Origin of the sequence: Pseudomonas sp. LFM046, assembly GCF_000949385.2 — a bacterium.
In the GTDB taxonomy this organism is placed as follows: domain Bacteria; phylum Pseudomonadota; class Gammaproteobacteria; order Pseudomonadales; family Pseudomonadaceae; genus Metapseudomonas.
Map to the genome: position 1 here is coordinate 4518334 of NZ_JYKO02000001.1, position 54312 is coordinate 4572645.

Sequence of the window (54312 nt, forward strand, 5' to 3'; positions counted from 1 at the left end):
ATCGACCACTTCAAGCAGTTCAACGACCAGTTCGGCCACCCACTGGGCGATCGTGTACTCCAGCACGTAGGCCAATTGCTGCGTGAGCTGCTGCCCCCTCGCGCCATGGCGGGCCGCTACGGCGGTGAGGAGTTCTGCGTCCTGCTGCGCGATTGCCGGGATCTCGAGTCAGCTCGCACCTTCGCCGAACAACTGCGCGGCAAGATGCAGGCACTGCGGGTCAAGGTCCGTCGGACGGACCAGATCCTGGACACCATCACCGCAAGCTTTGGCCTGGCCCTGGCCGAACCCAGCGATACCCTCGAAAGCCTCATCACCCGTGCCGACGACGCCCTCTACCAGGCGAAGCGGAACGGCCGCAATCAGGTGCACCCTCCGGCCCCTGAACCTGCGCTAACCGCTTGATTTGAGTAGCCCTGCCCTTTCCTGTTAAATACAGCGCGTGCCGCATGCCGATCCTGGGTCATGCCGCATAGGCCGGCGCCCGCGCCATTTTCATCCCGCGCGGTCCGGCTCTTCCGTCAGAGATTCCGTGTCCAAGGTGAATCCATTGAATATGCTGAAAACCGTCCATCTGTTGACGGGCGCTGCCGCTTTGCTGCTGTCGTTCATCCCGAGTCTGCGTGCTGATGCCCTGCCCTACCTGCAACAACCCGATGCTCTGTACCTGGCCTTCTGCGGCCTGCTCAACCTGCTGATGGCGCCGGTGGTTCCGACCTGGGCGAAAGGCCTGCGCAACCAACTGCAGAACCTGGTCTCCGCCCTGCTGGTGCTGGCGGTGATCCTGCAGACCCTGTTCCTTCTCGCGCCTCTGCCGACCGTCGGCGAGCAGCCGGCCATTCTGGTCAGCATCCTGCCCCTGATCCTGGCCGTGGCAGTTCACCTGGCCATCAATCTGCGCAAGGTCACCCAGACCGCCCCCCTGCCCCAGGATCTGTCCAATCGCGAGACCGGCACCGTGAAGTGGTTCAACACGTCCAAAGGTTTCGGCTTCATTTCCCGCGACTCCGGGGATGACATCTTCGTGCACTTTCGCGCCATTCGCGGCGAAGGCCACCGCGTGCTGATCGAGGGCCAGCGCGTGGAGTTCTCGGTAATCCAGCGGGACAAGGGCCTGCAGGCGGAAGACGTGATCGCCGCCCTACCCAGCCGACGCTGAGCCAGAATCGAGTAGGAGGTGGGGTCGCCCCCACCGTCCTCTCACACCACCGTACGTACGGTTCCGTATACGGCGGTTCAGGTCATACGGCTAAGCCGAGTCATCGTATCCAGTATCGACACCAGTCCAAGCGCGTCCCAGCACTTCTTCGGCAGCGCCTGCCGCAGGTGCAGGGCACCGGCGTTCCACCAGGGGCCGCGCCCGTTGGTGGCCGACTTCCAGGCCCGCTCCTCCGGTAAACCCAGGCGCATCAGCATGCGTGCCCGGGTAACCGGTCGCTTCCAGTGCCGCCACAGCACATTGCGCAGCAACCGCCGCACCCAGCCATCCAGCGCTTCCACGGGCCNTAGCACGCTGGCAAGCGCACAGATCTCCCAGGGTAATTCGCGCGACCTTCCGGCTTATGCCTGGCGGATTTACGTCGTAGCGTGCCGTGCAAGTACCGGGCTTTGACGATTTGGGCCGCCTCACCCCGCTACGCCGCCTCCATCCGCTTCCTGTTCGTCAGGCCAGCCATTTGCTTCCGGCTTCCTTCAGATTCGCAGTCACCCGCGACACCCTTGCCTTCCGCTAGCACTTCCCCTTGCCGGGCGTGCAGAGGACTTCCACCTCCAAGTCGTCCAGTTCACCACCACAGTGAACCGAACAGCGCCAGTCACGGCGCTACGCGCCATGCCTGGCGCACCCATGAAAAAAGCCCGCCAATTGGCGGGCTTTTTCTTTGGGGAATCAGTAATGAGGCGGCGGCGCCTCATCTTCGCCAGGGCCGAACTGGCTGAGCAGTTCTTCCTGCCGCTTGGCCAATGCCGCCAACTGCAACTGGAGACGGTCCACCGTCCGCTGCTGCTCCACCAGCACGTCATTGAGGGTCTGGATGGTGTCATCCTGGAAGGCCAGACGGCTTTCCAGGTCAGCGATGCGCATTTCCAGGCTCATGACTCAGCCCTCCAGGAAGCGGAAATCATCGGCCAGCACCAGGCGAAGTTTGGCGCGAATGGCAGCCACCTCCTCCGCAGAATAAGCCACGGCCGGATGGCGTCCCCAGACCGGTGCAGGCCAGGCCACGTCGCCACGGCGGCGAACGATCACGTGCATATGCAACTGACTGACCATATTGCCCAAGGTCGCGACATTCATCTTGTCGGCGCCAAAGGTGTCCTTGAGCGTTTCCGCCAGGAAAGTGGTTTCCTGCCAGAGTTGCCGCTGCTCGTCGTCGCCAAGCTGGAACAGCTCGCTGACCTCCTCGCGGCGCGGCACCAGGATGAACCAGGGGTACTGGGCATCGTTCATCAGCAGCAGCCGACACAGGGGGAAATCACCGATAGGCAGGGTGTCCTGCTGAAGTCTTGGGTCCAGGGCGAACATACTGGCCTCTCCTGTTCGACGGTTTGGGATTCTGAGCTTAACACCCCAGCCGGCGGCTGAAGTCAGGGCGCGCAGCATAGCCAAGCCTCGGGCCGAGCGAAACAAGATTGCCCTGGCTACCTATATAGAAGAGGAGCTGGCAGAAGGAGCGTTACCGCACGCATCAGGATCGCGCATCGTTAACATATTGTTACCGACCACCACATCTGGACGAACGTGACGCGGGGCCAGGCGCACCGCACGCCTTCCGGAGAATGACTGTCAAGAGCCACCTGGCGTGCAACGTGCCTCATTTCAGGGCACCCCATTCCCTTTCCAGCCACACCAGCATCAGGAGTTAGACACACTGGAACGACCGCGCCACCTGACCCGTGAAGAAATTCACACAAGCCGGCGCGGTTTGTGCACGCTTTTTGCCTGAAAGGTGCCAGGTCACAGGCGGACCAGGGGACAACTGCAAGGAAAGCCCCACCCGCAAAGTGCCTCAGATACATAGGGGTCGAAGGGATGCAAGGCAAAACCTATAGATATGCGACACAGTTCTTCTCGATTCGCGACAGCACTGTGAAGAAATCGTAAGGACCCGGATTCAACTATCGCCATTATTGTCGCCGTGCTATAAGTTAGCGCCGACACAAAAAGAAAGAACCGCCTTCAATCAATTAAAGAAAGCGGCGAAAATCTTCAAAACCAAAGGAGCAATCACAATGCAAGTGATGAAGTGGAGCGCACTGGCTCTGGCCGTGACCGCCGGTACCATGCAATTGGCTTTTGCCAGCGCCCAGGAAGAGTCCAAGGGCTTCGTAGAAGACAGCAACCTGACCCTGCTGAACAAGAACTACTTCTTCTGGCGCGACTTCCGCAACAATCCGAGCACCAGCCAGAACTACCGTAAAGAATGGGCCCATGGCATCAGCGCCATGTACGAGTCCGGCTATACCCAAGGCACCGTTGGCTTCGGCGTTGACGCCCACGCCATGCTGGGCCTGAAGCTGGACAGCGGCAACGGCACCAATGGTACCGGCCTGCTGCCGACTGGCTCCGACGGTCGCTCCCAGGACGAGTACTCCTATGTTGGCGGCGCTGTTAAAGCGCAGTTCTCCAACACCCAGCTGAAGTACGGCAACCTCTTCCCGACCGCTCCGGTATTCGCCACCGGTACCGCTCGCCTGTTCCCGGGTTCCGCTGAAGGCTTCCAGCTGCTGAGCAGCGAGATCGAAGGCCTGAACGTCGACGCCGGCCACTTCACCTCCATCCGTGACGGTAGCGCCTCCACCAACCGCCACGGCGAAATCACCACCACCTACACCGGCATCGCCAGCAACAGCGCCGACTATGTAGGCGGTTCCTACGCCTTCACCGACAACGTCAGCGCCAGCCTGTACGGTGCCGAGCTGGAAGACATCTGGCGCCAGTACTACGGCAACCTGAACTGGAACATTCCGCTCAGCGACAAGCAGGCCCTGAACTTCGACGCCAACATCTATCACACCAGCGATCAGGGCGACGCCAAAGCCGGCGAGCTCGATTCCAACGCCTGGTCGCTGGCTGCTGCCTACACCCTCGGCGCCCACAAGTTCACCCTGGCCTACCAGAAGATCAACGGTGACGAGCCCTTCGACTACATCTCGATGGACGGCCAGAACTCCGGCGACTCCATCTTCCTGGCCAACTCCGTCCAGTACTCCGACTTCAACGGTCCGAACGAGAAGTCCATCCAGGCTCGCTACGACCTGAACATGGCTGAGTATGGCATCCCCGGCCTGAGCTTCATGGCTCGCTACATCACCGGTGACGACGTTGACGGCACCAAGGCCGACCCGAACGGTGCCTTCGCTGGCCAGATCGGCGACGACGGCAAGGAATGGGAACGCGACATCGAAGCCAAGTACGTTGTTCAGGAAGGCCCGGCCAAAGACCTGTCCATCCGCATTCGTCACGCCAGCTGGCGTGCCAACAGCGACATGGCCTTCTTCGGCTCCGCTGGCGGCACTGCCAACGACGAAGTTCGCGTAATCACCGAGTACCCGCTGGATATCCTGTAATATCCCCTGCGTATACGTACGTGATAAAAGAAACCCGGCCTAGGCCGGGTTTCTTTTTGGGAAGAACTTGACTCCAGAGTCGATCAAATTTCTATCAAACAACTGTTCAAACTTTAACCAATTAACGGCAGAGCGTAAGTGCCAGTCACATGGGCGACGAGATCATCTTCGCTGCCATCGGAAAAGAGTGAAACTTCACATACCGCTTGACGCCGACCAAGTTTGAGTATCCGCGCTTCGGCGAATAGATCCACCGGTCTTGGCCGGGACAGGAAATTGATGTTCAAGTTGGACGTCACTGCCATCTCAACCTTGCCCAACTTCCCCAGTACCACGGCATACATCGCCGCATCAGCCAGCGCCATGATGGTCGGACCGGACAAGGTGCCGCCCGGACGCACCAGTTTGGGCTGGAAGGGCACCCGCGCCAGCGCGCCCTTGTCATCCAGCTGCTCGATCCGCAGGTCGATGTCGTCCGCCATGGGAACGCCATCCCGAATCAGTGCCTCTACCTGTACTGCCGTGAGCCCCACCACGTCGCCCTCCTCCGTCTTCCGGACCGCAATCCTGTACGCAACTTGATCAGGGCCGTACAATGCCGAGCCATTCAAACCCATCGCAACCGACATAACGGCCAAACATGCGTACCAGTCAGTACCTGCTGTCTACCCTCAAGGAAACCCCCGCCGATGCCGTGGTGATCAGCCACCAGCTGCTGCTGCGCGCCGGCATGATCCGCAAGCTCGCCTCCGGTCTTTATACCTGGCTGCCAATGGGCCTGCGGGTGCTGCGCAAGGTCGAGACGGTGGTCCGCGAAGAGATGAACGCCGCCGGTGCCCTGGAAGTGCTGATGCCCGCAATACAGCCTGCAGAGCTGTGGCAGGAGTCTGGCCGCTGGGAGCAATACGGCCCCGAGCTGCTGCGCCTGCACGACCGCCATGAACGCGAATTCTGCGTCGGCCCGACCCACGAAGAAGTCATCACTGACATGGCGCGCAATGAGCTGAACAGCTACAAGCAGCTGCCGATCAACTTCTACCAGATCCAGACCAAGTTCCGTGATGAAATCCGTCCGCGCTTCGGCCTGATGCGCGGCCGCGAGTTCGTGATGAAGGACGCCTACTCCTTCCACATGAACCAGGAATCGCTGCAGGAAACCTACGACCGCATGCACCAGGCCTACTGCAACGTGTTCAGTCGCCTGGGTCTGGATTTCCGCCCCGTGCTGGCCGACACCGGCTCCATCGGCGGTACCGGCTCCCACGAGTTCCACGTACTGGCCGAGTCCGGTGAAGACGACATCGCCTTCAGCGACAGCTCCGACTACGCCGCCAACGTCGAGAAGGCCGAAGCCCTGCCCCGCGAGACCGCGCGTCCCGCCCCGAGCCAGGAACTGAAGCTGGTCGACACCCCGAACACCAAGACCATCGCCGATCTGGTGGAGAACTTCAGCCTGCCGATCGAGAAAACCATCAAGACCCTTGTGGTCCATGGCGCCGAAGAAGGCACCCTGATCGCGCTGATCGTCCGCGGCGACCACGAACTGAACGAAATCAAGGCTGCCAACCTGCCCCAGGTCGCCAGCCCGCTGGTATTCGCCAGCGAAGCCGAACTGCGCCAGGCCATCGGTGCCGGCGCTGGCTCCCTCGGCCCGCGGAATCTGCCGCTGCCCTGTGTGGTGGACCGCTCCGTGGCCCTGATGAGCGACTTCGCCATCGGCGCCAACATCGACGACAAGCACTATTTCGGCGTCAACTGGGAGCGCGACCTGCCGCTGCCGGACGTCGCTGACCTGCGCAACGTAGTGGCAGGCGACCCGAGCCCGGACGGCAAGGGCACCCTGGTCATCAAGCGAGGCATCGAAGTCGGCCACATCTTCCAGCTGGGCACCAAGTACAGCGAGGCGATGAAGCTGAACGTCCTCGGCGAGAGTGGCAAGCCGGTAACCCTCATCATGGGCTGCTATGGCATCGGCGTATCCCGTGTGGTGGCCGCCGCCATCGAACAGAACTACGACGAGCGCGGCATTCTCTGGCCGCAGGCGCTGGCCCCCTTCCAGGTGGCCCTGGTTCCGCTCAAGTACGAAACGCCTGCCGTCAAGGAAGCCACCGACAAGCTCTACGCCGAGCTGCGCGCAGCCGGCGTCGATGTACTGCTGGACGACCGCGACAAGAAGACCAGCCCCGGCGTCAAATTCGCCGACATGGAGCTGATCGGCATTCCGCACCGGATCGTGGTAAGCGAACGTGGCCTGGCCGAAGGCAACCTGGAATACAAGAGCCGCCGTGAATCCGACAGCCAGATCGTACCGGCTGCCGACGTGCTCTCCTTCATCACCGCCCGCGTGAATCGCTGATCGAGAAAATGTCCAAGCGTAGTTCCTATCCCCTCGTGGGTGCCGCCCTGTGCGGCACCCTCTTCGTCAGCGGCTGTGCCAACCACCTGCCGCAGCGCAGCGAACACGAGGAACGTGTCGAGCGCAAACTGCTCAACCACAGCCTGCAGATCGAAGTTGGCGATCCACAGGTGCTGGAACTTCCGCAACGACGCATCCGCATCAACGAGCAGAAGACCTTCGAAGTCACTGAGTTCGAGGTCAGCCGCCATTACGATCGCTACACCCCCTACCAGCCCTGGCGGGAGCTGTATGAAGTCCCCCTGGGCGCGGTGGCGGTGGTCGCTGGCGTCGGCGCCAACGTGCTCAACGTGCTACTGCTCGGCAGCCTGCCGGACACGGCCACCAAGGACTGGATCAGCTACGGCTTCGCCGGCCTCAACCCGGCCATGAACGTGGAATCCAACGGCCGCTCCGAGCAGAACCTCGCTGCCATCGACGAGAAGCAGCTGGATAAGCGCATGGAGTATTCCAGCCTGCCCTGGGCGGAGCGTCCGGTGCAGGTCAAGGCTGGAACCCAGACCCACGAACTGGTCACCGACCGCCACGGCATCCTGCGCCTGAATCTGCTGGACGGGCCTTTTGCCGAGCAAGACGTCAGCCATATCGGCAAACTCCAGCTGAGCGTCGAAGATCCCCAGGACAACGCGCGGGCCGATGCCACGCTCGGCATCAGCCACGCCCTTCGCGGCAAACTGGTGGAAGCCCATGGACTGATCTTCGAGGACCTTGAAGACGACGAGGTGCCGCAGTGGGTCCATCGGGTCAAGCGCCTGTCGGAACTGGGCCTGGAAGAAGAAGCCAGCGAACTGGAGCAGAGCCTGATCGAGCTGACCCGCAACGATCCGGAACTTCAGGAAGAGTTTCTCCACTCCCTGATGAAGGATGCTGGGCGCCTGGCGGCGGACCCCGGTGATTCGGACTGAGCCAGCCAGGGAGCGGGCCCGACTCGCTCCCTTCCACCGGCTCAGCGCCGCACGATAAAACCGGTAATACCCTGCAAAGGCTGCTCTTGAAGCACCACTTCGGTCACCTGCGCATCCGGCGGTCCCTGTTCCAGCCAGGCCGCCAACGCCCGTACCGCCTCCTCCTCGCCTTCCATCAGCACTTCGACCCGGCCATCCGCCAGGTTGCGAACCCAGCCGTCCAGTTCCAGGTGGTCGGCCTGCTCCTGAGTGGATTGACGGTAGTAGACCCCCTGTACCTTGCCGTTCACAAAGCCATGCAGACAAATTCGCGCCATCGCCCTAGCTCCCCTTGCGCAGTTGTTCAAGGCGCGCGGTCAGGCCCGCGGCATTCTGCTCACCCAGCAAGCGCTCTCGCATTTTGCCCTGGGCATCGATGATGTAGGTGACCGGAAGCGCTTCGCTGCGAGGAAGGTCATAGCGCTTGGAGGGGTCCTCGGCCAGCACGGTGAACTGGATGCCCATCTTCTTCGCGGCCGCGCCAAGCTCCTCGCCCTGCAGCCCGTCGAAGTTGACGCCCAGCACTTTCACACCCTTGTCCTTCTGTTGCTCCGCAAATGCGTTGAGCTCGGGGATTTCCGTACGGCATGGCGCACACCATTCGGCCCAGTAATTGATCACCAGCCACTGGCCTTCGAGGCGCTCAACCGCTACCTTCTGTCCATTCTGGTCGACGCCTACGTCGTCCGAGCAACTGGCCAGGAACAAACCGGCCCCCATCAGTGCGAACACCCCTATTACAGCCTGGAGTCGCAATCCCATGCATTCGGTCCTCGTGTACGCGGGGTTGATATGACACTGGATGCCCTGCGCCTGGAGGTACCGGACATCCTGGAAGCGAACAGCACTCCATTGGCAAGCGTGCCCACGCTCCTCGCGGAGGCCCGCCGACTCCCTCAGGATAGTGCCGTACAGCAGGTTCTGGAGCTTTTGTTCAAGCTCAACCGTAGCGCGCTGACCTTACTCGAAAGGCAACGCGTGCTGCAAAGCTTCAGCGAGGAGTTCCGCCACTACGCCAGGGCCTGGCAGGACCGAGCCACACCACCAGCGCTCTTCATCACGCTTTGCAATGAACTGGCCAGCGGGTTCAAGCGCCTGCTGCTGCAGATCCTTCAAGGCCACCAGCCCTCGCGCCCGCACATGGCCTGGTGCCTCTACATGGCCCAGCACTTCCTCGCCCAGACGCAGCTACGCCACTACCAGGGCTATCAGGAACCCAACCCACGACTCTGGCGTGACAGCCACCTGTTGTACTGGATCGGTGAACACCAGAACTGCCTGGACGAACCGGTGGCCGCAGCCTTCCACCCGACCCCGGCCAACACCCTGCGCGGGCTCTACCAGCAGATGCTGCTCCTGGCCCTGAGCAACCCATTTCACCTCAGCGAGGGCGAATGCACGCTGCTGTTCGGTGCGCTCGCCCCGATCGCCGGCCTGGCTCGATTGATACCGTGGGACGAGGACGACGAAAACGGCAGCCCGACCGTCGATCTCACCGAGTCCCAGCCCTGTCTGCCGCAGGACCAGCGTCCCGACGGCGCCGATGCCTACTTGCGTCGGTTGGAACTGGGTGCCCTGCTGATCGCCCTGCACGATCCCGCGCCTCTGCGCAGTGAAAGCGAACGGGCGCTGCTGGAGCGGGTCCGACCGCATTGGCTGGGACGCCAGCAACGCCGCCACCCACGCACCGAGCAATCGGGCAACTGCGAGTTGGTGGTGGGGCTGCCCGCCATCCATGCCGACCTGCTTGCGCAGCATCCAGGTCGCAGCGAAGCGCAGTTCCTGGACGCCAGCCCCGGGGGTACCCGCCTGTTGTGCCAAGGCGATCTGGGCAACCAGCTGCCAGTGGGGCAACTGGTGCTGGTGCAGACCCAGAGCAGCCCGGTACTTGCCCTGGTGCGCTGGCGCTACCAGAACACCGAAGGCCTGCATCTCGGCCTGCGTTATCTCAAGGGCCTGCCGCGCCCCGTCTGGCTGCGCCGCACCCCCAGCGCCCAGACCCACCCCGGTGTACTGCAAAGCACACCAGACCCCGGCAACGGCTGGCATCACGGCCTCTGGCTGCCCTGCAAGCAATTCGTCGAAGGGGAAAACCTCTGGCTGCAATTGGCCAGCGTGCACAACCAGGCCATCGTGCCACTGCCTGAAGCCAACCTCTGCACCTCCCTGGTGGCTCGCTACCCCCTGCAGCTCGCCTGAGTGATCAAACTGCGAGGCCGGTCACGTCGCCCTGTGGTGAAGGCGCACAGTTCGGAGGGGAATGGCTGCTTATAATCCTGGGACATCGGTACGAACGTACCCTCCCAGCCTGGACGCCCCATGCAGCAGCAAGACAACCTGATCGGCCCGGTCCCCGCCCGCGTCGTCGAAGTTGCCCGCTCCACCCTCACGCCCTTCGAGGGCCGGGTGGCGGATTTCAATGTGGCGAGCTGGCTGCATTTGCCGGGTATGGCGGATCTGCCGGTGTCCCTGCTGGTGAACTACATGGATGGAGAGCAGCGCCGCGAGGTAACCGTCGACCACGGTCGGCTCAATTCCAAGGGCAAGATCCTGCTGGCTGGCGTTGCCCGCCTCCCGTTCAAGCACAAGATCGTGCAGATGCAGGTGCACCTGCGCTGCGCCGTGCCGGTCCAGGGACTGGTGGTGGAAGAGCTCTTCGTACAGGCGGTGGAACTGGCGGCGCCCGCCCAACGCCAGGCGCGCGCCTGACGCCTCTCAGCCGGGCAACGCCCGGCTGGCCTCCATCGCCGGCAGCTCGACGCCGTCGTCTTTTTCCTGCACGGTCGCTGGAGCCAGGGATTCCGGCCAGTGACGGAAATTCAGCCCGGTCACCCGGTTCAATCCTTCCAGCGCCCGTTGCGGTACGCGTTCGTGCAGGTGGATCAGTTTGTCTTGCGCGGTTCCCATCGCCTTCATCCCCTGGCCATCAGAATGATGGCCTCTTCCCTGTAGTGCCATAAACATGCCAACCCCACGGGCCCGACACTTCACCACCCCAGATCGGCTCCAGCCTCTCCGCCCCCTCATCGACTGACAAATTTCGTCAGTCGTTTCCCGGCTTGAGCCATTGAGCCAGGCTGCCGCCGAACAACGCCTGCTGCTCCTCCTGAAGGAGTTCCAGGGCCTTGCGCAGCGGCGGATACCAATCCTCGTCCAGATGCTCCGGCAACTGGCTCAGTCTCGGCAACGGCCAGGGCATGTGAACCAGCAGTTGGTAAAGACTGTAGCCGCTGAGGTCGCGGCAGAGCACCCAGGACCCGCCAGCGGCCCGGCAGACCAGATGCTGGCCCTCCAGCAACTCCAGCAGCTCTAGCCATTCGTCTTCCGGCAGGTGCCAGCCGGCACGCTGAACATCCAGATGACGCACCGGCATGCCGCGCATCTGGCGATCGTGGAACACCCTCAGGATGCCCATCATCACCAGCAGTCGCGGTAGCGCCCGGCGACGCCAGTGCCAGGGCGTGGACAGGTTGCACACCAGCTCGGCGCCTAACAGCACGATCACCCAGGAAAGATAGATCCACAGCAGGAACAGCGGCACTGTTGCGAAAGCACCGTAGATCAGTTGATACCCCGGAAAGAAACTGACGTAGAGGCCGAACAGCGCTTTTGCCGCCTCGAACAGCAGCGCAGCGAAGGTGCCACCCGCCAGGGCGTGGCGCACCGGCACCCGGGCATTGGGCACCGCGGCGTAGATCAGCGTGAACGCGGCAATGCTCGACAACAGCGGCATGAACCCCAGGAGGGTCTGGGCACCGATCAAGGCATCCGGACCGGAGATCAGGGAAAGCGAGGTGATGTAGGTACTGACTGCAAATCCCGCCCCCAGCAGCAACGGGCCGAGACTGAGCATGGCCCAGTAGAGCAGAAAGCTGTAGACGCCGCGTCGAGGCTGGCGTACCCGCCATATGGTGTTGAAGGCCTTCTCGATGGTCACCAGCATCATGAACGCGGTCACCACCAGCAGCCCGACGCCCACCCAGGTCAGGTGCCGGGCCTGCACGGTGAAAGCACGCAGGTACTCCTGCAGGGCCTCCCCGGTGGAGGGCACGAAATTGTGGAAGATGAAGCTCTGGATCTGCTCGCCGGTGCCCTGGAAGGCGGGAATGGCCGACAGCATGGTGAAGGTCACCGTCATCATCGGCACAACCGCGAACAGGCTGGTGTAGGTCAACGCCGCAGCGCTGTTGGTGCCACGATCGGCGATGAACCTCTGCAGCAGGAAGCGCCAGAATTCGACGGTGTCGGTGAGGCGTTGGCGCATTCCTTCTCCTTGATTCGGTTCTGCCCGGCCTGGGCCACAGACCGCAAGCGCGGTCCACGGTTCAGGACTGCCTCACGACGCGGTTAGAATAGCCGCCTCGACCAAGCCCATGCGACCCCCGACATGACCGAACTGACCCTCTACCACAACCCGCGTTGCTCCAAATCCCGCGGTGCCCTGGAACTGCTCGAAGCCCGTGGCCTGGCCCCCACCATCGTGCGCTACCTGGAAACGCCGCCCAGCGCCGCCGAGCTGCGCGACCTGCTGGTCAAGCTGGGCATTTCCGCCCGCCAGCTGCTGCGCACCGGCGAGGACGAGTACAAGGCACTGAACCTGGACGACGCCAGCCTCTCCGAAGAGCAGCTGATCGCCGCCATGGTGGCCCATCCGAAGCTGATCGAACGGCCCATCCTGATCGCTGGCAACAAGGCCGTGGTTGGCCGTCCGCCGGAGAAGGTGCTGGAGATCCTTCCTTGAGCACGCCCTACATCCTGATCCTCTACTACAGCCGCCACGGCTCCACTGCGGAGATGGCCCGGCAGATCGCCCGTGGTGTCGAACTGGCCGGCCTGGAAGCGCGCCTGCGCACCGTGCCGGCAGTGTCTACCGAATGTGAAGCGGTGGCCCCGGACATTCCCGCTGACGGCCCCCTCTACGCCACCCTGGATGACCTGCGCCACTGCGCCGGCCTGATCCTCGGCAGCCCTACCCGCTTCGGCAATATGGCCGCCCCTCTCAAGTACTTCCTCGACGGCACCAGCAGCCTCTGGCTGACCGGTGAACTGGTGGGCAAGCCGGCGGCCGTGTTCACCTCCACCGCCAGCCTGCACGGCGGCCAGGAAACCACCCAGATTTCCATGCTGCTGCCCCTGCTGCACCACGGCATGCTGATCACCGGCCTGCCCTACAGCGAACCGGCGCTGCTGGAAACCCGTGGCGGCGGCACGCCCTACGGCGCCAGCCACCATGCCGGGGCGGACGGCAAACGCCCGCTGGACGAACACGAGACCACCCTCTGCCGCGCCCTCGGCCAGCGCGTGGCGCAGATCGCCCAACGCCTGGAGACTCCGCGTGGCTAGAAAACCCAAGCAACTTCCTGAACTGGCCTGGCTGGCCCCGCGCATGAACGCCAGCCGCGTGGTCAGCCTGGCGAGTTTCCTCGCCCTGGCCCTGCTCCTGACGATGAGCACCCTGTTCCTCGCCGACCTGCACGGCGCGCGGACCTGGGTGGTCCTGACGATCCAGCTGGTGCCCCTGGCCCTGCTCACCCCCGGCATGATCCTCGGTAACGCCCGCGCCCACGCCTGGACCTGCTTCGTGGTGAACCTCTACTTCATCCAGGGCGTCCTCGCCGCCATCGACCCGGCCCGCGCACTGGTGGGCTGGCTGGAGGCCGGGCTCAGCTTGCTGCTGTTCTGCGCGGCGCTGCTCTACACGCGCTGGCGCTTCCAGTACAACCGCAAGCTCGCCGGGGAGTGATGCTCCGTCGAAAATGAAAAAGCCCGGATTGATCCGGGCTTTTTTGTAGGGGGTGGCGTTCGTGCTACCAGCCGAAGATTTCCTTGAGGAACGGAATCGTCAGCTTGCGCTGGGCCTGGAGCGAAGCCTGGTCGAGGATGTCCAGCAGGTCGAACAGCAGGTTCATGCTGCGCGGGCCACGGGTCAGGATGAAACGTCCGACTTCATCGGTCAGGTGCAAGCCTCGGCGCGAGGCGCGCAATTGCAGGGCGCGGAGCTTGTCCTCGTCGGACAGCGCATGGAGCTGGAACACCAGCGCCAGGGTCAGGCGCGACTTGAGGTCCGGCAGCTTCACGCCCAGCTCGCGAGGCGACTTGCTGGCCGACAACAGCAGCTTGCGGCCGGCATCCCGCAGGCGATTGAACAGGTGGAACAGCCCTTCTTCCCACTCCGGGCGCCCGGCCAGGGCATGCAGGTCGTCCAGGCAGACCAGCTCGCACTGCTCCAGATTGTCGAAGACTTCCGGGCCGTAGTGCACAAGTTCGTCCATGGGCAGGTAGATGGCCTGCTCGTCGCGCTGTTCGAAGCGCAGGCAAGCGGCCTGAAGCAGGTGGCTGCGTCCTGCACCCTCGCCGCCCCAGAGATAGATCAGGCTCTCGGTCCAGCCGGCATCGGGCTCGCACAAGCGCTCGACATAGCCGAGGGCCGCGGCATTGGCGCCGGGATAGAAGTTGGCGAAGGTGGCGTCGTCACGCAAACGCACACTCAGGGGAAGCTGGATCGGTGTCATGCCGTACTGGGAGGGTCGTCGGGACCGCTACTCGACTGTCCGTAAAGGTCGGAAAGTTTATAGAAATCATGCGCATGGCGCAGCAAAACCATGATAATCGCCGCCACAGGCAGGGCCAGGAGCACGCCAGTGAAGCCAAATAGCTGGCCGCCGGCGAGTATCGCAAAGATCACCGCCACTGGGTGCAGGCCAATACGATCGCCCACCAGCAGCGGCGTCAGCAGCATACCTTCGAGCAATTGCCCCACGGTGAAGACGGCGACTACGCCGATAAGCGGATAGAGCTCAAAGCCACCGAACTGGAAGAGCGTGGCGATCAGCGCGGCGCCGAAACCGACCACGAAGCCCATGTAGGGCACGATACTGGCCAGGCCCGCCAGCAGGCCTATCAGAAGCCCCAGGTCCAGGCCGACCAGCATCAGGCCGACGGCGTAGATCAGGCCCAACGCCAGCATCACCAGCAACTGGCCGCGCAGGAAAGCACCCAGCACTTCATGGCATTCAGCCACCAGTCCGACGATGTACGACTCGCGGCTGCGCGGCAGCAGGCCACGGAGCTTGCTCACCATCAGGTCCCAGTCCCGCAGCAGGTAGAAACCCACCACCGGAATCAGCAGGAGGTTGCCCAACCAAGCCACCAGCGCCAGGCCAGACGCGGTGACGCTGGCCAGCAGGGTGCTGGCGATGTCGGTGGTCTGGCCGAGGTTGCCACCCAGCACCGCCTTGAGCCTGTCGAAGCGCCAGAAATCCTGGGGCAGTCCCAGCCTGACCTGAACCCAGGGCTGCGCGCTGTGCTGCAACCAGTCGAGCATCTGCGGCGCCACTTCGTAGAGCCGCAGCAGCTGGCGACCGAGCATCGGCAGCAGCACCAGCAGCAGAGCGAGGAGGATCACGCCGAACAGGCCGAACACCAGCACCACGCCCCAGGTGCGTGACAAACCCAGGCGTTCCAGCCGATCTACCAGCGGATCGCCCAGATAGGCCATCAGCATGCCCACCAGGAACGGCGATAACACGGGGTGCAAGTGATAAACCAGCCACCCCACGAACAGGAACCCACCCAGCCACAGCCAGCGACGCGAATCGGTCATTTCAAGCCCTCATCCTTGCATAGCGAAATTTCCGACCCCAGTCCCAGACGTAATGGGCTCCGCTGCAGAGCGTCACCAGCACCACCAGCCAGATCAGTGGGCCGCGTACCGGGGCCAGCACCGGCGCCAGGCTCAGTTCCACCAGCAGGCTCAGTACCAGGATCATCTGCAGCAATGTGCTCAGTTTACCCAGCCGGCTCGGTGCGAACTCGGCCGGCCCAACCAGCGCGCGGAACAGCCCGGCGCCCGCGAGGATCGCCAGGTCCCGCAGGAAAACCACCAGGGTCAGCCACACAGGCAGAACCTGGGTGACGGTCAGGCAGATGAAGCTGGTCACCAGCAGCAGCTTGTCGGCAAGGGGGTCGAAAAGCGAGCCAAAGCGACTGGTCCAGCCGAAACGCCGGGCGAGAAAGCCGTCCAGGGCATCGGAACAGCCCGCCACGGCGAACAACACCAGGGCCTGGGCATGTCGATCGGACAGCAGCAACCCGGCAATGGGTAGAACCAGTGCCAGGCGCAGCAGAGTCAGCAGATTGGGCAACTGGTGCATGGCGTCCCCGTCACGGGTAGGCCAGCAGTGTACGCCCGCTACCAGTGGAAACGCAGCACGTTGTTGCGTGGCACGACCTGGGGCGCCGGTTGCGCCTGCGGAGTGCCGCTCGGGGCGGGGGCAACAGGTTCGGCCGGGGCTTCCGGCGGGGACTCCTGCAGCCCGGCAAGGGCCAGTTGGGCGCGCAATTGCTCCGGATTGGCGTTGACCTGGAACTCCAGGCGGTCGCCTTCCACCTTCAGCAGGCGTGCGTCGAAAGGTTCCAGCAGGCGCGACAGCTCGGCGTAGCGGGCGAGATCGGCGCCCTGAACTTCCAGCTCCAGATTCTGGCCGGCGCCCGGCGCCACCACAAAGCGCGGCGCGAGGCGCTGGCTCACTGCGGACAGCACGGAGTCAGCCAGTGCGGTGCTGTCGGCGGCTTCGGCGGTGCCCTGCTCGCGGCTATCGCCCAGCCACAAGCGCCACTGGGCCTGCCACTTGCCATCGACCTGGTTGGCATCCACCGCCAGCAGGGCATCGGCGCCGTAGCGCTCGGAAGCCTGGGTCAGCGCGCCGGGTTGAGCGGACGTGAGTTGCTCGGGGGTCGCCAGCAGCTGCTCATTGAGGTCCGCCAGGGGCAGGCGCAGCGGCAAACCACGGTTCTGGGCCGCCTGGCGCAGGGGTTCAGCGGACTCCTGGCCGTCGCCCACCAGGCTGTTGCTGTCCCCAGAGCGGTTCAGCCACCAGGCGAGGATCACCGGGCGATTGGCGCTCCACAGCGGGATGCCGGCCTGGCGCAGGGTGCGCTCGGTGGTCACCGGATCGAAATCCACCACCAGCACCTGCCCTTCGTAGCCGTATTGGCTGATGAGTTGCTGCGGGTCCTTGCGCACTGCCTCCAAGGCCGGGCTCTGGGCTGCCTTGGGGTCACCGGACAGGCGCTGTACCAGGGTGTCCAGGGCGCGCACCAGGGCCTGGCTACGCTCCTCCGGCTGCTGCGAAGTGACAGGTTCACGAACCTGGTAGAGGTCACTGACGGAATCAGCGTGGGCCGGCAGACCGAGCAACGACAGGCAAAGCAGGAGAGCGGAAGCGATCAGGCGCATGGCGGAGTCTCTGTGGACAAACAGGTGCAGCATAGGCGGCAATCGAAGGGCTATACCTTAAACAGCCGTCTGGTCCGGAGCAACGCACGCGTTTTTGCGCGTCTTTTCGCCGGGCACCGACCGTTGCCGATGGCCGCTACCCGGCAAGCCTGATAAAATCGCGCGCCTTCGCAAACCGGCAGCCAGACTTGCCGGTCGACCCACGATTTTCCCCCTATAGGCCTGGATTTATGAGCAAGCAACCCTCCCTGAGCTACAAGGACGCCGGTGTAGACATCGACGCTGGTGAAGCCCTGGTCGAACGCATCAAAGGCGTGGCCAAGCGCACCGCGCGCCCGGAAGTGATGGGCGGCCTGGGTGGCTTCGGCGCCCTTTGCGAAATCCCGGCCGGTTACAAGCAGCCGGTCCTGGTTTCCGGCACCGACGGTGTCGGCACCAAGCTGCGCCTGGCGCTGAACCTGAACAAGCACGACAGCATCGGCCAGGACCTGGTCGCCATGTGCGTGAACGACCTGGTGGTCTGCGGCGCCGAGCCGCTGTTCTTTCTCGACTACTACGCCACCGGCAAGCTCAACGTTGACGTAGCCGCCACCGTAGTCACCGGCATCGGCGCCGGTTGCGAACTGGCCGGCTGCTCCCTGGTGGGCGGCGAAACCGCCGAAATGCCCGGCATGTACGAAGGCGAGGACTACGACCTGGCCGGCTTCTGCGTCGGCGTGGTGGAGAAGGCCGAGATCATCGATGGTTCCAAGGTCCGCACCGGCGACACCCTGATCGCCCTGCCCTCCTCCGGCCCGCACTCCAACGGCTACTCGCTGATCCGCAAGATCATCGAAGTCAGCGGCGCCGACATCGAGCAGGTCCAGCTGGACGGCAAGCCCCTGGCCGACCTGCTGATGGCCCCGACCCGTATCTACGTCAAGCCGCTGCTGAAGCTGATCAAGGAAACCGGCGCGGTGAAGGCCATGGCCCACATCACCGGCGGCGGCCTGATCGAGAACATCCCGCGCGTACTGCCGGAAGGCGCCCAGGCCGTGCTGGACGTGGCCAGCTGGAGCCGCCCGGCGGTCTTCGACTGGCTGCAGGAAAAAGGCAACGTCGACGAAGTGGAAATGCACCGCGTGCTGAACTGCGGCGTGGGCATGGTCATCTGCGTTGCACCGGAGCAGGTTGAAGCCGCGCTGAAGGTCCTGCGCGAAGCCGGCGAACAGCCCTGGGTCATCGGTGAGATCGCCGCGGCCGCCGAAGGCGCCCAGCGTGTCGTGCTGAACAACCTGAAAAGCCACTGATGGCCGCACGCTGTGATGTGGTGGTGCTGATCTCCGGCTCCGGCAGCAACCTGCAGGCGCTGATCGACAGCACCACCGCGGCCGACCATCATCCGGCCCGCATCCGCGCGGTGATCTCCAACCGCGCCGATGCCTTCGGCCTGGAACGGGCGCAGAAGGCCGGCATCGATACCCGCGTGCTGGACCACAAGGCCTATGCCGACCGGGAAGCCTTCGATGCCGCGCTGATCGAAACCATCGACGCCTTCTCCCCGCAGTTGGTCGTACTTGCCGGGTTCATGCGCATCCTGACCCCCGGCTTCGTGCGCCACTATCAGGGGCGCCTGCTGAACATTCATCCCTCGCTGTTGCCGAAGTACAAGGGTCTGCATACTCACCAGCGCGCGCTGGAAGCCGGCGATACCGAACATGGCTGCAGCGTGCACTTCGTCACCGAGGAACTCGATGGCGGCCCTCTGGTAGTGCAGGCGGTAATCCCGGTAGAGTCAGACGACACGCCGGAAAGCCTGGCCCAGCGAGTTCATGTACAGGAACACCTGATCTACCCGTTGGCCGTGCGCTGGTTTGCCGAAGGCAGACTGTGCCTGGGCCCGAACGGCGCCAACCTTGATGGAAAAGCGTTGCCCCCTTGCGGGCAACAATTGCGTAACTAGGAGATTCGCCAATGCGTCGTGCCTTGTTGTTGCTCCTCGCCGCCTTCACCCTGCCCGCCATGTCCGCCGAGCTGAAACCCTTCGAGGCCAGCTACACCGCGGACTGGAAACAACTGCCGGTCAGTGGTACTGCCGGCCGCAGCCTGAAGCAACTCGACAACGGTCGCTGGGAACTGGACTTCGAGGCCTCCATGCTGGTGGCCAGCCTGAGCGAAGTGAGCACCTTCCGCGTCGAAAGCAATGCTTTCCTGCCCCTGACCTACCGCTTCACCCGCAGTGGTCTGGGCAAGAGCAAGCAGGTGGAGTTCGACTTCGACTGGACCCAAAAACAGATCATCGGTACCGATCGCGGCAATCAGGTGCGGCTGCCCCTGAACCGTGGCATGCAGGACAAGTCCACCTACCAGCTGGTGCTCCAGCATGACGTCGCTGACGGCAAGAAGAGCATGAGCTACCAGGTGATCGACGGCGACGAGATCGAGACCTATGACTTCCGCGTGCTGGGCGAGGAGCGCGTGCGCACCAAGGCCGGCCTGGTGGATGCCATCAAGGTCGAGCGCGTACGCGACCCCACTCAAAGCAGCCGCAAGACCGTGCTCTGGTTCGCCAAGGACTGGGATTACCTGCTGGTCCGCCTGCACCAGGTGGAAAAGGACGGCAAGGAATACCAGATCATGCTCAAGGAGGGCACGGTGGACGGCAAGCCTGTGAAAGGCCTGTCGGAGTAACGCCTCCCCCACACAAAAGACCGGGCCCAGTGCCCGGTTTTTTGTGCCCGCCTGAAAGTCGCCGAACCTTGGACAGGCCCCAATCCAGCGAAACAGGCTGATACTTGGAGGACTGCCTGGCCGTGCCAATAGCGCCTATGCTTTCCACCCGGCACGCCGCAGAGGAAACCGTTATGAACGAGGAATACCTGCCGCTCTCCTGCGACCTCTACGACTACATCGAGATCGCTTGCCTGCACCGCTACCAGCTGCATATCGAATTGGCTGGCGGCGCCCGCCTGGACGCCCGCGCCATGACCACCCTGACGACGCCGGACAAGGAAGAGTTCCTGATCGTGCAGAACGAGGGTGGGCAGGAGCGTCTGCGCCTTGACCAGATCACGGCCATCACGCCGCTGACGGAAGGGGCCAGCTTCGGGCGGGTGTTGCTGGGGAATCAGATCTGCTGAAGGCGGGGGCCGGCACGCTGTCCGCCCGGACGTAGCCCGAATGGGGTCGCTCTCCCCGGATTGCTTCCGGGCTTCGGACATCCTACGAGCTGAAATTCGCGCAAGTCTGAAATATAAAAAACCGGGCCAAGGCCCGGTTTCTTCACATCATCACCACATCAGGTCATCCGGGACCTTGTAGGCTGCGTACGGATCATCCTCATCCGGTGCTTCGGTCGGGGTGTTGAGCAGCACCACCCGGCGTGGGTCGCGCTCCTGGATACGCAGGGCCGCATCGCGCGGGATCACCTCGTAGCCGCCGCCATGGCGGACGATGGCCAGGGAGCCGCGGCTCAGCTTGTCACGCATCATGGCATTGACGGCGAGGCGCTTGACCTTCTTCTCGTCGACGAAGTTGTAGTAGTCGTCAGTGGTCAGCTTGGGCAGTCGAGTGCCTTCGATCAATTGCTTGATCTGGGCAGCGCGGGCCTTCTGGTCAGCCTTGTCCTGCTGCTGGCGGTTCAGCTCCTGGTCGCGGGCGACCTTCTCGGCCTGGGCCTGGAGGGCGGACTGGCGCAATGAGTCGTCCTTGTCCACCTGGTTTTTCTTCTCCAGGCGGGTCTGTTTCTGCTGTTGCTTGGTGGCCTGCTTGACCTGCTTTTCGTTCACCAGCCCGGCTTTCAGCAGCTGGTCGCGGAGGGAAAGGCTCATGACGGGATTCAGTCTCTCGAGTTAACAGCCAAGGCTGAGTTTTTCCTGTTTCTTGGCTTCGCCCCACAGGGCATCCAGTTCATCCAGGGTGCAATCTTCAATGGGACGCCCCGCCTCGCGCAATGCCTGCTCGATAAAGCGGAAGCGCCGGTCGAATTTGGCATTGGCGCCACGCAGGGCAGCTTCCGGGTCCACCTTGAGGTGGCGGGCCAGGTTGACCACCACGAACAGCAGATCACCCACCTCATCGGCGATGGCCTGCGGGTCATTCTCGCTCATGGCCTCCAGCACCTCGTCCAGCTCCTCACGGAGCTTGTCGATCACCGGCAGCGCCTCGGGCCAGTCGAAGCCTACCTGGGCGGCGCGCTTCTGCAGCTTGGCGGCACGGGACAGAGCCGGCAGCGCCGTGGGCACATCGTCCAGCAAGGACAACTGCTGGGGAACGGCGGCCTTCTCGGCGCGCTCCTCGGCCTTGATCTCTTCCCAGCGCTGCTTGATCGCCGCCTCTTCGAGGCGCGCCATGTCCGGAGCACCGTAGAGGTCCCCGTCAGGGAAGACGTGGGGGTGGCGACGCACCAGCTTGCGGGTGATGGCGTCTACCACGCCGGCAAACTCGAAGCGCCCCTCCTCCTTCGCCAGCTGGCTGTAATAGACGACCTGGAACAGCAGGTCCCCCAGCTCGCCGGGCAGGTGGTCGAAGTCGCCACGCTCGATGGCGTCCGCCACCTCGTAAGCCTCTTCGATGGTGTGCGGGACGATGCTCGCGTAGTCCTGCTTCAGGTCCCAGGGGCAGCCGTACTGCGGGTCGCGCAACCGGGCCATCAGGTGCAGCAGGTCGTTGAGTTGGTACATGACGGGAATCCTGTGGGGACTTTCCGTAGGTGGGTGCAGAGCGCAGCGAAGCCCAACATCATCGTTGGGCCTCGCGAGCTCGGACAAACCTACATCAGGCCGCCCGATTACGGCGAGCCTCGATGATATTGGGCAACTGCGAGATACGCGCCAGCAATCGGCCCAGGGCATCCAGCCCCGGAATCTCGATGGTCAGCAGCATCGCGGCGGTGTTGTCTTCCTTGTTGGAGCGGGTATTCACCGCCAGCACGTTGATGCGCTCGTTGAGCAGCACCTGGGACACGTCGCGCAGCAGGCCGGAGCGGTCGTAGGCGCGGATGATGATATCCACCGGATACGTCTGCACCGGTACCGGGCCCCAGCTCACCTGAATCATGCGCTCGGGCTCGCGACCGGCCAGTTGCAGCGCCGACGGGCAGTCCTGACGGTGGATGCTGACGCCACGGCCGAGGGTGATGTAGCCCACGATGGGGTCGCCCGGCAACGGCTGGCAGCAACCGGCCATCTGCGTCAGCAGGTTGCCCACGCCCTGGATCTGCACATCGCCACGCCGTCCCGGCTTGTGATGGGAAGACTTGCGCGGAATCAGCTCCAGCTGCTCGCTGTGGCCGCGCTCGGGCTCAACCAGGGCCTGGGCGGCGTTGACCACATGGGCCAGGCGCAGGTCACCCGCGCCCAGGGCCGCATGCATGTCCTCGGCGGTGCGCAGGTTGCACTTCTCCGCCAACTTCTCGAAGTCCACCGGCGGCAGCGCCAGACGCAACAGTTCGCGTTCCAGCATGGCCTTGCCGGCGGCGACGTTCTGGTCGCGTGCCTGCAGCTTGAACCAGTGGACGATCTTCGCCCGCGCCCGGGAGGTGGTGATGTAGCCCAGGTTCGGGTTGAGCCAGTCGCGACTCGGCGCGCCCTGCTTGCCGGTGATGATTTCCACCTGCTCGCCGGTCTGCAGGCTGTAGTTCAGCGGCACAATGCGGCCGTTGATCTTGGCGCCACGGCAGTTGTGGCCAATCTCGGTATGCACCCGGTAGGCGAAGTCCAGCGGCGTGGCACCCTTGGGCAGGTCGATGGCGTGGCCATCGGGGGTGAAGACGTAGACCCGATCGGGCTCGATATCCACCCGCAACTGTTCGGCCAGGCCGCCGATGTCACCCAACTCCTCGTGCCATTCGAGCACCTGACGCAGCCAGGCGATCTTCTCTTCGTAATGGTCGGAGCTGGATTTGACGTCGGTGCCCTTGTAGCGCCAGTGGGCGCAGACCCCAAGTTCGGCTTCCTCATGCTGGGCGTGGGTGCGGATCTGTACCTCCAGCACCTTGCCGTCCGGACCGATCACTGCGGTGTGCAGGGAGCGGTAGCCGTTCTCCTTGGGGTTGGCGATGTAGTCGTCGAATTCCTTGGGAATGTGGCGCCAGAGTGTGTGGACGATACCCAGCGCGGTGTAGCAGTCGCGCACCTCGGGCACCAGCACGCGCACGGCGCGCACGTCGTAGATCTGGCTGAACTGCAGGCCCTTGCGCTGCATCTTCCGCCAGATGGAGTAGATGTGTTTGGCGCGGCCGCTGATGTCGGCCTTGATACCGGTGGCGGCCAGTTCCTCGCGCAGCTGTTTCATCACATCGGCGATGTACTGCTCGCGGTCCAGGCGTCGCTCGTGGAGCAGCTTGGCGATCTGCTTGTACTGATCCGGCTCCAGGTAGCGGAAGGACAGGTCCTCCAGCTCCCACTTGATGTGGCCGATGCCGAGTCGGTGGGCCAGCGGCGCGTAGATGTCGAACACCTCGCGGGCCACGCGATGGCGCTTCTCCTCGTCGGCGTTCTTCACCTCCCGGATAGCGCAGGTACGCTCGGCCAGTTTGATCAGGGCCACACGGACGTCGTCCACCATGGCCACCAGCATCTTGCGCAGGTTCTCCACCTGGGCCTGGGCGCCGAGGACCATGGACTGGCGGGGGTTGAGGCTGGCACTGATGGCCGCCATGCGCAGCACGCCTTCGATCAGCTTGGCGACCACCGGGCCGAAACGCTGCTGCACGGCCTGCAACTGGAACTTGCCCTCGCGCACGCCACGGTAGATCACCGCGGCCACCAGGGACTCCTGATCCAGTTTCAGGTCAGCGAGAATCTCGGCGATCTCCAGGCCGGTCTGGAAGCTGGAGTTGCCTTCCGCCCAGCTGTTCTGGCCGGCCAGGGCCTGCTGTTCGGCGTCGCGGGCGAACTCGCACGCCTCCTTGAGTACCGCGCGGTCGAGCACCGGGTCGAGGCTGATGACATGGTCCAGCCACGCCTCGAGGTTGATGCTGCCGTCCGTGTTGACCGGCTGTTGCGCTCTCACCTGTACCATCTTGCCTACCTTCCCTACGACGTGAACCCCTCACGTCGAACTGTCGCCAGCCCTCTGTCGTGCCGGTCGGATTACGCGGGCTTCCTAGCCCGCCTCGAATAACGCCATGGCCTCGACATGCGCCGTCTGAGGAAACATGTCGAGAATCCCGGCCTTCTTCAGCTGGTATCCCTGCTTGACCAGTTCGGCGCTGTCACGCGCCAGGGTCGCCGGATTGCAGGATACATAGACCACTCTTCGCGCACCGGTCGCGGCTATCTGCCGAACGGCTTCGAAGGCGCCATCCCGTGGCGGATCGAGCAGCACGGCGTCGAATCCCTGCCCCGCCCAGGCTGCATCAGCCAAGGGGTTCGACAGGTCGGCCTGGAAGAAGTGCAGATTATCCAGTCCATTGGCCGCGGCATTGCCACGCGCGCGCTCCACCATCGCGTCGACGCCCTCCACCGCCACCACTTCGCGCACCTGGCGCGCCAGCGGCAGGGCGAAGTTGCCGAGCCCGCAGAACAGATCCAGCACCCGCTCACCGGGCTGCGGTTTCATCCAGTCTAGCGCCTGCTCCACCATCGCCTCATTGACCGCGGCATTCACCTGCACGAAGTCGCCGGGGCGATATTCCAGCTCCAGGTTCCAACGCTCCAGGCGGTAGCCGAGGCGCGCGGCGGGCTGGTCCGGCTGCGGATCGCCTTCGCCGTGCAGCCAGAGCTGCGCCTGGTGCGCCGCGCAGAAGTCGCGCAGGCGCTGCAGGTCGGCTTCACCGAGCGGCTGGGTGTGGCGCAGCAGCATTGCCGAGTCGGTGCCATGGAACAGTTCCACGTGGCCGATCGCCTGGGGCTTGTCCAGGCCGTGCAGCATCTCGGGCAGGTCGCGCATCAATGGCTGCAAGGGTTGTACCAGCACCTGGCAATCCTTGATCGCGACAATCGACTGGCTGGAAGCCGCGCGGAATCCGACGTCCAGCTGACGGGCCTTCGCATCCCAGCGCACGGCGATGCGCGCACGGCGCCGATAACCGAATTCGGTCCCCACAAGTGGGGCCACCCATTCCGCGGGCGAAAGATCGGCGACGCGCGCCAACTGCTCGGCCAGGGTGCGCTGTTTCAGGGCGAGCTGCTCGGCGTGGGGCAGGTGCTGCAGGGTGCAGCCGCCACACTGGCCGGCATGGGCACAAGGCGGCACCCGGCGCAGTGGGCTGGCGTTCAGTACCCGTTCGGTACGGGCTTCCACCACCTGACTGCGGGCGGTCAACACGCGGACCTCTACCTCTTCCTCCAGCAGGGCGCCAGCGACGAACCAGGTACGTCCGTCGACAAAGGCAATGCCGCGCCCGTCGTGGGCCAGCCGCTCGATGACGAGCCGCTGCTTCTTGCCCACTGGGACCTGAGGGGTCCGCGCTCCGCCGCTGGGCTGGAAGCGCAGGCCGGTGTTACGCCGGGACATTGGGGTCTTCGTAGATACCGGTAGAGAGATAGCGATCGCCGCGGTCGCAGATGATCGCCACCAGGGTGGCGTTCTCTACTTCGCGGGACAGGCGCAACATGGCCGCCACCGCACCGCCTGAGGAGACGCCGCAGAAGATGCCTTCCTGGCGGGCCAGGCGACGCATGGTGTCCTCGGCTTCGCTCTGGGCCATGTCGATGACGCGGTCGACGCGCTCGGCCTGGTAGATCTTCGGCAGGTATTCCTGGGGCCAGCGGCGGATACCGGGGATGGCCGAGCCTTCCTGGGGTTGCAGGCCGACGATCTGGATATTCGGGTTCTGCTCCTTGAGGTAGCGCGACACGCCCATGATGGTGCCGGTGGTGCCCATGGAGCTGACGAAATGGGTGATGGTGCCCTGGGTCTGCTGCCAGATTTCCGGGCCGGTGCCGACGTAGTGGGCTTCCGGGTTGTCGCCGTTGGCGAACTGGTCCAGCACCTTGCCACGGCCACCGCGCTGCAGGCTTTCGGCCAGGTCGCGGGCGCCTTCCATGCCTTCCTCGCGGCTTACCAGGATCAGCTCAGCGCCGTAGGCGGTCATGGCGGCCTTGCGTTCGGCGCTCATGTTGTCCGGCATGATCAGCATCATCTTGTAGCCCTTGATGGCGGCGGCCATGGCCAGGGCGATGCCGGTATTGCCGGAGGTGGCCTCGATCAGGGTGTCGCCGGGCTTGATGTCACCGCGCAATTCGGCACGGGTGATCATCGACAGGGCCGGGCGATCCTTGACCGAACCGGCGGGGTTGTTGCCTTCGAGCTTGACCAGGAGGGTATTGCTGGTTTCACCGGCCAGCCGCTGCAAGCGCACCAGCGGGGTGTGGCCGATGCAGTCGGCGATAGTGGGGTACTGCAGAGTCATGGCGGGTTTCGCAATCCAGACGCAGGGGGTGCATATGATAGCGGCAAACCGGGCGGCGCCATATCGCGCAAGCGCTTCGGTTTATGGCTTGCGGCTATATAGATGTAGCCAGATGGCATTTGTCCGTGCGCAATCAATAAAGAAGCCCCGGCCAGTCTTCGGTTGTACAGGCTTAATGAAAATAAATACTATTCGCCTCCCTCGCGAATCCCCCGACAGCCCCTGCCGCAGCCCATCGGAAATCCCCCAATCCGCTGCGCCACCGGGCGGAGAACCCGGCCATGGGCATCACCCTGACCCGCACCGAAACCCTCAGCAGCAAAGAACTGCGCGAACGCCTGGCAATGGATCCGCGCCAGGCAGCCCGGACCATCCTCGCCGCAGCCCGCGACGGTGCGCTGGAAGCCCAGACGCTACTCGGCCAGATCCTGCTGGATGGCAACGGCATCGAACGGGACCCGGCCCTGGCGCGGACCTGGTTCCGCATCGCCGCCGAACGGGGTGATGCCATGGCTCGCAACATGCTCGGCCGTTGTCTGGAACAAGGCTGGGGCGGCGAGGTGGACCTGGAGGGTGCTGCCCGCGAGTACCGCCTGGCTCTGGAAGCCGGTCTGGACTGGGCCATGTACAACTACGCCGGCCTGCTGGCCACTGGGCGCGGTGTGGCGCGTGACCAGCACCGGGCCTTCGCGCTGTACCTGCAGGCAGCGGAGCTGGGCCATGCCAAATCCATGAATCTGGCGGGTCGTTACTTCGAGGAAGGTATCGCCGTGGAGCCCTCGCTGGAGCGCGCGCGGGACTGGTACCGCCGCTCGGCCCTGGCCGGCGACTTCCGCGGCCAGTTCAGTCACGCTGCAGTGCTGGCGGAGGAGGGTCAGTTGGATGACGCCTTGCATTGGCTGCACCAGGCCCTGGACGGTGGCAACCTGAACTTCCTTCGCGCCAGCCGCGCCCGCCTGACCCGAGCGCCGCATCCCAGCCTGCGCGCCCTGGCCGCGGCCTACTACCAGCGAGCCGTCGAGCTGGGCGACGACAGCGATCGGCAGGCCCTGGAGGCCTACCAGTCCAGCGAGCGTGCCACCAACGTCAGCTTCTGACCGCGTGCCTGGCCGTTGAGGCAACGCTACCCGGCCACACCGGCAGGCACCGATGGCGACAAAGGCCGGGGGGCTCGGGAAAGGGTGAGCATGCGAACAACCTTCAAGTGTGAACGACTGCTGAATGTGATTTCTGGCAAAACTGCCTGAAGATTCCCATCCAATCAGCCGCTAAACTGCGCGAATTACGCTTGGGGAGGATGGGCGTGTACAAGGATCTGGGCATCAAGGGCCGCGTGCTCATGCTGACGCTGCTGCCCACCAGCCTGCTGGCGCTGGTACTGGGCGGCTATTTCACCTGGGTGCAACAGGCCGACATGCAGGCCCAGTTGCTCCAGCGCGGCCAAATGATCGCCGAACACCTCGCGCCCCTCGCCGCCCCGGCCCTGATCCGCGGCGACGCGGTGCTGCTGGAGCGCATCGCCGACCACGCCCTGGACCAGGCCGACGTGCGCGCCGTGAGCTTCATCGGCCCGGACCACAAACGCCTCGCCCATGCCGGGCCACGGATGCTCAATGAAAGCCCCGAAGGCCAAGGCGACAACCTCTCCTTGAGGAGCAACACCGAGGCCACCCGTTTCCTGCAGCCGGTGTTCGAGCGCCACCGGGTGCTCTCCGGCGACAAGACTCCGCTGCCCAACGACAACCTGCTGGGCTGGGTGGAACTGGAAATGTCCCACCAGGGCACGCTGCTGCGGGGCTATCGCAGTCTGCTCGCCAGTCTGCTGCTGATCACCACGGGCCTGGGCGTCACCGCCCTCCTCGCCCTGCGCATGAGCCGCGCCATCAACGAGCCCCTGCGGCGCATCAAGCAGGGCGTGGCACTGCTCAAGGAAGGCCGCCTGGAAACCCGCCTACCGCCCCTGGGTAGCCATGAACTGGACGAACTGGCCTCCGGCATCAACCGCATGGCCGAGGCCCTGCAGACCGCCCAGGAAGAGCTGCAGCACAACATCGACCAGGCCACCGAGGACGTTCGGCAGAACCTGGAAACCATCGAAATCCAGAACATCGAACTGGACCTGGCGCGCAAGGAGGCCCTGGAGGCCAGCCGCATCAAGTCCGAGTTCCTCGCCAACATGAGCCACGAGATCCGTACCCCGCTCAACGGCATCCTCGGCTTCACCGGTCTGCTGAAGAAAAGTGACCTCACCGCGCGCCAGCAGGACTACCTGGCGACCATCGAGAAATCCGCCGACAGCCTGCTGGGCATCATCAACGAAGTCCTCGACTTCTCGAAGATCGAAGCCGGCAAGCTGGTGCTGGAAAGCATCCCCTTCAACCTCCGCGACCTTATCCAGGACACCCTCACCATCCTCGCGCCGGCCGCCCACGAGAAGCGCCTGGAGCTGGTCAGCCTGGTCTACCGCGACACCCCGCTGCAACTGATGGGCGACCCGATGCGCCTGAAGCAGGTGCTGACCAACCTGGTGAGCAACGCCATCAAGTTCACCCGCGAAGGCACCATCGCCGTGCGCGCCATGCTCGAGGACGACAGCGACGACGAACTGGCGCAACTGCGCATCAGCGTGCAAGACACCGGCATCGGCCTCTCCGACGCCGACCTGCGCGCCCTGTTCCAGGCCTTCACCCAGGCCGACAACTCCCTCTCACGCCAGGCCGGCGGTACCGGCCTGGGACTGGTGATCTCCAAGCGCCTGATCGAACAGATGGGTGGCGAGATCGGCGTCAGCAGCACGCCGGGCGTGGGCTCGGAGTTCTGGATCAGCATCAGCCTGCCCAAGTCACTGGACGAGATCGAAGGCAGTGCGCTGCCCAGCCTCGACGGGCGCCTCGTGGCCGTGCTCGAACCCCAGGAACTGACCCGCCAGTCCCTCTGCCACCAACTGGAAGACTGCGGCCTGCAGGTGCTGGAGGTCCCCAGCATCGACAACCTGGTGGACGAAGTCGCCGCGCGCCGCCTGGGCAAACGCCCCATCGGCCTGGCGGTGATCGGCGCCGACGTCCAGGCGCTGTCACCGGAACAGCTCAGCCAGCGGGTCTGGGACCTGGAACAACTCGGCTGCAAGAGCCTGGTCCTCTGCCCCACTACCGAGCAGGGTCTCTACCACCGCGCCCTGCCCGAAGCCCACAGCCAGCTGCAGGCCAAACCGGCCTGCACCCGCAAGCTGCAGCACGCCCTCGGCGGTCTGGTCAGCCCGCGCCAGCCGCGCATCGACCTGCCTCAGCCAAGCAACAGCCGCGCGCCCCGCGTGCTCTGCGTCGATGACAACCCGGCCAACCTGCTGCTGGTGCAGACCCTGCTGAGCGACATGGGCGCCGAAGTGAGCGCCGTGGACAGCGGCTTCGCTGCCATCGAGTCGGTCCAGCGGGAGCGCTTCGACCTGGTGCTGATGGACGTGCAGATGCCCGGCCTGGATGGTCGCCAGGCCACCGATGCGATCCGCCGTTGGGAAACCGAACAGCGCGTCGACCCAGTGCCCATCGTCGCCCTCACCGCGCACGCCCTGGCCAACGAGAAGCGAGCCCTGCTCCAGGGCGGCATGGACGATTACCTGACCAAACCCATCGGCGAACGCCAGTTGGCCCAGGTGGTGCTGAAATGGACCGGCCTCAGCCTCGGCGGACTGCCGGTACAGCGCCAGGGCACAGCCCGTGAGGTTCAGACGGAAAACGGCCTGAACGTGCTGGACGCGGAGGAAGGGCTGCGCCTGGCTGCGGGCAAGGCCGATCTCGCCGCCGACATGCTGTCCATGCTGCTGGCCTCCCTCGACGCCGATCGCGAAGCCATCCGCGCGGCGGCCCGCAGCGGTGATCGTTCCACCCTGCTGGAACGGGTGCACCGTCTCCACGGCGCCACCCGCTACTGCGGCGTGCCCCAATTACGCGCCGCCTGCCAGCGTAGCGAAACCCTGCTCAAACAGAACGACCCGACCGCCCAGCAGGCGCTGGATGAGCTGGACGCCGCCATCGGCCGGCTGGCCGAGGTGGCCAGGATGGAGGCCTGATCCAAGGCAAGGTGCAGTGGCAGGACGCCAGCTATGCTCCTGAACAACCAAGGAGAACCCATGCGCACCATTCTGTTCAGCAGTCAGGCCCATGATCGCGAAAGCTTCCTCAACGCCGCCCCGACCTTCGAGCTGCATTTCCAGCAGGCGCGACTGACCCTCGACACCACGGCCCTGGCCAACGGTTTCGACGTGGTCTGCGCCTTCATCAACGATGAACTCTCCGGCCCGGTGCTGGAGCGCCTGGCCAGCGGCGGCACCCGCCTGATCGCCCTGCGCTCGGCGGGCTACAACCATGTGGACCTGGCAGCCGCCAAGCACCTGGGCCTGACTGTCGTGCGTGTGCCGGCCTATTCGCCCCATGCCGTGGCGGAACACGCCGTGGCCTTGATCCTGGCCCTCAATCGCCGCCTGCACCGCGCCTACAACCGCACCCGCGAAGGCGACTTCACGCTTCACGGCCTGACCGGCTTCGACCTGGTGGGTAAGACCGTCGGTGTGGCGGGCACCGGCCAGATCGGCGAAGCCTTCGCCCGCATCATGGCCGGCTTCGGCTGCGGCCTGCTGGCCTATGACCCGTTGCGCAACCCCAGTGTCGAGGCCCTGGGGGCGATCTACGTCGACCTGCCGGACCTGCTCGCCAACAGCGACATCATCAGCCTGCACTGTCCCCTCAACGACGCCACCCGGCACATGATCAACGCCCGGAGCCTGGAGCGGATGAAGCCTGGCGCGATGCTGATCAACACCGGGCGCGGCGCCCTGGTGGACACCCCGGCACTGATCGATGCGTTGAAATCCGGCCAGCTCGGCTACCTGGGCCTGGATGTGTATGAAGAAGAAGCCAACCTGTTCTTCGAGGACCGCTCCGACCTGCCCCTGCAGGACGACGTGCTGGCCCGCCTCCTGACCTTCCCCAACGTGATCGTCACCGCCCACCAGGCCTTCCTCACCCGCGAAGCCCTGGCCGCCATCGCCCGTACCACCCTGGACAACATCGCCGCGTGGGCCGCCGGGCGTCCCTGCAATCAGGTGGAAGCACAGTGATGGTAGGATGCGCGACCTAGCTGGAGGACCCATGGCCGAACACGATTTCCGTTACACCCTGCTCAACCCCGCCCACACCCTGAACGAGTGCCGCGCGCTCTCCCCGGGCCTGTACCAGGTCACCGGTACCGGCGGCTCCATCCAGGCCGGCGACACCCTGCTGGTCACCCTCAAGGGGAGCCGCGACCTCAGCATGCGCCTGACCGTGGACAAGGTGCGCCACCTGATCAATCCACCCGGCCAGTGGCTGGCGGTGGCGAAGGGCCCGGTATTCAAGGAGCTTTCGATTCACAACTGGCACGTGGACTGCGATGCCTGCGGCACCCGCCTGGACTTCGAGTTCGCCGTGGACGGCGGCCTCGGCAAGCAGGCCCAGGCCCCCGCCGCCGAAGCGCGCCTCGCCGAACTGGGTTGGCGCAGCAAGGCCGGCCAGCACTTCTGCCCGAACTGCCGCACGGAGGACAGTCAATGACCCGGAACGCCCTGCTGCTGGCCGCACTGGCCGCCGCCGTGACTGGCTGCGCGACCGATCGCCCGCAACTGGAAACCGGCACGACCTACCAGGTTGAATGGGTCGGCGAACGCCCGCTGATCGACAACAGCCACCTGACCATCACCCTGGGCGACGACAACCGTGCTTACGGCAATGCGGGCTGCAACCACTGGTTCGCGTCCTACAGCCTGGAAGGCGACAAGCTCAGCTTCGGCGCCGCCGGCAGCACCCGCAAGATGTGCGCCCCCGCCCTGATGGAGCAGGAACAGCACTTCCTCGACGCCCTGGGCAAGGTCCAGCGCTGGGACATTTCCCCCATCGACCAACTGCGTCTGTGGCCGGCCGAAGGCAAGCCGATCCGGCTGTGGCCGGTGGAAGGCTGAAGGCCTCGCCGAAGTCGAACCGGCCCTTTGTAGGGGCGAATTCATTCGCCAAGGGCAGCAGCGCTGCCCCATCTTGCAGGGGCAGACCTTCGGCCTGCTTGGCGAATGAATTCGCTCCTACAGAAAAGCAGGCGTGCGTCAGAACAGGTTGAGCTGCTCGTGTGCGCCCCGCAGGTCCTGCAGCCTCACCCCCACCCCGATCAACCGAACCGGCTTGTCCCCTCGGGCAAAAGCAGTGGTGAGCAATTGCCGGTAACTCTCCAGATCACGGCGGGCGCCAGCCTGTTCCAGCGTGGTCTGGGTGAAGTCATGGAACTTCAGCTTCACGAAGGGCTTGTCCGGCTTGTAGCTGCTGTCCAGCCGCGCCATGCGCCCCCGTAGCTCGTCCAGCAGCGCCGGCAGCTGCTCCAGGCAGGCGTCCAGGTTCGGCAGGTCGTGGTCGTAGGTGTTTTCGACGCTGATGGACTGGCGACGGCTGTCCACCTGCACGCCGCGATCGTCCTGCCCCCGCGCCAGGTTGTAGAGGCGCTCGCCGAAACTGCCGAACTCCCGCGCCAGCGCCAGCTTGTTCCATTCCCGCAGGTCAGCGCAGGTGCGCACGCCGAGGCGCGCCAGCTTCTCCGCCGTCACCTTGCCCACCCCGTGGAGCTTACTCACCGGCAAGGCGGCGACGAACTCGTCCACCTGGTCCGGGGTGACCACGAACAGGCCATCGGGCTTGCGCCAGTCGCTGGCGATCTTGGCCAGGAACTTGTTCGGCGCCACCCCAGCCGAGACCGTGATATGCAGCTCCGCCGCCACCCGCCGGCGGATATCCTGAGCGATGCGCGTGGCGCTGCCGTTGAAATGCGGACTGTCGGAAACGTCCAGGTAGGCCTCGTCCAGGGACAGCGGCTCGATGATCTCGGTGTAGTCGCGGAAGATCTGGTGAATCTGCCGCGACACCGCCCTGTAGGCGTCCATGCGCGGCCGGACGATGGTCAGGTCCGGGCACAGCTTCACGGCGGTGCGCATCGGCATCGCTGAACGCACGCCATAGGCGCGAGCGTCGTAATTGCAGGTCGCAACCACCCCCCGCTTGTCCGGCGAGCCTCCGACCGCCAGGGGTTTTCCCGCCAGACTGGGGTCATCGCGCATCTCGATGGCGGCGTAGAAGCAGTCGCAGTCAATGTGGATGATCTTTCGTTGCGGCATGAAGGTCGTGGCGCGAGAACGGTTCGAGTAGCAGGCGATGATACCGCAGCCAGCCCCCTCTCCAGCCGCTCTAGCGCAGCATTGGACGGCGTCCGCAGAGCGCCCCTGATTGCTAAATATTTGAGTGAAAAAGAATTTTTCCGAGAAATCGTTTGACAGCGCCTCGCAGAACTGTAGAATTGCCGCCGCGGGATGGAGCAGTCTGGTAGCTCGTCGGGCTCATAACCCGAAGGTCGTTGGTTCAAATCCAGCTCCCGCAACCAGTTTTCCAAAAGGCCACTCTTCGGAGTGGCCTTTTTCGTTTGGGCTGAAATAAATATTTGATTTAAATGAAATAAATCGTTTGACAGCGCCCCGCAGAACTGTAGAATTGCCGCCGCGGGATGGAGCAGTCTGGTAGCTCGTCGGGCTCATAACCCGAAGGTCGTTGGTTCAAATCCAGCTCCCGCAACCAGACAAAGAGAAGGCCCCGATTGGAAAACCAATCGGGGCCTTCTGCTATCTGCTCCACTCCCACGCAATGACCTCGCCGTGTATCGCCTTCGCTTGTCCTGACGGACAAGGGGCGTGCATCATCCGCCCCCGCTCAACAGCATGTAATTGATCTCGGCCGCCATGACGAATGGCCGGGAAGCGTCTACTTTGCTATGCACGCGTGCTGGCAGCGACCGGCCGCTTTGTCACCTACCGAGCCCGGAGCCGCCGCCGCATCATTCGCCTCATGATCGCGACTCCATATCGCTGCATGTTCATTCGCTGGCCAGGGAGGGCTGACATTTCAAGGGAAGAGGAACGTATCCATGTCGTCCAGAATCAGCCTGCCCTTCATCGCTGCAATCTTTGCGGCAGGTGCCATCTCCACCAGCCACGCAGATGAATCCGCCATCGCGGCCCATTGCCAGTCCAAATGGAGTGGTGATGCCATGCGTTCCCTGTGCATGGAGGAGCAGCGACAGGCCGCCCAGACCCTCGCCCGCTACAGCGGCCCGGTCCGGGAGCAATGCGAGCGCGACTGGGGCTCCGATTTCAAGATGATCCTCTTCTGCATCAAGCAGCAGCCCCTCTCCTCGAGCGGCGAAACGAGCACGGAATAGCGCCCGCCTCCCGCCGCGTCTATCGCAAGCAACCCCGGAAAGGCCCCTCCCCGTCCGTCCGGGCTGCCGGTCTGGCCCCGGTCCGGACAAACCTCGACCTCTATACTTGAAGCGCACCCATCCACGAGGTGGAGGTTGGTCATGGCCAGGCAATGCGCGTCCAGCGAGGAAGTCGAATACCTGAACCGCGCCCTGCGCACCCTCAGCGGCTGCAACCGGGCCCTGCTGCGCGCCGAGGACCCGTGCTTCCTGTTCCAGGAAATCTGCAGGGTGGTGGTGGAGGAAGGCGGCTATCGCATGGCCTGGGTCGGCCGCGCTGAGAATGATGAAGCACAGTCAGTGACACCTTTGGCCCATGCCGGGCTCGACCAGGCCTATGTGGACTCGCTGAACATCACCTGGGCGGACCGTGAGCGCGGACGCGGCACCACCGGCACAGCTATCCGTACCGGAGCCCCGACCATCACCCGCAACATCCTCACCGATCCCAGGCTCAATCCCTGGCGAGACAGCGCCATCACCCACGGTATTGCCTCGGTGCTGTCCCTGCCCCTGCGGGTGGACGGCCAGATTTTCGGCGCCCTCGCCATCTGCGCCAAGGAGCCGGACGCCTTCGGCGAGCGCGAACTGGAATTGCTCAGCGAAGCCGCCGACGATCTCGCTTTCGGCCTCCAGGCCCTGCGCGGCAAGGCTCGGCGCCGGCAGGCCGAACTGCAGGTGGAATCCCTCAACCGCGCGCTGTCCACCCGCGTGGCGGTCAACCACGCCGTGATCCATGCAACCAGCGAGAAGCCGCTGCTGGCGGAGATCTGCCGGGTACTGGTGGACGAATGCGGCTATCGCCAGGCCTGGGTGGACTATCGCCAGGACAATCCGGTCCAGCCCTACAAGGTGATGGCCTGCCACGCCGCCAATGGCATCTGCCAGGGTTGGGGCGCGGGCCGTCATGAAGGCAGCTTCCATGGCGAACTGGAGACAGCCCTGCAGGCGGGAAATCCGCTGGTGATGCGCGACCTGCTCAACACCCCGACCGCCGCACTCCACGAGGAAGCCCGCGAATTCGGCTTTGCCGCCTCCATGGCGCTCCCCCTGCAAGTGGAGGAAAGCCTGGTGGGCATGCTGGTGATCATGGCGGCCCGGGCCGATGCCTTCGAAGATAAAGAAGTGGAATTGCTGCTGGCCATGGCCCACGACCTGGGCTTCGGTATCGCCACCCTGCGCACCCGCGCCCGGGCCGAAGAAGCCGAAGCCACCATCCGCCGCATGGCCTATGAAGACGCCCTGACCGGCCTACCCAACCGGTTGCGCCTGCGGGAATTGCTGGATGCCGCCATCGCCAATGCCCGCCAGGAACGCCGTCCGTTCGGCCTGCTGCACCTGGAAATCGCCCGCAACCAGGAAATCAATGAAACCCTTGGTTACCGCGAAGGCGACCGTCTGCAACTGGAGATCGCCACCCGCCTGAAACAAGTGGTGGGCGCGGAGCGTACCGTGGCACGGATGGGCGAATGCGAGTTTGCCGTGCTCATGCCCAACGGCGGCGCCGAACACGCCTCCCAGTTGGCCAAGCAGATACTCACCGCCCTCTATGACCCGGTAGAACTCTCCGGCCTCTATCTGGAAGCCCGCGCCAGCATCGGCATCGCCCTTTATCCAGGCCACGGTACGGCGCCTGAGGCCCTGATCCGGCGGTCGGGCAGCGCCATGGAGCAGGCCAAGCGCACCAATGGCGGATTCGCCGTGTTCCAGGGGGGCCTCGACCAGGAATGCGCCCAACATCTGACACTGATGGGTGACCTGCGCCGCGCCATCGACCGCAACGAGCTGCTGCTCTACTACCAGCCCAAGGTGGAGATCGCCAGCAACCGGGTCTGCGGCACCGAAGCGCTGGTGCGCTGGCGTCACCCGCAGCACGGGATGATGCCGCCGGACGAGTTCGTCCGCCTGGCGGAGAACACCGGACTGATCACCCCGCTGACCCTCTGGGTGCTGGATACCGCCCTCGGCCAGTGCTACGCCTGGCACGAAGAGGGTGATGAACGCCCCGTCTCGGTCAACCTCTCGGCCCATGACCTGCGTGATCCCAGGCTGCTGGATCGTATACAGGGCTCCTTCGCCACCTGGGGTGCCAGGCCCGAGTGGATCGAATTCGAGCTGACCGAAAGCGCCCTGATGGAAGACCCGGTGGCCTCCCTGCAAACCCTCTCCGCCCTCAAGGACCTGGACGCCCGCCTGACCATCGATGATTTCGGCACCGGCTACTCCTCCCTGGCCTACTTGCAGAAACTGCCGGTGGACTCGCTGAAGATCGACCAGTCCTTCGTCACCCACATGACCAGCAACGACGGCTCGGCCAAGATCGTCCGCTCCATCATCGAGCTGGCCCACAACCTGGACCTGACGGTGGTGGCCGAAGGCGTGGAAGACCAGCTCACCTTCAACCAGCTTGGGCAGTACGGTTGCGATATCGCCCAGGGCTACAGGATCAGCCGGCCGATTCCCGCCGAGCAGTTCCGCGACTGGGAGACCCGCTCGGCCTGGCACTGACTGACCGCCCCGCCGCGACAAATTGCCACCCTTCCCCGCCCTCGTCTGGCGCGCCGATGCCGCTGCGCGCCCCGCTTGCCTAGACTTGGCGGGATGCCGGGCGATTTCGAACCCGGCTCCCGGCCGTGCTGCCCGTAAAGAAAAATTCGGCCTGGCACTTGGAACTTGCGGTAGCCGCCCACACTCAGTGGCGCACATTGCCCAGAGGTGCTCGATGCGCGCCAACACCCCGCCAGTGGAAACCCCCGCTAACGGCCAACTCAACAACGAAGAATCCACACCCCTACGCTGGCTGGATCGCCTGACGGCCTACCGGCAGTGGATCGTCATTGCCTTCACCCTGCTGGTCTTCATTCTCGGCCTGGTGGCGTGCTGGCACCTGCTGCGGGAGCTCGACCCCAACGCACTGCGCGCGGCCATCCGCGAGGTCCCCGGTACCAGCCTCCTGCTGGCCCTGGGGGCGACAGCTGTCAGCTTCATCGCCTACGTCGGTTACGAATGGTCCGGCTGCCGCTTCGCCGGCGTACAGCTGCCCTTGCACCGCATGGCCCTCGGCAGTTTCTGCGCCTCCGGCATCGGCAACGCAGTGGGGCTGTCCATGCTCACCGGCGGCTCGGTCCGCTTCCGCCTCTATGGCCGCCATGACCTGGGGGCCGGCGACATCGCCCGCATCACCCTGTTCGCCAGCCTGGCCCTGGGCTCTGCCCTGCCTCCGCTGGCGGCCCTGGCGGCATTGAGCGCGCCCGCCGCCGCTTCCCTGGCCCTCGGCTTGCCGGAAAGTCTGGTGATCGTCCTGGGCGTCGCCGTGCTGCTGGCTTCCGCCCTGCTGGTGCTCTGGATCTCCCGCCTGCGGGTGCCGGAGGCTACGGTACCCGGCTGCATCGACATCCGCCTGGGCAACCGCAGCGTGCGCCTCCCCGGACTGCGCCTGTCCGCCCTGCAACTGCTGATCACGGTGGTGGACGTCTGCGCCGCCGCCTGCGTGCTTTACGTGCTGCTGCCGGAAGCGCCGCCCCTGGGCGCCTTCCTCCTGGTGTATATGCTGGCCCTGGCCGCCGGGGTACTCAGCCATGTGCCCGGCGGCGTCGGGGTGTTCGAGGCGGTGCTGCTGGCTGCGTTCGCCGGCCAGTTGGGCGCGGCGCCGCTGGCCGCCGCCCTGCTGCTCTACCGCCTGACCTACGTCGGCCTGCCCCTGGTGCTGGCCTGCCTGCTGTTGCTGGCCAACGAGGCCCAGCGCCTGTTCCCCGCCGGTCGCCAGGCCCTGCGCGCCGCCTCCGGCCTGGCGGCGCCGGTGCTGTCGCTGCTGGTGTTCCTCTCCGGCGTGGTGCTGCTGTTCTCCGGCGTCACCCCGGCGGTGGATACCCGCCTGGAACATCTGAGTTTCCTGATTCCCCACCGCCTGATCGACGCCTCGCACCTGGCCGCCAGCCTGGTGGGCGTGCTCTGCCTGCTGCTGGCCCACGGCCTGCGCCATCGCCTATCGGCAGCCTGGGCACTGACGGTGGTGCTGCTGCTGGCGGGCGCCGGACTGTCGCTGCTCAAGGGTTTCGACTGGGAAGAAGCCAGCCTGCTGACCATGACCGCCGTGCTCCTGGCCATCTTCCGCGACGCCTTCTACCGCCCCAGCCGCCTGCTGGAAATGCCCTTCTCGCCCATCAACCTGGCGGCCAGTGCCTGCGTCTTGCTGGCGGCCCTCTGGCTGATGTTCTTCGCCTTCCAGGACGTGCCCTACAGCCACGAGCTCTGGTGGCAGTTCGAAGTGGACGGCGACGCCCCCCGCGCCCTGCGTGCCTCCCTGGCCAGCGGCCTGCTGCTGGCCGCCATCGCACTGGTGTGGCTGCTGCGCCCCGTGCCGCCGACCATCCACGAACCCACGGAAGAAGAACTGCAGAACGCCGCCAAGGTGGTCTGGAAATCCGACCAGCCCGATGGCGGCCTGGTGCTCACCGGCGACAAGGCACTGCTGTTCCATCCCCAGGGCGACGCCTTCCTGATGTATGCCCGCCGCGGCCGCAGCCTGGTGGCGTTGTTCGACCCCATCGGCCCGGCCGCCCGCCGCGCCGAGCTGATCTGGCAGTTCCGCGACCTCTGCGACTTTCACCATGCGCGGCCGGTGTTCTACCAGGTGCGCGCGGAAAACCTGCCTTACTACATGGATATCGGACTCTCCGCCCTGAAGCTGGGTGAAGAGGCACGGGTGGACCTCACCCGCTTCGATCTGGAGGCCAAGAACAAGGCCATGAAGGACCTGCGCTACACCCTCAGCCGAGGCCAACGTGATGGCCTCAGCCTGCAGATCCACGACGCCGGCAGCGCGCCCCTCGACGCGCTGCGGAGCATTTCCGAAGCCTGGATGCAGGGCAAGCAGGCCCGGGAGAAAGGCTTCTCCCTCGGCCGCTTCGACCCGGACTACCTGAACCACTTCCGCATCGCCACCATCCACTTCGAGGGCAAGCCGGTGGCGTTCGCCAACCTGCTGGAAACCGAAGGCAATACCCTGGCCAGTATCGACCTGATGCGCGTCCACCCGCATGCGCCGAAAATGACCATGGAATTCCTCATGCTCAGCCTGCTGCTCCATTACAAGGAACGCGGCCACGCACGCTTCAGCCTCGGCATGGTGCCCCTGGCGGGCCTGCAACCCCGGCGCGGTGCGCCGCTGACCCAGCGCCTCGGCGCCCTGGTTTTCCGCCGTGGCGAGCAGTTCTATAACTTCCAGGGCCTGCGTCGTTTCAAAGAGAAGTTCCAGCCCGACTGGGAGCCGCGCTACATGGCGGTGCCAGCCGGCCTCGACCCGCTGGTGGCGCTGGCCGATACCGCTGCGCTGATCGCCGGCGGTTTCACAGGTCTGGTCAAACGTTGAGGTGCCCATGCTCAAGCGTAACTGGCGACACCTGCTGCTGATCCTGATCGTCCTGCTGGTGGGTGCGCTCCTGCTGCTCTGGAGCCGCCCCACGCCCCAGGCAAAGCTGGAGCACCTGAAGGCCGCCGACGGCAGCCCCATGACCCTGGCCAACCCCGCTGGCGCCGTGCAACACCGGGCCCTGCTGATGGCCAGCGGCGATCAGCGCCTGACCGATGCCGACCTGCTGGTCCTGGCCCGCAGCAGCAATGCCCGGCTGCTGCAGCTGGACCTGCCGGCCAAGGACTGCGCAGCCCAGCAACAGCGCCTGCAACAGGCCCGGGAAACCCTTGGCGGCGAACCCACGCTGGTGGCCGGCATCGGCCCGGCCGCCACCTTTGCCTGGCGCTGGCTGGCCGGCCAGGGCGACGACAACGCCCAGGCCCTGTCCATCGACTTCAGCCTGGACAGCCCGGACTGCCCCGCCCCACTCCCGCAAAAAGCCCCCCACGGCCATTGGCTGGCCGCCTGGAATGACAACCCGGACGACCCCAGTGCCGCCTTCGCCCGCAACCAGGACAACGCCGAGACCCTGATCAGCGACTACGACACCAGCCTGGTCCAGTTGCTGCAGCAGCGCCTGGCCGGTCTGCTCCAGGGCCAGGGCGATCCTCTGCCCGTGGTGGAAGTGCCCGCCGATCAGCACGTCGATACCGTCACCCTGTTCTATTCCGGCGACGGCGGCTGGCGCGACCTGGACCGCGCCGTGGCCGACGAGATGGCCAAGCGAGACTATCCGGTGGTGGGCATCGACGCCCTGCGCTACTTCTGGCAGCACAAGAGCCCGGAACAGGGCGCCGCCGACCTCAGCCGGTTGATGAAGGACTACCGCGAGAAATGGGGTGCCAAGCGCTTCGTGCTGGCGGGCTACTCCTTTGGCGCCGACGTCTTGCCGGCCTTCTACAACCGCCTGCCCCAGGCCGACCAACAGCAGGTGGACGCCATCATCCTGCTGGCCCTGGCCCGCAGCGGCAGCTTCGAGATCGAGGTGCAGGGCTGGCTCGGCAAGGCCGGCCAGGAAGCCGCCACCGGTCCGGAACTGGCGAAACTGCCGGCAGCCAAGGTGCTCTGCGTATTTGGCAAGGACGAGGCGGACGAAAGCGGCTGCACCCAGGCCGGCGCCGTCGGAGAAAACCTGGAATTGCCCGGCGGGCACCATTACGACGAGAACTACCCGGCATTGGCGGAGAAACTGCTGAAAGCGGTGGAGAAACGTCAGAGTAGCCCGACAGAAACCTGATCCAGATTCAGATTCACTTAAGAAACTGCGGTTATCCTGCCCACCGTTTCGCCTGAAGACGAGAAAGAGGAACCGTGATGAGTCTCAAGAACGCGCCTTCCCGCTATGGGAACCTGTCCATCGCCCTGCACTGGCTGATGTTGATCCTGATCGCAGCCGTGTACGCCTGCATTGAACTCAAGGGCAATTTCCCCAAGGGCAGCGAAACCCGCGACCTGCTCAAGGAATGGCACTTCATGCTCGGGCTTGCGGTGTTTTTCCTGGTCGGTCTGCGCGTGATCGGCCGGATGATTTCCCCTACCCCGGCCATCAAGCCGGAGCCCGCCGGTTGGCAGAACGCCCTGGCGAAGCTGATGCACCTGGGCCTCTACGCCCTGATGATCGGCGCGCCCCTGGCCGGCTGGCTGATCCTCAGCGCCGCCGGCAAGCCCATCCCCTTCTTCGGCATGGAGCTGCCAGCGCTGATCGGTCCGAACAAGGAACTGGCCGGCGACATCAAGGAACTTCACGAACTGGCAGGCACCGCCGGCTACTGGCTGATCGGCCTGCACGCCGTGGCCGCACTGTTCCATCATTACGTCGTGCGGGATAACACCCTCGTGCGGATGATGCCGGGGCGCGGCTGAGTTCCCCTGCAGCCCTCTCCCTTCAGGGAGAGGGCAACACCCTCTCAAATCTCCACCTGCGTCCCCAGCTCGATCACCCGGTTCAGCGGCAGGTTGAAAAACTTCAAGTTGCTATTGGCGTTCTTCAACAGGAAGGCAAACAGCGCCTCGCGCCAACGCGCCATGCCGATGCGCTTGGTGGGGATCACCGTCTCGCGGCTGAGGAAGTAAGTCGTGCGCATCGGGCTGAAGTCCAGCTCGTTGAGGTGGCAGAGCTTCAGCGCCGCCGGCACGTCCGGCTCTTCGATGAAACCGAAGTGCAGGATCACCCGGAAGAAGCCGTCTCCATACGAATCCACCTCGAAGCGCCGCTCCGCCGGGACCCGTGGCGTGTCCTCGCTCGCCACCGTCAGCAGCACCACCTGATCGTGCAGCACCTGGTTATGCAGCAGGTTGTGCAGCAACGCGTGGGGCACCGCGTCCGGCCGTGCAGTAAGGAACACTGCCGTGCCCTGCACCCGGATCGGCGGCTGGGAGCGGATGCTGCTGATGAACAGCGGCAACGGCAGCGCAGTTTCATCCAGGCGATCCACAACGATCTGCTTGCCGCGCTTCCAGGTGGTCATCAGGGTGAACAGCGCCGCACCGGCGATCACCGGGAAAGCACCGCCCTGGACTATCTTCGGCACGTTGGCGGCAAAGAACAGGCTGTCGACGAAGAGGAAGCCCAGCAGCACCGGCAAGGCCAGCCACCAGGGGGTTTTCCACAGCAGCAGCATCACCACCGCAACCAGCAGGGTGGTGATCAGCATGGTGCCGGTCACCGCCACACCGTAGGCCGAGGCCAGGGCACCGGACGACTCGAAGCCCAGCACCAGCAGCACCACGCCCACCATCAGCGCCCAGTTCACGGCGGAGATGTAGATCTGTCCCTGCTCTTGCTGGGAGGTGTGTTGCACGAACATCCGCGGGATGTAGCCCAGCTGCATGGCTTGGCGGGTCAGGGAGAAGGCCCCGGAAATCACCGCCTGGGAGGCGATCACCGTGGCCAGGGTGGAGAGCAGCACCATCGGCAGCAGTGCCCAGCCCGGCGCCAGCAGGTAGAAGGGATTTCGTGCAGCGGAGGCATCCGAAAGGATCGCGGCCCCCTGACCGAAGTAGTTCAGCACCAGGCCCGGCAGTACCAGGAAGAACCAGGCGCGGGCGATGGGCTTGCGGCCGAAGTGGCCCATATCGGCGTACAGGGCCTCGGCGCCGGTCAAGGCCAGTACCACGGCGCCGAGGATGGCCACGCCGACGCCCGGGTGGGTGATGAAGAAATGCACGCACCACCAGGGGTTGACGGCCTTCAGCACTTCCGGCTGCTGGACGATGCCGTAGAGACCCAAGGCGCCCAGCACACTGAACCAGAGCACCATGATGGGGCCGAAGAGAATGCCGATGCGTGCGGTGCCGTGTTTCTGGATCAGGAACAGCCCGACCAGCACGATCAGTGACAGTGGCACCACCCAGTGGCCGATGCCCTCGAACGCCAGGTCCAGACCCTCGATGGCAGAGAGCACCGAAATCGCCGGGGTGATCATGCTGTCGCCGTAGAACAGCGCCGTACCGAACAGGCCCAGCAGCAGCACCGCCACCTTCAGCCGCGGACGCGATCTGGCCGCCCGCTGCGCCAGCGCCGTCAGGGCCATGGCGCCACCTTCGCCGTCGTTGTCGGCGCGCAGCACGAACAGCATGTACTTGATCGACACCACCCAGACCAGCGACCAGAAGATCAGCGACAGCACGCCGAGAACCCCGTCGTGGTTGACCTGAACCCCGTACTGGGCGGAGAAGACCTCCTTCAGGGTGTACAACGGGCTGGTGCCGATATCGCCGTAGACCACGCCCGCAGCGGCCACCAGCATGCCGAGGCCGGAAGCCGTATGTCCTTCATGCTGCTCGGCGGATTGGGTGACGCTATCGCTCATCTGGACCTTCCTGTGGATGACGGTTGGCAGGCATCGTCCGAAACGCCCGTCCGGCCAGCAAGGGCGCCCCGCCCATCCTAGGCCAGTTCCTACATCCTAGACGGAGAAACACTTCAGATGAGGGTGGAAATGGCTGACGCCTGCCGCTAGAATTGCGCACTTTTTGATCAGAGGCGCCCTCCCGAGCGCCCATTGAGGTTAGCCGCACATGTCCACCGCCACCCCCAAAGTCGGATTCGTCAGCCTGGGTTGCCCGAAGGCCACCGTCGACTCCGAACGCATCCTCACCCAGCTGCGCATGGAAGGTTACGAAATCGTACCGACCTACCAGGACGCAGACGTGGTGGTGGTCAACACCTGTGGCTTTATCGACAGCGCCAAGGCCGAATCCCTGGACGCCATTGGCGAGGCCATCGCCGAGAACGGCAAGGTGATCGTCACTGGCTGCATGGGCGTGTCCGAAGACAGCATCCGTGATGTGCACCCAAGCGTGCTGGCCGTGACCGGCCCGCAGCAGTACGAGCAGGTGGTCAACGCCGTGCACGAAGTGGTGCCGCCGAAGGCCGACCACGATCCCTTCATCGACCTGGTACCGCCCCAGGGCGTCAAGCTGACCCCGCGTCACTACGCCTACCTGAAGATTTCCGAAGGCTGCAACCACAGCTGCAGCTTCTGCATCATCCCGTCCATGCGCGGCAAGCTGGTCAGCCGCCCGGTGGGTGACGTGCTCTCCGAGGCCGAGCGCCTGGTCAAGGCTGGCGTGAAGGAGCTGCTGGTGATCTCCCAGGACACCAGCGCCTACGGCGTCGACCTCAAGTACAAGCTCGACTTCTGGAACGGCCAGCCGGTCAAGACCCGCATGCTGGAGCTGTGCGAAGCCCTCTCCGCCATGGGCGTGTGGGTTCGCCTGCACTACGTCTATCCCTACCCGAACGTGGATGACGTGATCCCGCTGATGGCCGAAGGCAAGCTGCTGCCCTACCTGGATATCCCCTTCCAGCACGCCAGCCCGAAGGTGCTCAAGGCCATGAAGCGTCCTGCCTTCGAGGACAAGACCCTGGCCCGCATCAAGAAGTGGCGCGAGATCTGCCCGGATCTGACCATCCGCTCCACCTTCATCGTCGGCTTCCCCGGCGAGACCGAAGAAGACTTCCAGTACCTGCTGGACTGGCTGACCGAGGCTCAACTGGACCGCGTCGGCTGCTTCCAGTACTCCCCCGTGGACGGCGCCCCGGCCAACGACCTCGGCCTGGAGCCGGTGCCGGACGACGTGAAACAGGACCGCTGGGAGCGCTTCATGGCGCACCAACAGGCCATCTCCACCGCCCGCCTGCAGCTGAAGATCGGCCGCGAAATGGACGTGCTGATCGACGAAGTGGACGACGAAGGCGCCGTGGCTCGCTCCTGGGCGGACGCACCGGAAATCGACGGCAGCGTGTTCATCGAGTCCACCAGCGTGAAGCCGGGCGACAAGGTGCGCGTGCGCATCGTGGATGCCGATGAGTACGACATGTGGGCCGAGCTGGTCTGAGTCGATAGCTGAATGGAAGAGCCCCGCCGATACGGGGCTTTTTCTTTTTGTCCACAAGGCCCTGTCAGCTTAACCAGGGCGCAACAGGAGGGGCGGCGACTCCCCCCGCGCAGCGTCGTAGGATGTGCTGGAGCGCAGCGATACTCATCGACGGAGCCTGCCCATGCTCAAGGTCTTCTACGACGGCGCCTGCCCCCGCTGCATCGCCGATCGCCGCTGGTACGAATCGCTCCCCCGCGCCGGCGAGGGCGTCGAATGGGTCGACATCACCGGCCGCGACGAAGAACTGCTCGCCCTCGGCATCGATCCTTACCTCGCACTCACCGAACTCCACGTTCAGGACGAATCCGGCCACATTCACCGCGAGCTGGACGCGTACATCCTCCTGCTCGCCCGGGTCCCCCGGCTGGCGTTCGTGGCCCGGCTGATCGCCCTGCCGCTGATCAAGCCACTCCTGTCACGCGCATACCGCCACTGGGTAATTCGCCGCCTGCAGCGGGACGGCAGGCTCTAGAGGCAGCGTCTAGACTCGCTCCATCCAAGGCCCAAGCGGAACGACGACAATGACTAGCGAGAACCGCCAGGTAACCCTCTACCACTGCCCCTACACCCGCTCCACCGGCGCGCTGACCCTGCTGGAAGAACTGGGTGTCGAATACAACCTCCACGTGATGAACATGAAGCTCGGCGAGCAGCGAAAGCCGGAATTCCTCGCCATCAACCCCATGGGCAAGGTGCCCACCCTCACCCACGGCGATGCGGTGGTCACCGAGCAGGTGTCGGTCTACCTCTACCTCGCCGATCTCTACCCTGAAGCCAAGCTGGCGCCGCCCCTGGGCAACCCGCTGCGCGGCCCCTACCTGCGCTGGATGGTGTTCTACGGTTCCTGCTTCGAGCCGGCGGTGGTGGACCGGGTGCAGAAGCGTGAGCCGATCCCCGAGCAGCGCTCGCCCTACGGCGACTTCGACAGCGTGATGAACGCCCTGGTCAGCCAACTGAAGCAGGGGCCCTGGATGCTCGGCGAACAGTTCACCGCCGCTGATGTGCTCTGGGGTAGCGCGCTGAACTGGACCACCCAATTCGGGCTGATCCCGGAGGTGCCGGTGATTCGAGACTATGTCGGCCGCTTCATTGCCCGCCCCTCGTATCAGCGCGCCCTGGCCAAGGACGCCGAACTGGCCGCCGCCCAGGCCGCCACGGCCTGACAATGTCGCCCCCCCCGGCATCTCCCGCCCCGGCCAGGCCGGGGCGGGTTCCACCCGTAACACGTCGCTTGCGTGGTGCTGGGGCCGGCGCTAGGGTAGCCGCGCTATCCAACGGAACTCGTCCATGCGCCTCGCCCTCCTCACACTCCTGCTCACCCTTGCCGCTCCGGTCTTCGCCGCGCCAGCGCCCTTCTTCATCTGGCAGAGCAAGCTGGATGGCGGGCTGACGTGCGCCCAGACCAGCCCCGGCGACGGTTGGCTGCGCCTGGGCGGGCCGTTCCGTGATGCCGGCTGCCGCGTGCCCTACTGATATGCAGCACAGCGTCTCCCCCGTCGGTTACGTCCGTTCCTGCTTCAAGGAAAAGTTCGCTATCCCCCGCCAGCCGCACCTGGCCCCCGCCGCCCGCGGGGTGTTGGAGCTGGTGCCGCCGTTCGACACCGGGGATGCCGTGGCGGGGCTGGAGCAGGTCAGCCATGTCTGGCTCCTGTTCCTCTTCCACCAGGCCCTGGAGGACAAACCACGCCTGAAAGTGCGTCCGCCGCGCCTGGGGGGCAACCAGTCCATCGGGGTGTTCGCCAGCCGCTCCACCCACCGGCCCAATGGGATCGGCCAGTCGGTGGTGAAGCTGGAGAAGGTGGAAGCCGGGCGCCTCTGGCTGTCCGGCATCGACCTGCTGGACGGGACTCCCGTCATCGATATCAAGCCCTACGTGCCCTACGCCGACCGCCAGGATGGCGCGCTGAACGCCATCGCCGACGCCGCGCCTGAGTTGATCCCGGTGGAATGGGAGCCGGCCGCGCTGCTCCAGGCCCGCGAGCACGGCCAGCGCCTGGGCGAACCCCTGGCCGAACTGGTGGAGCAGTGCCTGGCCCAGGATCCGCGTCCGGCCTACCAGAAGCCCGAGCCCGAGCGCCGCTACGGCGCCCGCCTGTGGGATGTGGATGTGCGCTGGCATTACCCCGAGCCGGGGCGGATTCGCGTGCTGGAAATCGCGCGGGGCTAAGCCTTTTGTAGGAGCGAATTCATTCGCGAATGAATTCGCTCCTACAGTCGCAGGGCTCAGTGGGCAGCATTCAGCGCCAGTGAATCCGCTTCGATGCAGTCCTGCTGGAGGATCAGCGGCTCGACCAGTGGCCGACTGGCCAGGAAGTGCGGGGTCTGCATGTGGGCCTCGAAGGCGGCCTCATCGGTGTAGACCTCATAGAGCCAGACCAGATCGGGATCGCTGCGGTCCTGCAGCACATCGAACACCAGACAACCGGGCTCGTCGCGCACCGAGGCGGCAGCGTTGACGCGCATGGCGTCCATGAAGGCTTCGAGGCTGCCGGGACGCAGCTGGGTCTTCAGAAGCAGGCAGTACACGTGATTCTCCCTTTGTCTTATATTCAGAGAAATATTGTATACAAAAGTGGAGTCCCGAAAATGTCCAGCCGCCCCAGCCGACTCAATGGCCTGCGCCACATCGCCCTCCTCGTGCCCAATCTGGAGGCGTGCGAACGCTTCTACGTGGATGTGCTGGGCATGGAGGTGCTCAACCGTGCCAACGAGGACCTGGTCTACCTCACCTGCGGCAACGACAACCTGTCCCTCGGCCGCGCCTTCGCCCCCAGCAGCGGCGTGCAGGCGGTGGATCACTACGGCTTCGTGGTGGACAGCCTGGAAGAGCTGAACGCCTGGTACCAGTACCTCAAGGCCCAGGGCGTGACCATGCTCGACCGCCCCTTCGCCCATGGCGACGGTGCCCACAGCTTCCATGTGCTGGACCCGGCCGGGAACAAGATCCAGCCCATCTACCACCCGGCCATCTCCGGGCAGCGCTTCAGCTCCCCGGTGTGATCCCCCGGAAACGACAAAGCCCGCCAATTGGCGGGCTTTGCATTGAAGCGTGTGGCGCTTACTTCTCGACGAAGGCGCGCTCGATCAGGTAGTCACCCGGCTCACGCATGCGCGGGGAAATCTTCAGACCGAAGCTGTCGAGAACCTCGCTGGTTTCGTCGAGCATGCTCGGGCTGCCGCAGATCATGGCGCGGTCGTCCTGCGGGTTGATCGGCGGCAGGCCGATGTCCTCGAACAGCTTGCCGCTGCGCATCAGGTCGGTCAGGCGGCCCTGGTTCTCGAACGGCTCGCGGGTCACGGTGGGGTAGTAGATCAGCTTGTCTTTCACCGCCTCACCGAAGAACTCGTTCTGCGGCAGGTGCTCGGTGATGAATTCGCGATAGGCCACTTCGTTCACGTAGCGCACGCCGTGGACCAGGATCACCTTCTCGAAGCGCTCGTAGGTCTCCGGGTCCTGGATCACGCTCATGAAGGGCGCCAGGCCAGTACCGGTGCTCAGCAGATAGAGGTGCTTGCCCGGGTTCAGGTCGTCGAGGACCAGGGTGCCGGTGGGCTTCTTGCTGATGACGATCTCGTCGCCTTCCTTCAGGTGCTGCAGCTGGGAGGTCAGCGGGCCGTCAGGTACCTTGATGCTGAAGAATTCCAGGTGCTCTTCCCAGTTCGGGCTGGCGATGGAATAGGCACGCATGAGCGGACGACCATTGGGCTGGTTCAGGCCGATCATGACGAACTGGCCGTTTTCAAAGCGCAGGCCCGGGTCGCGGGTGCACTTGAAGCTGAACAGCGTGTCGTTCCAGTGATGAACGCTGAGAATGCGCTCGGAATTCATGTTGCTCATTTACGGGGCTCCGAAAGTTCTGAAGTCGCCAGCGCCGGCCAGGGGGCGCAATTGCGCGTCATTGTAGTGATAGCCACAATATCTGTTAACTGGATTATCAAGATATGGGTTATCGGTTATATCGATATGCGATTTACTCTCCGTCAGCTCCAGGTATTTGTCGCCGTGACCCAGCAGGGAAACGTCTCCCGCGCTGCCGAACAACTGTCTCTGTCGCAGTCGGCCACCAGCACGTCGATCACCGAACTGGAACGCCAATCCGGCTGCCAGCTGTTCGACCGTGCGGGCAAGCGCCTCAGCCTCAACGCCCTGGGCCGCCAGTTGCTGCCCCAGGCCGTCGCCCTGCTGGACCAGGCCCGCGAGATCGAGGACCTGCTCAACGGCAAAAGCGGATTCGGCTCCCTGGATGTCGGCGCCACCCTTACCGTGGGCAACTACCTGGCCACCCTGCTGATCGGTGCCTTCATGCAGCGCCACCCGGAGTGCCAGGTGAGCCTGCACGTGCAGAACACGGCGAATATCGTCCAGCAGATCGCCCACTACGAACTTGATCTGGGTCTAATCGAAGGCGACTGCCAGCACCCGGATATCGAAGTCCTGCCCTGGGTGGAAGACGAGCTGGTGGTGTTTTGCGCGCCCACGCACCCGCTGGCCGCGAAAGGCCAGGCGAGCCTGGAGGAATTGAGCCGGGAGGCCTGGGTGCTCCGTGAACAGGGCTCCGGCACGCGACTGACCTTCGACCAGGCCATGCGCCACCACCCTACCCCGCTGAATGTCCGACTGGAGCTGGAGCACACCGAGGCCATCAAGCGCGCGGTGGAGTCGGGCCTCGGCATCAGCTGCATTTCGCGCCTGGCCCTGCGCGACGCTTTCCGGCGCGGCAGCCTGGTGCCGGTGGAAACCCCCGGAATCGACCTGCGCCGGCAGTTCTATTTCATCTGGCACCGGCAGAAATACCAGACCGCAGCGATGCGGGAGTTTCTCGATCAGTGTCGGACGATGACCGCTGGGGTCACGCGCAGCGACGAGATCGTCCTCCCCCCCTTCGCCTGAGCCACTATCCGAGAAGAATCGTCGCCCAGACCGCGGTGATGAGCGTCAGTGCGGTGAACTGCGCAGCGCTGCCCATGTCCTTGGCGTTCTTGGACAGGGGGTGCCGTTCGAGGGAGATGCGGTCGATGGCCGCTTCTACCGCCGAGTTGAGCAGTTCGACAATCAGTGCCAGCAGGCAGGCGCCGATCATCAGGGCGCGCTCGCCACGGCTGACGTCGAGGAAAAAGGACAGCGGGATCAGCACTGCATTGAGCAGTACCAGTTGGCGGAATGCAGCTTCACCGCTGAAGGCGGCGCGCAGGCCGTCGAGGGAGTAGCCGGCGGCGTTGAGGATACGTTTGAGGCCGGTCTGGCCTTTGAATGGCGACATAGGGGACGGGGATGTTGAAGGAAGCGCGCAGCCTAACGCAACGCGCTTCAAAATTGCGTGAATTGCCCGGCCTCAAGCGGACGGAATCGATTCCATCTGTTGCAGCAGCAGCGCGGCCTGGGTGCGGGTGCGCACATTGAGCTTGCGGAAGATGGCGGTCACGTGAGCCTTCACCGTGGCTTCGGACACATGCAGCTCGAACGCGATCTGCTTGTTCAGGAGCCCTTCGCAGACCATGGTCAGCACCCGGAACTGCTGGGGCGTCAGGCTGGCGAGCCCTTCGCTGGCGGCCTTGGCCTCGTCCGACAGAACTGGGGCCTCTTCCAACTGAGGCGGCCACCAGGTGTCGCCGTCCAGCACGGCGCGCACTGCATTCTGGATGACTTCCAGCGGACTGGACTTGGGAATGAAGCCGCTGGCGCCGAACTCGCGAGAGCGGGCAACCACGGACGCTTCTTCCTGGGCGGAGATCATCACCACCGGGATCTGCGGGTACTGGCCACGCAGCAGCACCAGGCCGGAGAAGCCGTAGGCGCCGGGCATGTTCAGGTCGAGCAGGACCAGGTCCCAGTCCGCGCGCTCGGCCAGGCGAGTCTCCAGTTCGGCGATGCTCGCCGCTTCCACCAGCCGCACTTCAGGCCCGAGCCCCAAGGTCAGGGCCTGATGCAAAGCGCTGCGGAACAGCGGGTGGTCATCGGCGATGAGAATTTCGTATGAGGCCATGGGCATGTCCTTTTTGTATTGGGCCCAGACACGCCTCCCGGTGGGTGAGAGAGGCATTTCAGCACGACGGGGTACGCCGGCCAGGCCCGAAGCTTGATACGGGCAGACCGTAAAGCGGCGCTCAGAATGCCGACCCGTAACGGGGTGGTCAAGTCGCGTGCTTTACGGCAAAGTTCCGAGCTTTTCCCGCCGAGAACTACCATGCGAAGCCAAGCACTGCGCGCCGATATCCTGATGCTGATCACCGCCGCTATCTGGGGTGCAGCCTTCGTTGCCCAGCGCCTGGGTATGGATGCGGTCGGCCCCTTCCTCTATACCGGCCTGCGCTTCACCCTTGGCGCCCTGATCCTCCTGCCGCTTCTCCTGGTCCTGCCCAAACCGGCAGTCAAGCAACCGTTCAACCGTGGGATGCTGCTGGGCGGACTGCTGATGGGCCTGGCGCTATCCCTGGGGATCAACCTGCAACAGGTGGGACTGCTATTCACCAGCGTCACCAACTCCGGCTTCATTACCGGTCTCTACGTCATCATCGTGCCGCTGCTGGGCCTCTTGCTCGGCCACCGCACCGGCATGGGCACCTGGCTGGGCGCCTGCCTGGCGGTGGCGGGGATGTTCCTGCTCAGTGTCGGCGAAGGTTTCCAGGTGGCTTCCGGCGACTGGCTGCAACTGGCCGGCGCCTGCGTCTGGGGCGTGCATGTGCTGCTGGTGGGCTTCTTCGCCAGCCGTTATGACCCGATCCGCCTGGCTATCCTGCAATTCGCCGTCTGTGCGGTGGTGAGCCTGATCCTGGCTATGGTGTTCGAAGAGATCAAAGCCGACGCCATCCTCCAGGCCGGCCCGGCCATCCTCTACGGCGGTGTGATCGCTGTCGCTATCGGCTACACCCTGCAGGTGGTTGCGCAGCGACACGCCATCGCCTCCCACGCCGCCATCATCCTCTCCCTGGAGGCGGTCTTCGCCGCCATCGCCGGGGCCCTGTTGCTGGATGAATCCCTGCATACCCGTGGCTACATCGGCTGCGCCCTGATGTTCACCGGCATGCTGGTGGCCCAACTCTGGCCGCAGAAGGAAGAAGCCCAGGAAGCCCCCGCCAAGGCAGAGGCCTGATCAGAGAAACGCCCGCAGTGCCTGATGCGCAGGGCTCGCCTCATCCAGGGGCTGGGCCCGCTTGGCGCCGAGATAGCGCTCGGTGAAGACGTCCAGGTAGGCATTCAGCGCGCCACCGGCTTGTTCATCGCCGGCCAGTTCCAGGCACAGTGCCCCCACTTCGGCGGTACACAGGTGCTCGTCACGCTTGGAGCGGCGCAGGCGATAGCGGGAGATCTGCTCCGGCGTCAGGCTGAGCACCGGGAAGCGGTCAAGGTAGGGGCTCTTGCGGAACATCTTGCGCGCTTCGGTCCAGGTGGCATCCAGCAGGATGAACAGCGGCCGCTTGCCCTCTTCCACCTCCACCCGGTCCACCACTCGCTCAGGCTCGGCGTACTCGCCGGGGAACACCAGATAGGGCTGCCACTGCGGATCGTCCAGCAGCGCCAGCAGCGCCTCGTCCACTTCAGTGCGCGCCCAGCCGAACGCCCAGGTATCGGGCACGAGATCGGCGATCAGCCAGCCGGTGTTGCTCGGTTTCAAGGGCTCGGAGTAGTACATCAGCAGGCACACCCCCGACCTCACCGGGACCTTGGGGCGCAGTGCGCAGAAGCAGTAGTCGAAGGCCACCCGGCACTCCGGGCAACGCTGCGCCCGCGAGCCGCGGGCAACGAAGGGACGGGTACTGCGCGCAATGCATTCTGCGCGCAGATGGAAGACGGCATGACTCATGGATTCGAATGGCGGGCTGCTGATGGGCGTGGACTGGATTCAGGGGCGCCTGGAGTGGCGACCGCCTAGTGTAACGCGGCCGTCCCTGCCGGAGGTTCCGTCCCGACCAATCAGAAGCAGCGATTGAGCAGCAGACCGACGATGGGGTAGACCCGACGTGTTCCGCCCGTGGGTGACACCAGCGACCCGGAGTCGCGGATTCGCCGCTTGATCTCGTTGCCCAGCTTGTTCAGGATTCGCGCTCGATTGGCCTGCCCCTGCACAATGTGCAGGTGAACGATGGGCAGTACGCCCGGTCAAAGGCTTCCACGTTTCAGGAGACTCCCATGTCGCGCTTCATCGCCCTCACCCTCGGTATCATCCTGCCCCTAGGCGTGCAGGCCGCGTCGCTCAAGGACTACGAGCGGAGCAAGATGCTCGACAAGGTCGCCAAGGAGAGCAGCGCCGGCACGCCCCGCGCGATCAACGAAGACATCCTCGACCAGGGCTACACGGTGGATGGCAATGAACTGGTTAACCACCTCAGCGTTCGGGCGGCCCACGCCGCGCAGATGCGCGCCAATCCGGACTCAGTGCGCGCCCAACTGGGCGCCAGCGTCTGCCGCAACACCGGCTACCGCCAACTGCTCGCGCGTGGCGCCGGCCTGCGCTACGAGTTCACCGAGTACAAGACCAATCGCCCGGTGACCACCGAACGCTTCACCGCTCCGGATTGCGGCCTCAAGGCCAAGTCCAACTGACCCCTTCAGCCCAGCGGCTCATCCGCTGCGCGCAAGTCGGCGAGCAGCGCTTCCATGTAAGGTGAGCGCTGCAGCCCCTCCACCAGGCGACGCCGATACTCCTCCTCCACCGTCAGGCCCTTTTTCTCGGCGACCTGCTGCAACTGCTGGTA

Annotated in this window: 57 protein-coding genes, 2 tRNA genes and 2 pseudogenes (2 of these 61 cut by a window edge); 36 read left to right on the forward strand and 25 right to left on the reverse strand. The window is 64.7% G+C overall.

Annotation, left to right across the window (positions count from 1 at the left end):
• The 3 genes and pseudogenes from TQ98_RS20720 to TQ98_RS27945 form a co-directional block, all read left to right on the forward strand.
• Positions 1–405 carry the 3' end of a GGDEF domain-containing protein gene (locus TQ98_RS20720; protein ID WP_044871490.1) on the forward strand. The gene continues 663 nt to the left of window position 1, outside the view, so the window shows 405 of its 1068 coding nt (coding positions 664–1068); the start codon falls outside the window, past its left edge; the stop codon is at positions 403–405.
• Positions 406–556: 151 nt separating this feature from the next.
• Positions 557–880, forward strand: a pseudogene (locus TQ98_RS28285) (cold shock domain-containing protein membrane protein); the annotation flags it as partial.
• Positions 881–934: 54 nt separating this feature from the next.
• Positions 935–1159, forward strand: coding sequence for a cold-shock protein (locus TQ98_RS27945; protein ID WP_162945915.1), 225 nt, complete (start codon positions 935–937; stop codon positions 1157–1159).
• Positions 1160–1236: 77 nt separating this feature from the next.
• Here the strand turns inward: TQ98_RS27945 and TQ98_RS20730 are convergent.
• The 3 genes and pseudogenes from TQ98_RS20730 to TQ98_RS20740 all read right to left on the reverse strand — a co-directional run.
• Positions 1237–1503: pseudogene (locus TQ98_RS20730) on the reverse strand (group II intron reverse transcriptase/maturase); the annotation flags it as partial.
• Between the two features lie 385 nt (positions 1504–1888).
• Positions 1889–2095 (reverse strand): SlyX family protein, encoded by a 207-nt coding sequence (locus tag TQ98_RS20735; protein ID WP_044873853.1) that lies wholly within the window; start codon positions 2093–2095, stop codon positions 1889–1891.
• Between the two features lie 3 nt (positions 2096–2098).
• Positions 2099–2524 (reverse strand): HIT domain-containing protein, encoded by a 426-nt coding sequence (locus tag TQ98_RS20740; RefSeq protein WP_044873852.1) that lies wholly within the window; start codon positions 2522–2524, stop codon positions 2099–2101.
• A 707-nt stretch (positions 2525–3231) separates the two neighbouring features.
• On the opposite strand from TQ98_RS20740, the gene TQ98_RS20745 reads away from it, so the two are divergent.
• Entirely contained in the window at positions 3232–4569 is a 1338-nt protein-coding gene (locus TQ98_RS20745) for an OprD family porin (RefSeq protein ID WP_044873851.1), read from the forward strand.
• A gap of 113 nt (positions 4570–4682) precedes the next feature.
• Here the strand turns inward: TQ98_RS20745 and TQ98_RS20750 are convergent, their stop codons facing one another.
• The gene (locus TQ98_RS20750; protein WP_044874137.1) at positions 4683–5051 is read right to left on the reverse strand and encodes a PaaI family thioesterase; all 369 of its coding nucleotides are present in this window, start codon (positions 5049–5051) and stop codon (positions 4683–4685) included.
• A gap of 158 nt (positions 5052–5209) precedes the next feature.
• Between TQ98_RS20750 and TQ98_RS20755 the strand changes: the two genes are divergently transcribed.
• Both TQ98_RS20755 and TQ98_RS20760 read left to right on the forward strand, forming a co-directional pair.
• Entirely contained in the window at positions 5210–6925 is a 1716-nt protein-coding gene (locus TQ98_RS20755) for a proline--tRNA ligase (RefSeq protein WP_044873850.1), read from the forward strand.
• Positions 6926–6933: 8 nt separating this feature from the next.
• Positions 6934–7890 (forward strand): hypothetical protein, encoded by a 957-nt coding sequence (locus TQ98_RS20760; RefSeq protein WP_044873849.1) that lies wholly within the window; start codon positions 6934–6936, stop codon positions 7888–7890.
• 41 nt (positions 7891–7931) lie between these two features.
• Here TQ98_RS20760 and TQ98_RS20765 read toward each other — a convergent pair whose 3' ends face one another.
• Positions 7932–8207, reverse strand: coding sequence for an acylphosphatase (locus TQ98_RS20765; protein ID WP_044873848.1), 276 nt, complete (start codon positions 8205–8207; stop codon positions 7932–7934).
• A gap of 4 nt (positions 8208–8211) precedes the next feature.
• Positions 8212–8691: a TlpA disulfide reductase family protein gene (locus TQ98_RS20770; RefSeq protein WP_044873847.1), complete on the reverse strand. Its 480-nt coding sequence runs from the start codon at positions 8689–8691 to the stop codon at positions 8212–8214.
• Between the two features lie 30 nt (positions 8692–8721).
• Between TQ98_RS20770 and TQ98_RS20775 the strand changes: the two genes are divergently transcribed.
• Positions 8722–10128 (forward strand): PilZ domain-containing protein, encoded by a 1407-nt coding sequence (locus TQ98_RS20775; protein WP_044873846.1) that lies wholly within the window; start codon positions 8722–8724, stop codon positions 10126–10128.
• A gap of 120 nt (positions 10129–10248) precedes the next feature.
• On the forward strand, positions 10249–10638 hold the full coding sequence (locus tag TQ98_RS20780) for a hypothetical protein (RefSeq protein WP_044873845.1): 390 nt from the start codon (positions 10249–10251) through the stop codon (positions 10636–10638).
• A 6-nt stretch (positions 10639–10644) separates the two neighbouring features.
• Here the strand turns inward: TQ98_RS20780 and TQ98_RS20785 are convergent, their stop codons facing one another.
• On the reverse strand, positions 10645–10836 hold the full coding sequence (locus TQ98_RS20785; RefSeq protein ID WP_044874136.1) for a hypothetical protein: 192 nt from the start codon (positions 10834–10836) through the stop codon (positions 10645–10647).
• 136 nt (positions 10837–10972) lie between these two features.
• Complete coding sequence (locus TQ98_RS20790; RefSeq protein ID WP_044873844.1) at positions 10973–12193, reverse strand: virulence factor BrkB family protein; 1221 nt, start codon at positions 12191–12193, stop codon at positions 10973–10975.
• Positions 12194–12316: 123 nt separating this feature from the next.
• Between TQ98_RS20790 and arsC the strand changes: the two genes are divergently transcribed.
• Genes arsC through TQ98_RS20805 form a run of 3 tightly spaced genes read left to right on the forward strand, consistent with a single transcriptional unit; the run spans position 12317 to position 13672 of the window.
• Positions 12317–12670, forward strand: a complete 354-nt coding sequence (gene arsC / locus TQ98_RS20795; protein ID WP_044873843.1) for an arsenate reductase (glutaredoxin) — start codon at positions 12317–12319, stop codon at positions 12668–12670.
• The gene (gene wrbA / locus TQ98_RS20800) at positions 12667–13272 is read left to right on the forward strand and encodes an NAD(P)H:quinone oxidoreductase (protein ID WP_044873842.1); all 606 of its coding nucleotides are present in this window, start codon (positions 12667–12669) and stop codon (positions 13270–13272) included. Before arsC ends, wrbA begins: the two co-directional genes overlap by 4 nt.
• Positions 13265–13672, forward strand: a complete 408-nt coding sequence (locus TQ98_RS20805; RefSeq protein WP_044873841.1) for a DUF2069 domain-containing protein — start codon at positions 13265–13267, stop codon at positions 13670–13672. The genes wrbA and TQ98_RS20805 overlap by 8 nt, the downstream gene beginning before the upstream one ends.
• A gap of 64 nt (positions 13673–13736) precedes the next feature.
• Here the strand turns inward: TQ98_RS20805 and hda are convergent, their stop codons facing one another.
• Genes hda through TQ98_RS20825 form a run of 4 tightly spaced genes read right to left on the reverse strand, consistent with a single transcriptional unit; the run spans position 13737 to position 17167 of the window.
• A complete protein-coding gene (hda, locus tag TQ98_RS20810; protein WP_044873840.1) occupies positions 13737–14441 on the reverse strand; it encodes a DnaA regulatory inactivator Hda in 705 nt (234 codons plus the stop codon).
• Positions 14438–15532 carry an AI-2E family transporter gene (locus tag TQ98_RS20815; protein ID WP_044873839.1) on the reverse strand — a complete coding sequence of 365 codons (1095 nt, stop codon included), beginning with the start codon at positions 15530–15532 and terminating at the stop codon, positions 14438–14440. The genes hda and TQ98_RS20815 overlap by 4 nt, the downstream gene beginning before the upstream one ends.
• A 1-nt stretch (position 15533) precedes the next feature.
• Complete coding sequence (gene pgsA / locus TQ98_RS20820; protein ID WP_044873838.1) at positions 15534–16082, reverse strand: CDP-diacylglycerol--glycerol-3-phosphate 3-phosphatidyltransferase; 549 nt, start codon at positions 16080–16082, stop codon at positions 15534–15536.
• Between the two features lie 38 nt (positions 16083–16120).
• Positions 16121–17167, reverse strand: coding sequence for a DUF2066 domain-containing protein (locus tag TQ98_RS20825; protein ID WP_044873837.1), 1047 nt, complete (start codon positions 17165–17167; stop codon positions 16121–16123).
• A 230-nt stretch (positions 17168–17397) separates the two neighbouring features.
• On the opposite strand from TQ98_RS20825, the gene purM reads away from it, so the two are divergent.
• From purM to TQ98_RS20845, 4 genes are all read left to right on the forward strand, one after another.
• On the forward strand, positions 17398–18456 hold the full coding sequence (purM, locus tag TQ98_RS20830; protein ID WP_044873836.1) for a phosphoribosylformylglycinamidine cyclo-ligase: 1059 nt from the start codon (positions 17398–17400) through the stop codon (positions 18454–18456).
• Positions 18456–19109, forward strand: coding sequence for a phosphoribosylglycinamide formyltransferase (gene purN / locus TQ98_RS20835; RefSeq protein WP_044873835.1), 654 nt, complete (start codon positions 18456–18458; stop codon positions 19107–19109). The genes purM and purN overlap by 1 nt, the downstream gene beginning before the upstream one ends.
• Positions 19110–19120: 11 nt before the next feature.
• A complete protein-coding gene (locus tag TQ98_RS20840; protein WP_044873834.1) occupies positions 19121–19837 on the forward strand; it encodes a DUF3108 domain-containing protein in 717 nt (238 codons plus the stop codon).
• Positions 19838–20010: 173 nt separating this feature from the next.
• On the forward strand, positions 20011–20286 hold the full coding sequence (locus tag TQ98_RS20845) for a Rho-binding antiterminator (protein WP_044873833.1): 276 nt from the start codon (positions 20011–20013) through the stop codon (positions 20284–20286).
• A 150-nt stretch (positions 20287–20436) separates the two neighbouring features.
• Here TQ98_RS20845 and TQ98_RS20850 read toward each other — a convergent pair whose 3' ends face one another.
• From TQ98_RS20850 to cysM, 5 genes are all read right to left on the reverse strand, one after another.
• The gene (locus TQ98_RS20850; protein ID WP_044873832.1) at positions 20437–20976 is read right to left on the reverse strand and encodes a DUF2058 domain-containing protein; all 540 of its coding nucleotides are present in this window, start codon (positions 20974–20976) and stop codon (positions 20437–20439) included.
• Between the two features lie 21 nt (positions 20977–20997).
• Positions 20998–21828, reverse strand: a complete 831-nt coding sequence (mazG, locus tag TQ98_RS20855) for a nucleoside triphosphate pyrophosphohydrolase (RefSeq protein WP_044873831.1) — start codon at positions 21826–21828, stop codon at positions 20998–21000.
• Between the two features lie 94 nt (positions 21829–21922).
• The gene (relA, locus tag TQ98_RS20860; RefSeq protein WP_044873830.1) at positions 21923–24169 is read right to left on the reverse strand and encodes a GTP diphosphokinase; all 2247 of its coding nucleotides are present in this window, start codon (positions 24167–24169) and stop codon (positions 21923–21925) included.
• Positions 24170–24253: 84 nt separating this feature from the next.
• Positions 24254–25606, reverse strand: coding sequence for a 23S rRNA (uracil(1939)-C(5))-methyltransferase RlmD (gene rlmD, locus TQ98_RS20865; RefSeq protein ID WP_044873829.1), 1353 nt, complete (start codon positions 25604–25606; stop codon positions 24254–24256).
• Positions 25593–26504, reverse strand: coding sequence for a cysteine synthase CysM (cysM, locus tag TQ98_RS20870; RefSeq protein ID WP_044873828.1), 912 nt, complete (start codon positions 26502–26504; stop codon positions 25593–25595). The genes rlmD and cysM overlap by 14 nt, the downstream gene beginning before the upstream one ends.
• A 281-nt stretch (positions 26505–26785) precedes the next feature.
• Between cysM and TQ98_RS20875 the strand changes: the two genes are divergently transcribed.
• The 5 genes from TQ98_RS20875 (at position 26786) to TQ98_RS20895 (ending at position 32493) form a co-directional block, all read left to right on the forward strand.
• The gene (locus TQ98_RS20875) at positions 26786–27601 is read left to right on the forward strand and encodes a tetratricopeptide repeat protein (RefSeq protein WP_044873827.1); all 816 of its coding nucleotides are present in this window, start codon (positions 26786–26788) and stop codon (positions 27599–27601) included.
• Between the two features lie 206 nt (positions 27602–27807).
• Positions 27808–30570 carry an ATP-binding protein gene (locus TQ98_RS20880; protein WP_044874135.1) on the forward strand — a complete coding sequence of 921 codons (2763 nt, stop codon included), beginning with the start codon at positions 27808–27810 and terminating at the stop codon, positions 30568–30570.
• Positions 30571–30630: 60 nt separating this feature from the next.
• Positions 30631–31617 (forward strand): 2-hydroxyacid dehydrogenase, encoded by a 987-nt coding sequence (locus TQ98_RS20885; RefSeq protein ID WP_044874134.1) that lies wholly within the window; start codon positions 30631–30633, stop codon positions 31615–31617.
• 31 nt (positions 31618–31648) lie between these two features.
• Positions 31649–32089, forward strand: a complete 441-nt coding sequence (locus TQ98_RS20890) for a hypothetical protein (RefSeq protein ID WP_044873826.1) — start codon at positions 31649–31651, stop codon at positions 32087–32089.
• Entirely contained in the window at positions 32086–32493 is a 408-nt protein-coding gene (locus TQ98_RS20895) for an META domain-containing protein (protein WP_044873825.1), read from the forward strand. Before TQ98_RS20890 ends, TQ98_RS20895 begins: the two co-directional genes overlap by 4 nt.
• A gap of 138 nt (positions 32494–32631) precedes the next feature.
• Here TQ98_RS20895 and dinB read toward each other — a convergent pair whose 3' ends face one another.
• A complete protein-coding gene (gene dinB / locus TQ98_RS20900) occupies positions 32632–33687 on the reverse strand; it encodes a DNA polymerase IV (protein ID WP_044873824.1) in 1056 nt (351 codons plus the stop codon).
• Positions 33688–33873: 186 nt separating this feature from the next.
• On the opposite strand from dinB, the gene TQ98_RS20905 reads away from it, so the two are divergent.
• The 7 genes from TQ98_RS20905 (at position 33874) to TQ98_RS20935 (ending at position 42096) form a co-directional block, all read left to right on the forward strand.
• Positions 33874–33950 (forward strand) — tRNA-Met (locus TQ98_RS20905).
• A 114-nt stretch (positions 33951–34064) separates the two neighbouring features.
• Positions 34065–34141: transfer RNA gene (locus tag TQ98_RS20910), tRNA-Met, on the forward strand.
• 346 nt (positions 34142–34487) lie between these two features.
• Positions 34488–34781, forward strand: coding sequence for a hypothetical protein (locus TQ98_RS20915; protein WP_044873823.1), 294 nt, complete (start codon positions 34488–34490; stop codon positions 34779–34781).
• Positions 34782–34922: 141 nt separating this feature from the next.
• Positions 34923–37328, forward strand: a complete 2406-nt coding sequence (locus TQ98_RS20920) for an EAL domain-containing protein (RefSeq protein WP_044873822.1) — start codon at positions 34923–34925, stop codon at positions 37326–37328.
• Positions 37329–37542: 214 nt separating this feature from the next.
• Positions 37543–40191 carry a bifunctional lysylphosphatidylglycerol flippase/synthetase MprF gene (gene mprF / locus TQ98_RS20925; RefSeq protein ID WP_103103033.1) on the forward strand — a complete coding sequence of 883 codons (2649 nt, stop codon included), beginning with the start codon at positions 37543–37545 and terminating at the stop codon, positions 40189–40191.
• Positions 40192–40198: 7 nt separating this feature from the next.
• On the forward strand, positions 40199–41470 hold the full coding sequence (locus TQ98_RS20930; RefSeq protein ID WP_082073267.1) for an AcvB/VirJ family lysyl-phosphatidylglycerol hydrolase: 1272 nt from the start codon (positions 40199–40201) through the stop codon (positions 41468–41470).
• A gap of 77 nt (positions 41471–41547) precedes the next feature.
• Positions 41548–42096, forward strand: coding sequence for a cytochrome b (locus tag TQ98_RS20935; RefSeq protein ID WP_044873818.1), 549 nt, complete (start codon positions 41548–41550; stop codon positions 42094–42096).
• A 44-nt stretch (positions 42097–42140) separates the two neighbouring features.
• Here TQ98_RS20935 and TQ98_RS20940 read toward each other — a convergent pair whose 3' ends face one another.
• Positions 42141–44045 (reverse strand): potassium transporter Kup, encoded by a 1905-nt coding sequence (locus tag TQ98_RS20940; RefSeq protein ID WP_044873817.1) that lies wholly within the window; start codon positions 44043–44045, stop codon positions 42141–42143.
• 208 nt (positions 44046–44253) lie between these two features.
• Between TQ98_RS20940 and rimO the strand changes: the two genes are divergently transcribed.
• The 5 genes from rimO (at position 44254) to tsaA (ending at position 47785) form a co-directional block, all read left to right on the forward strand.
• The gene (gene rimO, locus TQ98_RS20945) at positions 44254–45576 is read left to right on the forward strand and encodes a 30S ribosomal protein S12 methylthiotransferase RimO (protein WP_044873816.1); all 1323 of its coding nucleotides are present in this window, start codon (positions 44254–44256) and stop codon (positions 45574–45576) included.
• A 163-nt stretch (positions 45577–45739) separates the two neighbouring features.
• On the forward strand, positions 45740–46090 hold the full coding sequence (locus TQ98_RS20950; RefSeq protein ID WP_044873815.1) for a DUF393 domain-containing protein: 351 nt from the start codon (positions 45740–45742) through the stop codon (positions 46088–46090).
• Between the two features lie 49 nt (positions 46091–46139).
• Complete coding sequence (locus tag TQ98_RS20955) at positions 46140–46781, forward strand: glutathione S-transferase (RefSeq protein WP_044873814.1); 642 nt, start codon at positions 46140–46142, stop codon at positions 46779–46781.
• A 124-nt stretch (positions 46782–46905) separates the two neighbouring features.
• Positions 46906–47091 carry a hypothetical protein gene (locus TQ98_RS20960; protein WP_044873813.1) on the forward strand — a complete coding sequence of 62 codons (186 nt, stop codon included), beginning with the start codon at positions 46906–46908 and terminating at the stop codon, positions 47089–47091.
• 1 nt (position 47092) lies between these two features.
• Positions 47093–47785, forward strand: a complete 693-nt coding sequence (gene tsaA, locus TQ98_RS20965; RefSeq protein ID WP_044873812.1) for a tRNA (N6-threonylcarbamoyladenosine(37)-N6)-methyltransferase TrmO — start codon at positions 47093–47095, stop codon at positions 47783–47785.
• 56 nt (positions 47786–47841) lie between these two features.
• Here the strand turns inward: tsaA and TQ98_RS20970 are convergent, their stop codons facing one another.
• Positions 47842–48144: a putative quinol monooxygenase gene (locus TQ98_RS20970; RefSeq protein WP_044873811.1), complete on the reverse strand. Its 303-nt coding sequence runs from the start codon at positions 48142–48144 to the stop codon at positions 47842–47844.
• 60 nt (positions 48145–48204) lie between these two features.
• On the opposite strand from TQ98_RS20970, the gene TQ98_RS20975 reads away from it, so the two are divergent.
• Positions 48205–48618 carry a VOC family protein gene (locus TQ98_RS20975; protein WP_044873810.1) on the forward strand — a complete coding sequence of 138 codons (414 nt, stop codon included), beginning with the start codon at positions 48205–48207 and terminating at the stop codon, positions 48616–48618.
• Positions 48619–48676: 58 nt separating this feature from the next.
• Here TQ98_RS20975 and fpr read toward each other — a convergent pair whose 3' ends face one another.
• On the reverse strand, positions 48677–49456 hold the full coding sequence (gene fpr, locus TQ98_RS20980; RefSeq protein ID WP_044873809.1) for a ferredoxin-NADP reductase: 780 nt from the start codon (positions 49454–49456) through the stop codon (positions 48677–48679).
• 126 nt (positions 49457–49582) lie between these two features.
• Between fpr and TQ98_RS20985 the strand changes: the two genes are divergently transcribed.
• Positions 49583–50509, forward strand: coding sequence for a LysR family transcriptional regulator (locus TQ98_RS20985; protein ID WP_044873808.1), 927 nt, complete (start codon positions 49583–49585; stop codon positions 50507–50509).
• 4 nt (positions 50510–50513) lie between these two features.
• Here TQ98_RS20985 and TQ98_RS20990 read toward each other — a convergent pair whose 3' ends face one another.
• The gene (locus tag TQ98_RS20990; RefSeq protein WP_044873807.1) at positions 50514–50879 is read right to left on the reverse strand and encodes a diacylglycerol kinase; all 366 of its coding nucleotides are present in this window, start codon (positions 50877–50879) and stop codon (positions 50514–50516) included.
• A gap of 72 nt (positions 50880–50951) precedes the next feature.
• The gene (gene erdR, locus TQ98_RS20995) at positions 50952–51602 is read right to left on the reverse strand and encodes a response regulator transcription factor ErdR (protein ID WP_044873806.1); all 651 of its coding nucleotides are present in this window, start codon (positions 51600–51602) and stop codon (positions 50952–50954) included.
• Positions 51603–51803: 201 nt separating this feature from the next.
• On the opposite strand from erdR, the gene TQ98_RS21000 reads away from it, so the two are divergent.
• On the forward strand, positions 51804–52709 hold the full coding sequence (locus tag TQ98_RS21000; protein WP_044873805.1) for a DMT family transporter: 906 nt from the start codon (positions 51804–51806) through the stop codon (positions 52707–52709).
• Here TQ98_RS21000 and TQ98_RS21005 read toward each other — a convergent pair whose 3' ends face one another.
• Positions 52710–53420, reverse strand: a complete 711-nt coding sequence (locus TQ98_RS21005) for a tRNA-uridine aminocarboxypropyltransferase (RefSeq protein WP_103103034.1) — start codon at positions 53418–53420, stop codon at positions 52710–52712.
• 326 nt (positions 53421–53746) lie between these two features.
• On the opposite strand from TQ98_RS21005, the gene TQ98_RS21010 reads away from it, so the two are divergent.
• Positions 53747–54160, forward strand: coding sequence for a quorum-sensing-regulated virulence factor family protein (locus tag TQ98_RS21010; RefSeq protein WP_044873802.1), 414 nt, complete (start codon positions 53747–53749; stop codon positions 54158–54160).
• A 5-nt stretch (positions 54161–54165) separates the two neighbouring features.
• On the opposite strand, the gene TQ98_RS21015 is transcribed toward TQ98_RS21010, so the two are convergent.
• Positions 54166–54312, reverse strand: partial view of a hypothetical protein gene (locus TQ98_RS21015; protein WP_044873801.1) — the 3' portion only. Its footprint extends 36 nt past the window's final position; 147 of the gene's 183 nt are visible here — the last part of the coding sequence; its start codon lies beyond the right edge, outside the window — the gene reads right to left on this strand; the stop codon is at positions 54166–54168.

What these genes read in the sequence shown, in the direction of transcription:
- TQ98_RS20825 (WP_044873837.1), bottom strand. Translation starts at nt 17,167, where the DNA reads ATGCGCCTGATCGCTTCCGCTCTCCTGCTTTGCCTGTCGTTGCTCGGT.
- TQ98_RS20915 (WP_044873823.1), top strand. Translation starts at nt 34,488, where the DNA reads ATGTCGTCCAGAATCAGCCTGCCCTTCATCGCTGCAATCTTTGCGGCA.
- rimO (WP_044873816.1), top strand. Translation starts at nt 44,254, where the DNA reads ATGTCCACCGCCACCCCCAAAGTCGGATTCGTCAGCCTGGGTTGCCCG.
- TQ98_RS20750 (WP_044874137.1), bottom strand. Translation starts at nt 5,051, where the DNA reads ATGGCGGACGACATCGACCTGCGGATCGAGCAGCTGGATGACAAGGGC.
- TQ98_RS21005 (WP_103103034.1), bottom strand. Translation starts at nt 53,420, where the DNA reads ATGAGTCATGCCGTCTTCCATCTGCGCGCAGAATGCATTGCGCGCAGT.
- TQ98_RS20745 (WP_044873851.1), top strand. Translation starts at nt 3,232, where the DNA reads ATGCAAGTGATGAAGTGGAGCGCACTGGCTCTGGCCGTGACCGCCGGT.
- TQ98_RS20955 (WP_044873814.1), top strand. Translation starts at nt 46,140, where the DNA reads ATGACTAGCGAGAACCGCCAGGTAACCCTCTACCACTGCCCCTACACC.
- purM (WP_044873836.1), top strand. Translation starts at nt 17,398, where the DNA reads ATGAGCAAGCAACCCTCCCTGAGCTACAAGGACGCCGGTGTAGACATC.
- hda (WP_044873840.1), bottom strand. Translation starts at nt 14,441, where the DNA reads ATGACACCGATCCAGCTTCCCCTGAGTGTGCGTTTGCGTGACGACGCC.
- TQ98_RS20895 (WP_044873825.1), top strand. Translation starts at nt 32,086, where the DNA reads ATGACCCGGAACGCCCTGCTGCTGGCCGCACTGGCCGCCGCCGTGACT.
- TQ98_RS20845 (WP_044873833.1), top strand. Translation starts at nt 20,011, where the DNA reads ATGAACGAGGAATACCTGCCGCTCTCCTGCGACCTCTACGACTACATC.
- TQ98_RS20960 (WP_044873813.1), top strand. Translation starts at nt 46,906, where the DNA reads ATGCGCCTCGCCCTCCTCACACTCCTGCTCACCCTTGCCGCTCCGGTC.
- TQ98_RS20785 (WP_044874136.1), bottom strand. Translation starts at nt 10,836, where the DNA reads ATGGGAACCGCGCAAGACAAACTGATCCACCTGCACGAACGCGTACCG.
- TQ98_RS20890 (WP_044873826.1), top strand. Translation starts at nt 31,649, where the DNA reads ATGGCCGAACACGATTTCCGTTACACCCTGCTCAACCCCGCCCACACC.
- TQ98_RS20920 (WP_044873822.1), top strand. Translation starts at nt 34,923, where the DNA reads ATGGCCAGGCAATGCGCGTCCAGCGAGGAAGTCGAATACCTGAACCGC.
- TQ98_RS20815 (WP_044873839.1), bottom strand. Translation starts at nt 15,532, where the DNA reads ATGACCGATTCGCGTCGCTGGCTGTGGCTGGGTGGGTTCCTGTTCGTG.
- TQ98_RS20940 (WP_044873817.1), bottom strand. Translation starts at nt 44,045, where the DNA reads ATGAGCGATAGCGTCACCCAATCCGCCGAGCAGCATGAAGGACATACG.
- fpr (WP_044873809.1), bottom strand. Translation starts at nt 49,456, where the DNA reads ATGAGCAACATGAATTCCGAGCGCATTCTCAGCGTTCATCACTGGAAC.
- relA (WP_044873830.1), bottom strand. Translation starts at nt 24,169, where the DNA reads ATGGTACAGGTGAGAGCGCAACAGCCGGTCAACACGGACGGCAGCATC.
- TQ98_RS20770 (WP_044873847.1), bottom strand. Translation starts at nt 8,691, where the DNA reads ATGGGATTGCGACTCCAGGCTGTAATAGGGGTGTTCGCACTGATGGGG.
- erdR (WP_044873806.1), bottom strand. Translation starts at nt 51,602, where the DNA reads ATGGCCTCATACGAAATTCTCATCGCCGATGACCACCCGCTGTTCCGC.
- TQ98_RS20990 (WP_044873807.1), bottom strand. Translation starts at nt 50,879, where the DNA reads ATGTCGCCATTCAAAGGCCAGACCGGCCTCAAACGTATCCTCAACGCC.
- TQ98_RS20790 (WP_044873844.1), bottom strand. Translation starts at nt 12,193, where the DNA reads ATGCGCCAACGCCTCACCGACACCGTCGAATTCTGGCGCTTCCTGCTG.
- mazG (WP_044873831.1), bottom strand. Translation starts at nt 21,828, where the DNA reads ATGTACCAACTCAACGACCTGCTGCACCTGATGGCCCGGTTGCGCGAC.
- TQ98_RS20950 (WP_044873815.1), top strand. Translation starts at nt 45,740, where the DNA reads ATGCTCAAGGTCTTCTACGACGGCGCCTGCCCCCGCTGCATCGCCGAT.
- TQ98_RS20840 (WP_044873834.1), top strand. Translation starts at nt 19,121, where the DNA reads ATGCGTCGTGCCTTGTTGTTGCTCCTCGCCGCCTTCACCCTGCCCGCC.
- TQ98_RS20765 (WP_044873848.1), bottom strand. Translation starts at nt 8,207, where the DNA reads ATGGCGCGAATTTGTCTGCATGGCTTTGTGAACGGCAAGGTACAGGGG.
- mprF (WP_103103033.1), top strand. Translation starts at nt 37,543, where the DNA reads ATGCGCGCCAACACCCCGCCAGTGGAAACCCCCGCTAACGGCCAACTC.
- rlmD (WP_044873829.1), bottom strand. Translation starts at nt 25,606, where the DNA reads ATGTCCCGGCGTAACACCGGCCTGCGCTTCCAGCCCAGCGGCGGAGCG.
- purN (WP_044873835.1), top strand. Translation starts at nt 18,456, where the DNA reads ATGGCCGCACGCTGTGATGTGGTGGTGCTGATCTCCGGCTCCGGCAGC.
- tsaA (WP_044873812.1), top strand. Translation starts at nt 47,093, where the DNA reads ATGCAGCACAGCGTCTCCCCCGTCGGTTACGTCCGTTCCTGCTTCAAG.
- TQ98_RS20930 (WP_082073267.1), top strand. Translation starts at nt 40,199, where the DNA reads ATGCTCAAGCGTAACTGGCGACACCTGCTGCTGATCCTGATCGTCCTG.
- TQ98_RS20885 (WP_044874134.1), top strand. Translation starts at nt 30,631, where the DNA reads ATGCGCACCATTCTGTTCAGCAGTCAGGCCCATGATCGCGAAAGCTTC.
- TQ98_RS20975 (WP_044873810.1), top strand. Translation starts at nt 48,205, where the DNA reads ATGTCCAGCCGCCCCAGCCGACTCAATGGCCTGCGCCACATCGCCCTC.
- TQ98_RS20850 (WP_044873832.1), bottom strand. Translation starts at nt 20,976, where the DNA reads ATGAGCCTTTCCCTCCGCGACCAGCTGCTGAAAGCCGGGCTGGTGAAC.
- TQ98_RS20985 (WP_044873808.1), top strand. Translation starts at nt 49,583, where the DNA reads ATGCGATTTACTCTCCGTCAGCTCCAGGTATTTGTCGCCGTGACCCAG.
- TQ98_RS20780 (WP_044873845.1), top strand. Translation starts at nt 10,249, where the DNA reads ATGCAGCAGCAAGACAACCTGATCGGCCCGGTCCCCGCCCGCGTCGTC.
- TQ98_RS20760 (WP_044873849.1), top strand. Translation starts at nt 6,934, where the DNA reads ATGTCCAAGCGTAGTTCCTATCCCCTCGTGGGTGCCGCCCTGTGCGGC.
- TQ98_RS20755 (WP_044873850.1), top strand. Translation starts at nt 5,210, where the DNA reads ATGCGTACCAGTCAGTACCTGCTGTCTACCCTCAAGGAAACCCCCGCC.
- TQ98_RS21000 (WP_044873805.1), top strand. Translation starts at nt 51,804, where the DNA reads ATGCGAAGCCAAGCACTGCGCGCCGATATCCTGATGCTGATCACCGCC.
- pgsA (WP_044873838.1), bottom strand. Translation starts at nt 16,082, where the DNA reads ATGCACCAGTTGCCCAATCTGCTGACTCTGCTGCGCCTGGCACTGGTT.
- dinB (WP_044873824.1), bottom strand. Translation starts at nt 33,687, where the DNA reads ATGCCGCAACGAAAGATCATCCACATTGACTGCGACTGCTTCTACGCC.
- TQ98_RS20775 (WP_044873846.1), top strand. Translation starts at nt 8,722, where the DNA reads ATGACACTGGATGCCCTGCGCCTGGAGGTACCGGACATCCTGGAAGCG.
- cysM (WP_044873828.1), bottom strand. Translation starts at nt 26,504, where the DNA reads ATGACTCTGCAGTACCCCACTATCGCCGACTGCATCGGCCACACCCCG.
- TQ98_RS20735 (WP_044873853.1), bottom strand. Translation starts at nt 2,095, where the DNA reads ATGAGCCTGGAAATGCGCATCGCTGACCTGGAAAGCCGTCTGGCCTTC.
- arsC (WP_044873843.1), top strand. Translation starts at nt 12,317, where the DNA reads ATGACCGAACTGACCCTCTACCACAACCCGCGTTGCTCCAAATCCCGC.
- TQ98_RS20935 (WP_044873818.1), top strand. Translation starts at nt 41,548, where the DNA reads ATGAGTCTCAAGAACGCGCCTTCCCGCTATGGGAACCTGTCCATCGCC.
- TQ98_RS21010 (WP_044873802.1), top strand. Translation starts at nt 53,747, where the DNA reads ATGTCGCGCTTCATCGCCCTCACCCTCGGTATCATCCTGCCCCTAGGC.
- TQ98_RS20740 (WP_044873852.1), bottom strand. Translation starts at nt 2,524, where the DNA reads ATGTTCGCCCTGGACCCAAGACTTCAGCAGGACACCCTGCCTATCGGT.
- TQ98_RS20875 (WP_044873827.1), top strand. Translation starts at nt 26,786, where the DNA reads ATGGGCATCACCCTGACCCGCACCGAAACCCTCAGCAGCAAAGAACTG.